This window comes from Shewanella sp. ISTPL2 (assembly GCF_013283205.1).
Classification (GTDB): domain Bacteria; phylum Pseudomonadota; class Gammaproteobacteria; order Enterobacterales; family Shewanellaceae; genus Shewanella; species Shewanella oncorhynchi.
Window position 1 is genome coordinate 115,344 of sequence record NZ_JAAPAV010000002.1, and the last position, 57,671, is coordinate 173,014.

A 57,671-nucleotide genomic window follows, 5' to 3' on the forward strand; every position below is an offset into this window, starting at 1 on the left:
TCTTCTGCGTGAGCTACTTCTAAATCTGCTGGGATTGCAATACTCATATCAGCCCCTTACTACATTGTTTAAGTGGGCATTTTCAATGCGAGCCACTTCATCGGGTTGCACGTAATAGTCGACGTCATTGTTATAGGCACGGAATAAGAACACGATAAACGCGCCCACTAAGCCCACAATGGCTAACCAGAGAATGTGCCAAATAGCGGCAAAACCCGCGGCAGTGATCCCCAGCGCCATTAAGATACCGCTTGAGGTATTTTTCGGCATATGGATTGGCTGATAGTGTTTGAGGCCTTGATAAGCCACGCCTTTTTCTTTCGCATCGGTAAAGGCATCGATATCAGCAACCTGTGGCAGCTTAGCGAAGTTATAGAACTGTGGTGGTGAAGCGGTTGACCACTCTAACGTATGGCCATTCCATGGATCGCCCGTAGTATCGCGGTTTTGGTCGCGGTCACGGATACTCACATACAGTTGAATAAACTGCAGAATGATACCGACCATGATGATGCAAGCGCCCACAGCGGCTAAGTAGATCCACACGTTCCACGCTGGGTTATCCGTATGGCTAATTCTGCGCGTCATACCCATAAAGCCTAATACGTACAGCGGCATAAAGGCCACGTAGAAACCGATTTGCCAGCACCAGAATGACGCTTTACCTAAACGCTCATTCAAGTGGAAACCTGTCGCTTTCGGGAACCAGTAAGCAAAGCCTGCTAAGTAACCAAATACCGCACCACCAATAATAGTGTTATGGAAATGCGCGATTAAAAACAAACTGTTATGTAGAACGTAATCGGCTCCTGGTAAGGCTAATAGCACACCTGTCATACCGCCTATGGTGAAAGTCACCATAAAGCCTAGCGTCCACAACACAGGTACCGTTAACCGTAGGCGGCCACGGTAGATAGTGAACAACCAGTTAAACAGTTTCACCCCGGTTGGAACCGCAATCACCATAGTCATCACCCCGAAGAAGGCGTTGACGTTGGCACTTGAGCCCATAGTGAAGAAGTGGTGTAACCAAACGATGAAACCTAAAATTGAAATCGCACCGCTCGCCCACACCATAGAGGTGTAACCGAACAAACGCTTAGCCGTAAAGGTTGAGATCACCTCGGAGAAAATACCAAAAGCAGGCAAAATCAGGATGTAAACTTCAGGATGTCCCCACGCCCAAAATAGGTTGATATACATCATGGCGTTACCGCCACCGTCATTGGTGAAAAAGTGGAAATCCATGTAACGGTCGAGCGTTAACATAGCTAACACGGCGGTTAAGATTGGGAATGACGCGACGATCAAAATGTTCGCCCAAGTACAAGTCCAAGTGAAGATTGGCATTTGCATCAGCTTCATGCCGGGGGCGCGCATCTTCAGTACGGTGGCGATAAAGTTCACCCCGGTTAAGGTTGTCCCTATGCCTGAAATTTGCAGTGCCCAGATATAGTAATCGACTCCAACCCCCGGACTGTAAGCCAGTTCTGATAGGGGGGGATACGCCACCCAACCTGTTTTAGCAAATTCACCTAAACCCAATGAAATATTGATCAGCACAGCGCCAGAGGCGGTCAGCCAGAAACTGAGGTTATTCAAGAAGGGGAAGGCAACGTCGCGGGCGCCAATCTGCAGCGGCACCACTAAGTTCATTAGACCTATCATAAATGGCATCGCCATAAAGATAATCATGATCACGCCGTGGGCGGTGAAGATCTGGTCGTAATGTTCTGGCGGCAGATAACCTGCTGCGCCGTTGGTGGCGAGTGCTTGCTGGGTACGCATCATAATGGCATCGGAGAAGCCACGAATGAGCATCACTAAAGCCAACACTATGTACATGATACCGAGGCGTTTATGGTCAACTGAGGTTAACCAATTATTCCAGAGTACGCTCCATTTTTTGTGTTTAGTGATCAAGGCTGCGATATACAAACCTACCACTGCGACGACCGCTAGGGTCACCATGATGATGGGCTCGTGATACGGAATCGCATCTAAGCTTAATTTACCGAGAAATGACATGATTACTCCGCCTCCACTTTGTGAGTGGATGAGTGCTCTAATGATGAAGGTTCTGTGGATGAGTCTTGTGTTAATGACGGTACAGAAGGTGCTGAGCTATCCATGTCGGCCATGTTCTGTGTATTTTCCATCGCGTGCTCGCCTGCCATATGTGCCATGTCGTGCATACCTTTCATGTCTGCCATGTCAGATGTGTGCTCAGTGCCCATGTGTTCCATGCCTGCGTGCATGTCCATTCCTTCGTGACCTTTCATGCCCTCATGTGAGTCCATGTGCATGTATTGCATCACGATTTGGTCAAACATCCCTTTGCTCACTGAGCCAAAGTATTCAACTGGATTGTATTCACTCGGTTTAGCCAGTGTGGCATAGGCCGCTGAGTCCAATGTCTTGCCCTGTTGTTTTAACTTGGCAACCCATGCCTCGAAGTCAGCAGGTGTTTGAGTGGCAATCGCTTTAAACTTCATGCCCGCAAATCCGGCACCGCTGTAGTTAGCCGAGATACCGTCGAAGGTGCCGGGCTCGTTAGCGATCAAATGCAGCTTAGTGGTCATGCCCGCCATAGAATAAATCTGGCTGCCTAACTGAGGGATGAAGAAGGAGTTCATTGCAGTGTCAGAGGTGATCTTAAAGTTCACCGGCACATTGGCTGGGAACGCCAACTCATTGACCGATGCCACGCCTTGTTCTGGATAAATGAATAACCATTTCCAGTCCAGCGACACTACTTCAACCGTGACGGGTTTCGCTTCGTGTTCTAAAGGCTTGTATGGATCAAGATCATGGGTCGAACCCCAAGTGATCACACCGAGCACTATCACGATCACAATCGGCACTATCCACACTACGGTTTCAATCGCCGTTGAGTGTGCCCATTTAGGCGCATAGATTTCCTGATCACGGCCATCGCGGTATTTCCACGCGAAGTACAATGTCATGGCAATCACAGGGATAACGACAATGAGCATGAGTAGGGTGGCGACGATAATCAGGTGTTTTTCATCGATACCGATTTGGCCCTTAGGGTCCAACACACCGCCATCACAACCCGCGAGCATGAGTGCTACTGCCGCGATTGCTGCTTTACTTAATTTTCGAATTAACAAAGGAAGATTCCTCTAACCCTAAGGTTTACAACTCTGCCAAGCGTTAACCGGCAGTCGCACTAAGCGGCGTTATCTGAGCGCAAATCCTGAAACCCAAGAGGCATGACACAACAATGTGCCGCCATCCCGAGGCAAATCTAAGATCAGCTTTCAGTGCTTAATGCTTAATTTGAATTTAAAAACAGAGGGTTAAAATGGCGGAGCGCGACAACCGTGGGCGGTATGTTCGAGGGATTTTAGCCTTGGGGGTGCTAAAAAAAGTGAAGCGTTAGTTAAATCGAGATGATTGAAAAATTTGAAGCAGCAGTCGATTAAATGCCATAACTGCAGAATAACGAGGGGATTGAGTAATAACAGGCTGAGCAAACTAGCGCCGATAAACTCGGCTAAAAAGCCATTGCTGAGGCTGATTAATTCACTAATATCGATACAACCGCCGATCAACACGGATAAAACGTCAGCAATAGGCAGCACAAACAATAACCCGAAAAACAGGGCTAGATTTGTCATGCTAAAGGTTGAAAGCCGAATAGTTAGGTTCAATCTTTCAGCAATGAATTGGCTAAGAGCTAATTTCAATTAATGAGTCCGGCTGAACGGGAAAAGGAGTCAGTTGGCAGAACAAAAAATATTCAGCATGTAACTTTTTTATGCGGCAGGAGGATACCAAGAAGCGGCTATTGAATGAAAGCGGATCCCCGTAGTAAAAGGGCTTAAGTATTAAAAAAACCTTAATTAAAACCAAGTTAGAACGTTAATTTTACAAAATTAACAGTATTTAAACTGATTTTGTTCTCATAAAATAAAAAATTGTGAAGCCTATCATTTATTCATTTTGACTAAAGTTGATTTGCTCGTGGCGTCATTGAGTTGATTACAGCCCCTATAAACATGTTAGCTTTACCCGCAAAAAGACTAAGCTTAACTTCTATGGCGGGGCTAATGTTGCCGATAGTTGTCTTGATGGGTTAGCTTGTTTGTCGCAAGATTGGGCTCGCCAAGTTTGGCTGTGTGATTAAGTGCATTTGAGATCGGCATCTCAAATAAAAACATCACGTTAAATGAGTGATTGTGTCAGTCATTTACGCTATTTACATTAGATAAACCGATTATTAAACTGTGAACTTATCTCGCCCCTGATATGTGCTTGAGATTGAGCCTGTGAGTAGGGCATGATGCTTCTCAATTCTTGAAGTGCGTCATCATGAAGGACTACACATAAAGTCATTTATCCCATACCTTAAGGTAAACATTTTCATCGCCTTAGCTTACGTTATTGTAGGTGAAATTGGTTTGATGATTGCTTTGCCGCCTGGATATTCTGCTGCAATTTGGCCTGCCGCAGGTATTGCCATTGCCGCTTGTGTTTTATGGAAGGAATATGCGCCTTGGATTGGCGTGTTCATTGGTTCTTTGTTGATTAATCTCAACATCAGCGGACATATCCATTGGGGGTGGTTGCCCTTTGCGATTTCAATTGGCTCATCTATACAGGCAGTGCTTTCTGCCTATGTTCTTGGGCGAGTCGATCATTTATTCACCCTAGATAATCCTAACGCCGTCATTAAATCCTGCTTGAGTTTAGCTTTAACTTGTACAGTAGCGACTGTTTTTGGCAATTTCTCCTTAGTGATTAACGGTACGATTCCACAGTCCGATTTACTGGGTAGTTTAATAAATTGGTGGACTGGGGATTTGCTCGGTGCCGTGATTTTTATCCCTCTGACTATGTTGCTATTTGATAAGCGAGTTATTTGGCGTTCTCGCCGCATTCAGACGGGTGTGCCTCTGCTGGTGGGCTTTTTATTTTGCGTGGGGATTTATTACTACTCAGATATGAATCAGCGCCAACAGTTACAGGATAAGTTTCTGGTTCAATCTAATGCGATTATTAGCAATATTGAAAGTTTTCAAGATGCGAACCTCCAACAAATTGTTGCCTTAGCAAGCTTGTTCGATAATAGCGAGCAGGTTTCTGAAGATGAGTTTGTACAGTTTGGCAAACGCAATATGTTGATGAAGGATGGCTTTAGAGCTTGGTCTTGGTCACCGCTTGTGGCGGCAGCCGATCAGCAAAGTTTTGAGGCATCCATTCGTTCTGTGGTTGGTGGTTCCTACAAAGTGACTCGTCCCGAAGGCTGGCAGGCGAATACTGATGGTTGGCTAGTCCCTGTGATGTATATTCAGCCGCAGATAGGTAACGAAGCGGCCTTGGGATTAGATCTCAATAGTGAGCCGACGCGAGCCGCAGCCATCGCAAAAGTGCGTGCGACGTTAGCACCCGTGATGACGGCCAAGATTCAATTAGCACAAGATCCCAATGGTCCTGGTGGTACTTTACTCATTGCTCCTGCTTTTGACCGATTGGGTAAGATCTCAGGGTTCTGTTCAGCCGTAATTGATTTGCAAGGCATTATTGATGATGTTGATAGTGTAAAAGGGTTGCAGTGGCAACTGACAGATATGAGTGCGGGCGGTACCTTACTTTATAGCAATACTCGAAAATCGTTCCCCGAATTTAGCAGCAAGCTCTTCAGCGATAAAACTGGGCAGTATTTTCAGGCAAACCTGATGTTAGCGGATCGTCATTGGCATATAGTGATTTATCAATCCTATGCGGTGCTGATGGGCGATACTTTTAGCTTATCGCTACTGATGCTGCTGCTCGCCTTTATCACTTGTGCGGTCGTGGGCGGCATGACACTGGTTTCCTCCGGCGAGCGCCAACGTATTGCCGAAAAAGTGACAGAAAAAACCATGGCATTGTCGAAGGAAATTGCCCGCCGTCAGGCTTTTCAAGCTACCTTGGTTGAAAGTGAGCAAAAATATCGAAACCTATTTGATAAGGCCCCTGTGGGGCATGTGCTTAAACGTTTAGATGATGGTCAATTTGTGGCGATTAACCCCGCCTTTCAAGCGATTACGGGTTATTCACTCGATGAGCTTAATCAACTTGATCCTTGGGATCTTACCCCAAAGCGTTATCAATTAAGTGAAACTGAGCAATTAGAGCGCTTAAAGCAGACGCGCCGTTACGGCCCCTATCAGAAGCATTATTTACATAAAAATGGCCAATTAGTGGCGGTGCGCCTCAACGGGGCTTTAGTTACTGGTGCTAATGGTGAACAGCTAATTTTGTTTATTGTCGAAGATATTACTGAGCAGGAGCGTACCGTTGCGCGGGTAAATCTCTTGGCGCAAGTATTTCAGCAGAGTGGTGAAGGCATCACGATTATGGATGCCAACGATATTATTGTGGATGTGAATAGCGCATTTTCTCAGATCACGGGTTATTCCCGAGAGGACATTATTGGTAAAAACTGCCGTTTTATAGAGGCTGAACGAACGGATAAAAGTATCGATTCTCAAGTCCGTGCTGCCCTCGAACAAACGGGTTTCTGGCAAGGTGAAGTCTGGGATAGGCATAAACAAGGCTACGATTTCCCGAAATGGTTGATGATGTCTGTGGTGCGGGATGATTCTGGTGCCGTGAGTCACTATATTGGCAGCTTTACCGATATCAGTGAGCGTAAAGTCAGTGAGGAACGCATTCATTTCCTTGCCCATCATGACTCTTTGACCTTATTGCCTAATCGACTGAGCTTGCAGTCGCGCCTCGAAGTGGTGTTTAAGGATGCTCTGGTATCCCACAGCCAAATAGCGGTAATGTTCATCGACATGGACCACTTTAAAAATATCAACGATACCTTGGGCCATCATGTGGGCGATCAACTGTTGCTAGAGGTGGCCCGACGTTTGAAATACATCGTTGGTGATAATGATACTGTGGCGCGTTTGGGGGGCGATGAGTTTGTGGTTGCCTTGTCCGATACGAACCATGATGAAGTGGCCAGTTTAGCCGAGGCGCTGCGCAGTGGTTTGAGTCAAACCTATGTGATTAATAATCAAGCATTACATTCATCGCCAAGTATAGGGATCAGTTTATTCCCCAATGATGGTGACAGTGTTGAAGCCTTGATGAAAAATGCCGATATGGCCATGTACCGCGCAAAAGCGGCTGGACGCAATAACTATCAATTCTTTACTGCGGCAATGAACACTTTGATCACTGAGCGCCAGCATATTGAAACTGGCCTGAGGCAAGTGTTAGCAAACGACGAATTACGACTGCATTATCAGCCACAAATTGATATTAGAAGCGGGCAAGTGGTCAGTGTCGAAGCGCTTGTGCGCTGGCAGCATCCCGAATTTGGCATGATAGCGCCTGACCGTTTTATTCCCATTGCCGAAGAGATCGACATGATCATCCCAATTGGCCAATGGGTGTTAGAAACGGCGATGGCGCAGCTTGCTGTTTGGCGCGCTGCGGGTGCCACTGAGTTGCGAATGGCAGTGAATCTGTCGGCACATCAACTCCGTAAGGATACGATAGTCGCCGATATTACCAATGTGCTGGTGAAGCATAAGTTGGGCAAAGGAGCGCTGGAGCTGGAGATCACCGAGAGTGTGGCGATGCAATATCCTGAGCAGAATGCGCGCCTATTAGCGGAATTACGTCAACATGGTATCGAACTCGCCATCGATGATTTTGGTACAGGATATTCCTCTTTATCCTATTTGAAACTCTTGCCCTTAGACAGGTTAAAGCTCGACCGATCCTTTGTGAAGGATATTGAGACCGACTCGAATGATGCAGCCATTAGCGCTGCAACTATTTCTATGTCCCATGAATTGGGGTTAACTGTGGTCGCTGAAGGGGTTGAAAACGAGGCGCAATTGGTATTATTGTCGAGTATGGGGTGCGACTTAGTGCAAGGGTTTTACTTTAGTAAACCCTTAGCGGCAGAAGAGTGTTTCCGCTTTATCCAGCGTAATTTATAACGGCAGAGTGTTGTTGTTTTTCTAATGCTGGCGCAGAGTTGGACTATACTTGAGTTCGCATTATGCATGCGTTAATCAAAATACTAAGGATGGTTTTATGCAAGTCATCTTCACTAAAGGTACTCAGCGTTATGGCCAGTTGCGCTGTGTGCGCATGGACGGTAGTGCGACCCAAACCCAAATGCCAGAACAAGGTATAGCACCTCACGATATGATCCACTATGTGGTTGAAAAACGCCTGCATATTCAAGGCGCTTTCTTCTCGCAGATCAGAGCTGGCGCCGATATCAGCTTTACCTTAGAGCATAATGAAACCTCCCGCGCCATCGCTGATAAAACGGAGGTGTGGCAAACCGAATCCATAGTTGAGACCCTGCAGTCGCTACTGTGGTCGGGTGAAACGCCAACCTATGACGGCTTTATTTATCTGTTAGAGCAAGCCTGTAGCAGTCGAGACTTAGCCGTTCCTACTGTTAACCAAACAGATTTTGATCATATTCTCAATGAGATTATGGATTTGAGTGTTGAGTGGCAGGGAATGGGTGAAGGTCAGTCCTTGACCTTGAAGTTCTGATCTATTGATTAGGGCGGTGAGTGGCTAAATACCTTCCCCTAAAAAGACTTTGGTATAGCGCGGCTGGATCCAAGCGCTATCACCTTTGTTTATGCCAAGTTGTTTAAATTGCACTTTAGATAATTCAACATGGATCAGTTGGTTATCTAGCTCAGTTAGGACTTCTAATCTTACTGCTGGGCCAACTATGGTTACTAAGTCTAAACTGACTTTAAGGGCATTTTCAGTTGGTTGTGTCAGTACTTCGATTTCGTGTGGGCGCACATAGGCTAAGCCTTGTTGCTCTTCGCTAATAGTGTGCTCTGGTGAGGAAATGTGGATATTGCCTATAGTGCTATGCCCTTGTTTTACCCGGGCATGAAATAGGTTCACATTGCCAAGAAACTCGTACACAAAAGGATTGCTTGGATTGTCATAGACTTCTTCTGGCGTACCTTGCTGCTCGATACGACCTTGATTCATCACCACGATTTTGTCTGCGACTTCGAGTGCTTCTTCCTGATCATGGGTCACAAATACGGTAGTGACATTAATCTCATCGTGTAAGCGTCTTAACCAGCGGCGTAATTCTGCGCGGACTTTTGCATCGAGCGCGCCAAAGGGTTCGTCTAACAGTAGCACTTTAGGTTCGACCGCAAGCGCACGGGCGAGTGCGATGCGTTGCCTTTGACCGCCTGAAAGTTGTGATGGATAGCGATTAGCAGTCCAATCTAATTGGACGAGTTTGAGTAATGAATGCACCTTATCGGCAATTTCTGACTTACTCGGCCGTGTGTTTCGTGGTCGGACTGTGAGTCCATAGGCGACATTTTCGAATACAGTCATATGTTTAAACAGGGCGTAATGCTGGAATACAAAACCGACACCGCGTTCACTCACATGCTGTGTGGTGATGTCTTCGCCATTAAATCTGACTATGCCACTGTCGGCCTGTTCGAGTCCGGCAATAATCCTGAGTAACGTTGTTTTGCCTGAGCCGGATGGACCTAAAAGGGCCGTCAGCTCTCCGGTTTTGATCTCTAAATTGACCGAGTCAACGGCAACAAAATCACTAAAACGCTTATTAACTTGTTGAATGTGTATGCTCATAATGCTCTGTTCCCAAGGACGTTGCGTTTAGTTAATTTGATGTTTGCGCTCATCTTTCCACTCCACAAGGCTTTTCAGCACGATAGTGACCAGTGCTAAACCTGTAAGCAGGGATGACACGGCAAACGCGGCCGTAAACATGTATTCGTTATAAAGCACTTCTATGTGTAGCGGCATAGTATTGGTCTCACCGCGAATGCGCCCAGAGACCACAGCTACCGCACCAAACTCACCCATAGCACGGGCATTACATAGGATCACTCCATAGAGTAAGCCCCACTTAATGTTCGGCAATGTGACGTACCAAAAGGTCTTTAAACCACTGGCACCTAAGGTGAGTGAGGCTTCTTCTTCATCTTTGCCCTGTTGCTGCATCAGTGGGATGAGTTCGCGGGCAATAAAGGGCAAAGTGCCGAACATGATGACAATGACTATGCCCGGAACGGCAAAAATCACTTTTAAATCATGGGCAGCAAGCCAAGGCCCAAACCAGCCTTGAGCACCAAAGAGGATCACAAAAATCAGCCCGACCACGACGGGTGAAATAGCGAAGGGCATATCGATTATCGAGATCAGTATGGTTTTGCCTCTAAACTCAAATTTAGCAATGGCCCAAGCGATGGCGACACCAAAAATAGCATTGGTGGGCACAACAATAATTAACACTAACAAGGTGAGGCGAATGGAAGCGAGCGCATCGGGATCGGTCACGGCTTGCCACCAGACCTTGAGACCCGCTTCGAATGCGCCGTAGAGCACAACCGCTAATGGCAAAACCAGAAACAGTGCGAGAAAGCTTAATGCGATCCCGATTAAACTCCACTTTATCCAAGGTGCCTCAGTGGTAGCGTGATGATTTACAGTCAATATTTGGCCCATAGACTTAACCTCTTTTACTCGCCCACCACTGTAGGCTATTAATTAATAACAATAAGAGGAAAGCTGCTGCGAGCATGACCACCCCGATAGCCGCAGCGCCGTTATAGTCATATTGCTCAGCTTTTGCCACTATCAGTAGTGGAGTAATTTCGGTGCGATAGGGCAAATTGCCCGAGATAAAAATGACGGAACCATATTCGCCCACAGCACGCGCAAAGGCTAAGGCGTAACCCGTTAATAATGCAGGTAATATCGCAGGTAGGATCACTCTTCTTATGGTGGTTAATCGATTAGCCCCGAGGGATGCTGAGGCTTCTTCAAGTTCCTTTGAAAAGTCTGCTAAAACCGGTTGTACTGTTCGCACGACAAAGGGTAAACCAATGTAAGTTAAGGCGATCACAACCCCAATTTGACTGTAGGCGACTTTAATACCCCATAAATGTAAATATTGGCCTACCCATCCGGTAGTCGAATAAAGCGTTACGAGCGCGATGCCTGCGACAGCCGTCGGTAAGGCAAAAGGCAGATCGACTAAAGCATCGACGACTTTTTTACCAAAAAATTGATAACGTACTAACACCCAAGCGACGAGAGTCCCAAAAATGGCATTAATGCTGGCGCCAATAAAAGACGCCGTAAATGACAGCTTGTATGAGGCTACAACCTGAGGATGACTAATTGCGACCCAAAAGTCAGCCCAACTCATTTGCAGCGTAAACAGAACTAATCCGGCTACAGGAATAAGAAATAGCAAACTTAAATATAAAACTGAGAAGCCTAAGGTAATACCAAATCCAGGTAGCACAGATTTTATGACAACCTTGCTCATATCATTATTCCGTTGCGAGATAAGTGAAACCAATGGGCGGTTTCGTATTAATGAAACCGCGTAAAAGATTACTTGCTAATCTTGGTTAAAATAGAATCGAATTGACCACCATCATTAAAATGCGTTTTTTGTGCTTTGTTCCAGCCACCAAAAACCTCATCAATGGTAAAGAGCGTCAGTTGTGGAAACTTGTCTTTGTATTGCAACGCAATGTCTGGGTTTGTCGGGCGATAAAAGTGTTTTGCAGCTAAGTGTTGTGCTTCATCAGTATAGAGATGTGCTAAGTAAGCTTCTGCTAACTTACGTGTCCCTTTGCGATCGACATTTTTATCTACCACTGTCACTGGTGGCTCGGCAAGAATGCTGACACTTGGAACAATGATTTCAAATTCACCTTTTCCTAACTGCTCAACTGATAATATGGCTTCATTTTCCCAAGCGATGAACACATCGCCAATGTTACGCTGTACAAAGGTATTGGTTGCGCCACGGGCGCCAGAGTCCAGCACTGGTACGTTTTTATAAATCTGAGTGACAAACTCTAACGCTTTTTCTTCTGAGCCGTATTGCTTCAGTGCATAACCCCAAGCGGCGAGATAGTTCCAGCGCGCCCCACCTGAAGTCTTAGGATTTGGGGTAATGACTTCTACACCTTCACGAACTAAGTCATTCCAGTCATGGATATTTTTGGGATTTCCCTTGCGAACCAATAGCACTATGGTCGAGGTATAGGGCGAGCTATTGTGTGGTAGGCGACTTTGCCAATTTTCAGGAATTAAATCCGCTTTTTGCCTTAATGCATCAACGTCATAGGCCAGTGCCAGAGTGACAACATCCGCTTCTAATCCATCAATAACTGAGCGAGCTTGCGAGCCTGAGCCACCGTGAGATTGACGTATGGTTGGGGCTTTATGGCCTTGTTTTTGCCAATATTGGCTGAAGAGTTGGTTATATTCCCGATAGAATTCACGGGTTGGATCATAGGAAACATTCAATAGCGTATCTTCAGCGAGTGCGAGAAAACTAGCCGAGGCCAAAACTAAGGTGAGTGTTGCTTTTTGTAGGTGAGATAAAATATTCATACCGAAATCCTCATATTATTTAATAAGGCTTCCGGTTGACCGGTCAGCGATGTGGCCTAACTGTGTTGATTGGGTGGTAAATTTCGTTTTTATTTTGACGGCGTAACTTGGTCTAAACGAATTTTTTCTTTCTTTTCTAATTGCACTAATTTCCCATGGTGAAAGGTTAATTCCACTGTCCCAAACTCAATTCTACCCAGTAGTTTTTCTAAACTATTGACGAGCACGGGGATCACGGTTTGTAGATCTTCTTTGGTTGCCATATCAGTCCTCATGTAAGTGGTTTTTGACAACGTAATTGGAATTATAATCAAATATCGATAACTAAAAAGTTACATTTTGCGATTTGATATTCTTTTATGTAATAAGTGTGTCTTTTGTGTGTTTGAGTTTGCGAGATCGTTAGACTGGATCCGAGTTGTACTTTCTATTTGATAGATAAGATTACCAATAAGCACATCAATGAGGGGCCACTGTCCATGTCCGGAATCGACATTAATGTGGCCACTTAACCCTAAGTTGATTGTTGGGAATCCAAATTTCTTTGCCAGTTTTGCAGCTTGATTAAAGGGCATCCAAGGATCGTTTTCACTGGCAATGACAAGCCCAGTGACACCTAAGGGATGTTTTGGCAACAAGTGTTTGATCGTTTGAGTGCCATCGTGTTCAGGCAGAATGTGTCCATTCTCAGAAAATCGTGCTGGTGATGCTGGCGCGACTAAAATAGCTGCTGCTACCCGCTGTGGATGATGAGCGATGGCAAGGCTTGTCGCTAAACAGCCAAAACTGTGGGCAAGGATGATGATTTCACCTTCGATTTGATCGATTGCGCGGCAAATGGCATTGGCCCAGATATGAATCTTAGGCTCCAATAGTGGTAAGTCATTGACCCATATAGCTGATTCATATTTTTGTGCAATCCAACTTTGCCAATGTAAAGGGCCGCTACCACCAAACCCTGGCACAATTAATAAGGTTGCCATATTTCATCCTCCAAGATGTGAGTTTATAAGAGAGCCAAATGACGACCGGATGAAGCCAGTTTGACTCGCACTCTGACTATATCTACAAATTTGGTTATTAAAATTGTTATTTGTAGTTCATTTTGGAATATGAGATATATTTAGGATATTAACTCTGGAGGAAGTTGCCTTTGTGAGGTGATGTTACAGATAAATAATCCATAAAAATGCCCAGTAAGAGGGTGAGTCTTCTGGGCACTCGTTTTCAGTTTATATCTTGTTATTCCCTATGACGGCGTTCTTGGCTTTGAGTTGATCGACCTTGGTTATGTTCTACCGAGCGAGCGGTTTGCGCATTTTGGCGTGGCTCACTTTGTCTCACTCTCACTTCTTCGTGTTGTCTAGGCGCCGCTTGTCTTGGTTGTTCAATCCGTTGTGGCTCTGTACGTCTTGTTTCAGGTCGTGGCGTTTCAACTCTTGGGGTCATAGTTCTTGGTTTTTCTTGCCTTTGTGACTGTGCCCTTTGTTGATCGATATTACGCGGCTGTGACTCCCGAGTTTGGTATTGCCTTTGCTGAGGCTCCTTTGATGACATTGGCTTTGACTGCACGGGTCTTGATTGCATGTCATTACGCTCCTTGTGGGTTGGTGTTTGTACCATAGTCGCTGCGCGACGCTCCTTTAACTCGGCTTGTGTTTTCTGATAACTCGGCGTGCGGTTATCACGTTCACGGCTGACGTTGTGATAGTCTTTATTATCACGACTTTTATTGCCCTGATTACTCATATTACCCAGATTACTATGGGTATCTTGGAGTTCTTTAGACTTCGAATATTGGCTATTGAAGTGCTGTTTACTGCCGCTTGAGTGTGAATCTCTGCCGCGATATTTATCATCATGGTAATAGCGTTGTTTCACCACTGGATTGTGATAACTCACACCGCGTCTATGTTCGGGTTTATGTTTCCAAGGTTGTGCGCCATGGCTAACACTGTATCTTTCCCGTGGGCGATATCGGTGTGAATGGCGATAGTCGATCACCACCACTTTATGGTTGTGCCAGTGGAACGAACTGAAGAAGTAGTTAAAGGAAATATGGATGCCCGGTGACCAGTAGAAATGGTTATGACTCGGACGATAGGGATAGCCAGCATAGCCGCCAAATTCCCAATATACAGGAGGATAAGCCACACCCCAACGCCATGTGCCGTAAACCACGCGTGGATCGTAATAGGGGACGTAGACGATTTCTCGCTTAGCGGGTTCTATGATGATCTGATTGTTGGCGCGTGTAATTGCCATGTTATCCATGTCTGCTAAGCTATTCGCTTTATCAGCCTGTTGTCTTAGGGACTGAATGCTGTTCATCACTTGGCCTTCATCTTCTAAGAAGGCTTCACCGAGTCTTTGAGTCCATTCGAGATCTTCACTCATTTTTTGCAGCAGCGTCGGGAAGGCCAGCAAGGCTTTGACGCTCGGGTCCCAGTCCTGATCTTCGGCTTGCGACATAATTTGGTCGATCGATGATTTGGGGCGCTGGGTTAACCAACGCTGTGCCTGCACTATTTCGAGTGGATAAGTTGAGGCAATAAGTATGTGGGTCAATAAGCTATCGGGATACAGGGCAATAGGCGCCAGCATTTGTTCGAGTTCGGCTTGGCTTGCCGCTGTGCTCGATCCTTGGCTCGCAGATATGCCTGCAGCCTGTGCTGTGGTAGTGAAAGGCAAGGCCACTAATGCCGCCGTTAACACTAGCCAATTCCATCGATGTAGTCTGTTCATGGTTTGCTCCAATAATCCTGTTCGAGGATGTTATGGGCATATTAGGCGTGTGAATATGAACATAAGCTGAAAGTGTTTTGCGGTTAAATATTTATAGCCAAGTTTTAAGAGAAGTAATAAATCTATTACATTGAAAATAAAGACTTAAACTGAGTGTGCAAAGCTGATGCTAAATTTGGCACCACCTAAGGTTTCTGAGCGAGAGATAGAAATTCTGCCGTTATAGCTGTCGACTAAATCGCGCACGATAGCAAGCCCAATACCATTACCTTGAAGGTAGGAGTCTGCGCGAATACCACGTTCAAAGATTTGATTTTGCAGGGCTTCACTGATCCCTGGGCCATCATCTTCGATACAGATTAGCAGTTGATAGGCATCGCCTGTGACCGTTAATGTCACCGTAGACTTCGCGGCTTTACAGGCGTTGTCGAGTAAATTGCCTAGAATTTCAGTCAGATCTGCTTCATCCCCCTTGAATACTGCGTGTTCTACCATCTCGCCGCTGAGATTGATTTGTGGCTCTCGATAAATTTTAGCTAATGTGCGTAATAACTTAGCGGCGACTTCATCGACACGAATACCTAAATGCCACGAGGCCGCCGCTGCGGTTTGGGCGCGTTTTAGCTGGTGGCCAATGATCCTGCTGATCACTGATACTTGCTCACTGGAGGATTCGCTTAAGTCGGCCTGACTCTTGATCACCGCCAGTGGTGTTTTGAGGCTATGGGCTAGGTCGGCCAAGGCATTACGATAGCGTTTTCGTTGGGTTTGTTCGGTATTGAGCAAAATATTAAGCTGCCGAGCAACCGCTTGTAATTCAGTGGGGTACTGGCTACTTAGCTGCATCGACTTACCTTGCTCGACGGAATGTAGCTCTTGGGTAAAGCGTGCTAAAGGCCGCAACGTCCACAGTAACCAACTCAATTGAAACACTAACATGACTAACATTAAGATCAGCAGCCAAGTCCAAAGCTGTTGATTAAACTGATCAATTTGCTGCTGAAATTCTCGCTCATCTTTAATGATGTGGATTGTCACTGGCACGTTTTGATTTTGGCTGGCAAAACTGACACTAAAGCTATAAATCAAATGGAGTTGATCGGCGAGCTCAATTTGCTCAAATGCGCTTTGACCCGTGGCTGGGATGGTAAAATGTGGCGGTGGCGTAATCCCCATAAAAGATTGCGAATGCCACACTATATCTTGTTTGCCGCTGGCGTCTTCAGTGGTTGCAATGGCATACAGCCCTGATTGAATGAGGTTAAAACGATTCTCTAACACTAACTCTGGGATGGAGATTTGTTTGTTTTCGACTTCAGTCACCGCGAGAATCGAATAGACATAGGCACTGAGTTCATTCTTGGTTGCGCTTTTAACTTGTTCAGTAAAGGCATCGTTTAAGGCAACGCCGATCAAAGGTAATAACACTAAGATAAATAATAGCGCGCTGGCAACTAAGCGTGCTTTTAGGGAGTTCAACACTTGCCACGCCATGGCGCGTTTACTCATCGGCTGCTTGCCCGGACGTTAACGCTTTTAGGCGATAACCTTGGCCGCGCAGAGTTTCAATTAAGTTGTATTGATTATCTGGGTCGAGTTTTTTGCGTAACCGGCGGATAAAGACTTCGATGACGTTAGAATCTAAATCAAAATCCTGATCGTAAATATGCTCTGTGAGTACAGTTTTTGATTTGACTTCGCCTTGATGCAACATAAAAAATTCGAATAGCTTGTATTCAGAACCACTGAGATTAACCAGTTCTTCGCCTTTACGTACTTCTAGACTGCTGGTGTTAAGGCTAAAGGGGCCGTTGTAGATCAGGGGGCTGGCCTTACCGGCAGAGCGACGGATCAGGGCTTTTAGTCGTGCGATGAGTTCTTGGGGATGGAAAGGTTTCGTCAGATAGTCGTCGGCACCGGCGTCGAGTCCTTCAACCTTATCTTGCCAACTGTCCCTTGCGGTTAAAATCAGGATAGGAAAGTCGCGTTTTTGTTCACGCACGCTACGGATCAAGGCGATACCATCGAGTTTAGGCAAGCCGACATCGATAATTGCTGCATCATAGTTGTATTCGAGCGCTTGAAATAAGCCTTCTTCACCATCACTCGCCACATCGATACTGTAATGGGCATCGAGCAGATGTTGCTTTAAGTTAGTCTGTAGTTCTATATCATCTTCAACTAGTAACAATCGCATCGTTAGTTCCTCGAGACTCGGCCCGTTGCGGCATCTACTGAAACAGAAAATACTTGGCCATCATTATTGAGGATTTTAATACGATATCCCGATCCGCTGGATTGTACGCTCAATACTTTGCCTTGAAATTGTCGTTGCGCCATTGCCACCGCTTGATCAGGGCTATTGACCGCTAGACGGCGCTGCTCATTCTTCGCACCTTGGTTACGAGGCTGATTGCGATCATCATGTCTATCATTACCTGCTATGCAACCAAAGGAGGCTGATAAGCAAGTGATTAGGGCCAAGGTCAAACCAAGTTTCATATCGGGTACCCGCAATGTTCAGCGATCTTAAGTTAATGAGTGAGATGGATAACTTATCGAGTCGACTAAGAATACCTCATCACCTTAACAAACACATAGAGATCAGCCAATTGGTTGGCACAATTCCTTCAAAATTAACTCTGGCAGTTATTTTGTTATTCGTGACAGAACTGAAGTTCTGTTGGCGAGTCTATCTCTATGCTCGCGCTTGTATCGTTTAAGTTTTGTGAGTGTTACCCATTCCAGATGAACTCGGGCTGAACGTATCTTCTGGCTGAGAACAGTGGGCGTTGATGTTCAGCTTATGTTCACCTTCATTGCACTTTAATAGCTCCAATTTGAACGGGTTATCCATAGGATATTCAAGATGAACATACTCAATAAGCAAGATATGGCAGCCACAGTTAATATTAAGCTGTTTATGGCAACGGCTATTGCTGCGCTGTTTTTAGCGTCATCTGTCGCTAGCGCTCAGCCCCGCGAACTGGAGTCATCGCAAAGCTTAACGCCATTTACTGCAGCCAGCGTTGGTATTGCCAAAAAAGCAGAAAATAGCGAGCAAGCTGCTGAGCAGGAACAACAAGCTTTAGCTTTGTTACAACAAGCCGCGCCCGCAAAAAATGTCACTGAAGTCGCCGCTGCGGCCGTGAAATCCTTGGCGCCAGCAGCCTTATCATCCAAAGCGCCGACGACAAACCGAGTGCAACTTATGGGCGCCTCGCCTATGACGCGTGAGCAAGTAACTGCGAAACATGCGAGCCAAGGGATTCCGAGTTCGAGCGCGACCAGTGAAGATCCCTACCGCGCACCTGTGTATCACAGCTTTTCGATTTTTGATGCCAGCAGTCGTTTGTTTGAAGACTTTGACTACGATGGGTTTTATCAAACGTTTAGCGTGACCTTCGATGTTGATGTCAATGGTGCATATCTTAATGAAAGAGCTGATTTATTTGCCGAGCTTTATCTCAGTCGTGATGGTGGCCCTTGGGTGCATTACTACACCACAGACGTATTTACCATTTACGGCGATTCGACACAGGACGATTACGAAGTGTTGACCACGCTCTACACGGGTTATGCGACGGATCACTATGATGTGTTGATTGATGTGTATGAAGTGGGTTACAGCGATATTGTTGCGACCATTAGCGCCGATGAGACCGATAGTTTGTATGCGCTGCCATTGGAGAGTAGCGATCGAGACAGAGAGCCCGACATTATCGTTGTTGAGGAAAGTGGCGGCGCCTTCTCAGTATTAGGTTTGTTATGTCTTAGTTTGTGTGCGGGGCTGCGGTTGAATCGAACTCGAGCCTAATCGCCCTTATTTCTCTCGGTGTTTATCTGCGGTAAATAGGGCTAGTATGGATGAGTTATTTTAACTAAATGGAGAAAGACATGATTGCTCAAGGTCAAACATTACCTGCTGCCACATTAGGTCAACTGACTAAAGATGGCATGGTGAATCACCAAGTTACCGAATTGTTCGCGGGTAAAAAAGTCGTATTGTTTGCAGTGCCAGGTGCTTTTACTCCAACGTGTTCTGAAGCGCATTTACCTGGCTATGTGGTATTAGCCGATCAATTTAAAGCGAAAGGCGTGGATTTGATTGCCTGTGTTGCTGTGAACGATGCCTTTGTGATGAAAGCGTGGGGCGAAGCACAAAATGCCTCTGAATTAATGATGTTAGCCGATGGCGATGCCAGCTTTACTAAAGCCTTAGGTTTGGAGATGGATACTGCCGGTTTTGGTGGCGTGCGTTCACAACGTTATGCCATGATCATCGATAACGGTGTAGTGACTCTACTGAATGTAGAAGAGCCAAAGGCTTTTGAAGCCAGTAAAGCTGAAGTTGTTTTGGCTGCTATCTAAGCGTATTTAAGATATGAAGTTTGGATGTGACCAAAGCCAGCCATTCATTGGCTGGCTTTAACTAAATCAATTTATTGTATGATTTGAATGTTGTCTGCATCTATGGTCACTTCAGACCAATCTTTATCCACTTCACCACGAATAATGACCTGAGTCTCAGGTGTTACTGTGTTGCCGCGCCATAAATCATCATCAATTTCGACCTTAATATCACCCGTAGCGTCACGGAAAATATAATCATCGTGTCCAATGGAAGAAATGATATGGCCCGTTAACTCAATTTGGGCGTCATCACTGGCATTGAGCGCGCTTACCACATCATGAATCACTTGTCTTGCGCTCGGCCCTTGGAAGCCACCCTGTATTTGAGGTTCACCCGTTGTAGGTTGAAAGCCTGCTTGGCTGGTCATAGTCGTGAATGAAAGTGCCATTGCGAAAACGGTAAGAGTCATTTTATTCATCTGTTTGTCCTTTCTATGGTTTTATGTAACTCAGCCTCAATGGCTATTACAGTGTTGCGAGCATAGTGCCAAGACAAGCGTGAAGCGGTTGTGAAGATTGGGTTTGCAACTCAGAATTTGCTAAAACGAGGTCATTTATCCAAGCTAACTTCAGTTAATGGGCATTATCTATAAACTGAACATAAGCCTGATAGCTAGCACCATCGTTTTGGGTTGAAAATGCCCAGCCCATTCGCTCGCAAATACGTTCAATAATAATTAATCCGCAGCCATAGCCTGATGTATCAGTACTTTGAGTGCTTAGTGGATTCAGTATCCATAATTGGTTGCTTTGCATCGTAATTTCAATGTTTCCGGCACTGTAATTGAAAGCATTTTTAATTAAATTACCTATCACTATGTCAATAAAGCTCAGTGGCGCCTTGATGCTCAAGCAATCTTTAAGCGTTAAGCTGTAGGTGATTTCTTGCTTGGCAAAATGCTGCGCCATTTCAGCTAAAATGTGTTCAAGGCGTGGTGCTAAATCAATTTGGCTGTAGTGCTGGGATTCAATGTCTTCTTTTCCGAGAAGTAAAAAGGCCTCGGTGAGCGTTTTCATTTGATGCCCTGCGTAATCAATACGTGTAATGGCTTTTTTGACCATTAATTGTTGAGCCTCGGTTGTCGCATTGGGGATTTTTTTGAGCAATTCTACCGAACCTTGGATCACCATAATGGGCGTGCGTAGTTCATGGGAGGCAAAACGGCTAAATTCTTGTTCCCGAGTGAAGTAGGCGGCAATTTTAGCTTTGTTGCTTAATAGGGTTTGCTCAATCTGGCGGGTTTCACGGTATGAAGTACTCGGTGTTGATGTCGGTCTTTTTGGTGATAGTTGATTGATTTTATTTTCAATCTCAGCAAGTGGACTGGATAGCAGACGTACAAAATACAATCCATACGCCATGATAAACAGGAGCAAACCGATCCCCATAATAGAGATCAAAATGTGCATTCTATCTTCATAGCTATCAAGGAAATCGTCCGCGTCATCCTTATAAACCACATACAACAGCCCTTGCCCAGAAGGATGAGCGGATATTAAAAAGTGTTTATCTTCGTCACCCAGTTGATGTTCGTAAAATCCGGTATTTTGATAAGGTTGCAGCCAAGCTGGTACAAACTCTTTGCTCCAATATGTTTTCAATTCATTGATATCGGGGAGCTGTGCTTTATCACCAAACCTTTGATAATTCTTTAGATATTCGCGAGTCTCTGTGGCCAGCGTTTGCTCGAGGCTAATCTTCTCAATTTGTTCTTCGGCGATATAAATGAGGCTCCAAAAAATGGCAAACATCAAGCTAGTTAATACTAAAAAAGTGAGGCGGATTTTTTTATATAAACTCGGAAAATACTCAGGGGATAAGTCGGTAACCTTGGCCATGGATAGTCTCTAATTTTGAGTCTGAAAAACCTTTATCGAGTGCACTGCGTAAGCTGTATATGTGGCTGCGAAGTGAGTCACTCGAAGGAGCATCATCTCCCCATACTGTATCTACCAATTGCTCTTTACTCACGATAGCGGGCGCATGTTTTAGTAACAGTGAAAGAATGGTGCGCTGAATTTTACTGAGCTTAATTTCTTTACCAGCACGGGTAACTTGATGGGTTTGTAAATTTAAACTGATATCACTGAAGCGCAAAATACCCACATCTAAACGTGGGCCACGATTATGCAGTGAATGTAGTCGTAAGCATAATTCTTCCATCGCGAAAGGTTTATTTAAAAAATCATCCCCACCTGATGTAAAAGAATCAATTTTATCCTGCAAACTGTCTTTGGCGGTTAAAAATATAATCGGTGTATTACAATAAATTTCTTCACGCAGTTTTTTGACCGTATTAATACCGTCTAATTTGGGCATCATAATATCCATTATGATGACATCGTAATGGTTTTGTTGAATTAAATTGATTGCACTTTCCCCGTGATATGCACAGTCGGCAATAATACCCTCTAGGGTTAAATAATCCATGATTGTTTCAATAACATCATGATTATCATCAACAATTAATACTTTCATCGGTTAATTCATTTCTTCACATTTGCTTGACGATCTTCATACTAAGATGCCCAGCACTGATTTAACAAGACATAATAGGGAAGAAAATGAATAAACTCTTAGTCTGTATTACGGCCATTTTGCTGGCAGGTTGCGGTGGTAATGATTCATCAACAGATACCTCTAAACCCGATCCTATCGTTCCACAACCTACGTTACCCGCAAAAATTAACGGTACAGTAACAAATATTGCTTCTGACAATAATTCGATTACGGTCAACGGATATAACGTCAATATCGCTAATGCTAAGATTCACTATGGACAACAGCCGTTAGAGGTTAATGCCATTCAAATGGGGATGAGGGTCAAAATTGATAATGAAGGCCAACAGGCTAAAAATGTCATATTAGATCCAAGCCTCGTGGGTGAAATCAGTTCCGTTAATCAAAATACTATTGCCGTTAATGGGATTAATTTAGTCGTTAAACCAGCGGACGCGACCCAGTATAAAGTAGGCGATTGGGTGGCGGTAAATGGTTATCCAACGGCAATGGGAGAATGGCAGGTTAATTCTATAAACCTTATCCCCAATTTTGCGTTTGCTGAAATCGAGGGACGTGTCTCTGGATTAAACAAGGCCACGCAACAATTCAATATCGGTTCGGCAGTGGTTAATTATGCCAACGCACGTTTAGAAGGCAGCTTACAGGAAGGCGCATGGGTTGAAGTGGAAGGCCAGCAAAGTGGTGCTTCATTTTTGGCCTCTGAAGTCGAGGTGGAAGATACGGCGTCTTTTAACGATATGGAGCTAGAAGGGACTATTACTTGGGTCAACCAAGATAAGACGCAGTTTGAGCTTAATGCCCGTACTCGACTCTATGTTACTACAAATACTCAATTTGAAGATGGCAAGCAAGCTAACTTGGTTGAAGGCAAGCTAGTCGATGTAGATATTCAATCTATGCCGCAGGGTTTATGGGCCAGAGAAGTTGAATTTGAAACATCACATGATAATGGCGGGATACCTCCAGCCTTAGGTAAAAAGTTCGAGCTAGAAGGTCTGGCGACACTGACTACCAATAATCAGCTACAAATTAATGGATTTACATTTGATATTGATACCAGAACTCAATTTGATGATGGTTTAACCTTAGCGACACTTGACCAAAAATGGATTCAAATAGAAGGTGTTGAACTCGCAGACAACCAGTGGTTAGTGAAAGAAGTTGACCTTGAAGTGCGAAGCAATGAGCTTGATTTGTCGGGTTTAGTGATGCAAAAGACCTTGTGGGGCTATCAAGCGACTGATGCTTCATTAACGCCATTTGAAGGCAAATGGGTTGATGTCGAATGTCAGTTCGATGGCTCTAATATCCACAATTGTCGAATCGATGATTAAACACAAATAGAGAAATTAAGTGAATAAACGTGCGGTTTTAGGCCGCACGGTTTATTTGGCTTTGCCCAATCCCCAAGCTGGTTTCAATATCTTCTACACTCTGCTGTACTTCTTGGGCTATGACCTCACTCTGCAGTGAACTGGTTTGCGCTTGTTCTTTTAAACTATCCATAGTGCGAACAAATTCATCGAGATAATCGACTTGCTCTTTGGCATTGAGCGAGCCTTGTTTGGCGGTATTAGCCATTTCACTTGCTTGGTTTTGCACTGTTTGCGCCACTTGCCACAGACTCTGAGCACGCAGTTTCTGGCTGCTGGTGGCCTGTGCTATGCCATCGACACTCTCACTGAGGGCATGATTTGATTGGGTCAGTTGTTGCAGAATTTTCACGATCTCATTCAAAGACACTTGGGTGCGTTGGCTTAAATTACGCACTTCATCGGCCACCACGGCAAAGCCGCGACCTTGCTCGCCAGCCCGCGCAGCTTCGATGGCAGCATTAAGGGCGAGTAAGTTAGTTTGCTCGGCAATATTGCCAATCACATCAATGATTTTCGATACATCCGTCACTGAGTTATTTAGGCTTTCAAGGGACGAATGGCACAGACCGACCGCGGTTTGTGTTTGCTCGGTCGCGCTCAATACCGCCTCTGCTTGTGCTTGACTCGACTGCATTTGGCGCATGGTTTCGGCTGCGCTGTCTTCCACGAGTGCCGAAGTGTGGCTCACCTCATTGGCGAGGCTGCGGATATGCTCGGTCTGTGTTTGCGTATCGGCCACAATCGTTTGGGTGTGCTCTGTGTGTTGTGATAGCTGAGTAATGCGCGCCACCAGTTGGCTTAATGATTGAGAAACCTTCGTGATTTGCTGGCGCTGTGCCTCGTCTTCCTGTTCAAACCTGTGCAGTAACTGGTTGAAATGACCTGCGATTTGGCCCGTCTCGCAGCGACGATTAATATCTAAACGCTCGCGGCTGTTCGATTCGCTTAATTTCATAAAAGCTTGGTTGAGACGTTTTAGCGGTTTGACGACACGATTTTGCTGCAGGATTAAATAACCAATCGCAAACAAGGCCATGATGGAAACCATGGTGTAGAGGATTAGCTGTAACTCATATTTCAGCTGCTGGTTCTTTGCTGCCTGAGCCTCACCTAAACCAATAAGCTGTTGTTCCACATTGCTAATCGCTTGAATGAGTTGATCTTGCATCTCTTGGTTGGTTTGCAGTAATTGGTGGGTATTGGCGACTTCTTTGTTGTATCGATTGGCGAGACTGAGCAGTTCACTGCGGTCACTCTCGCCTATTTCAATTTGTTCCGGTTCGCTGGCACCGAGTGCAAATTCATCTGCTTCTTGCTGTTCATATACGCCGATTAACGGCAGTGCGCTGAGGGAGTCGTGCCACGTATTTAGCTCTTTGCTGGTGCTATCTAAAATACCCTTGAGCTGCTGATTTTTACCGATCAGATAACCATCGGTCAGTTGGGAAAGTTGGTAGACGATAGAAGGTAAATCGCGGCTCAATTGCAGATATTGTTCGGCGACCGCCGCATTTGTGGCTAAGCCTTTATCGGCATAACTGCCCAGACGACGGTTATAGTCGAGCATTTCAGATTCGGCGTGGGCCAGCAGTTGCCTAGGGTTGCCAGCGAGTTTACCCGCGGCGCGGTACTTGGTATCTAAATCTTGAATGAAGCCGCTGAGACTTGCTTGCAAGTCATTATCGGTAGCGCCCATGGTAGCGAGATTAAGCTCTGTAAGCTGGTTCTTAATGGCGCTGAGTTTGGTTTTCGCTTGTTCCAGTTGGCTAGCGTTGCCGCTCGCGAGGTAGCCGTCGAGATCGCGGCGTACACCGACGAGGAAGTCTTCTTGTATGCTTTGCAGTGTGAGTGTTTGCTGCTCAATTTGTTGCCGCTGATCACTGCTCCACAGCACTACGGCTGCTAGCAATCCCGCGAGCAATAACAACAGGGCAGAAGCAGAAAGCGACAGCGTTGAAATTTTCATTTTGCAATCTTCATAATGGTCAGAGCCAGTAACTGTGCTGAGTTTATGAATTTAAGGTGACATTAATATGACAAGTGCTCACTTGGATGTCAGCGTTGTCATTTGATTTGCAAATATGTGATCTCGCGTTATTCCAGCGGCAGCCACACTTGGGCTTTTAAACCGCCTTCGGCGCGGTTGGAGAGGGTAATTTGCCCTTGGTGTCTATCTATAATCCGTTTGATAATGGCGAGGCCTAGGCCCGAACCAACACTACCACGGGCGATATCACCTTGGGTAAAGGGTTGAAATAATTTGGTAATTTGCGACTCATCGATCCCTGGGCCGTTATCTTCAACGCTAAAACCGACACGCTTGCCATCGAACTGTGAGCTAATGCGGATCCAGCCAGAACCATAGCGAAAGGCATTTTCGACTAAGTTACTCAGTACCCGCTTGATGGCAATCGCTTGGAATTGGGCTTCGGGGCAGTCAGTTAACACCACTTCTATTTCACCGGCGCGATTGGCTTCTGCTTGAGCGACATCTTGAATGAGTTTATTGATTTGACCTAGCTCACGGCTGGTTTCCTGATCTTGGCGAATATACGCAATAAACTGGCTAATGATGGCGTCCATATCTTCGATATCGTTGACTATGCCATCTTTAAGATATTGATCTTCCTCAACCATCATCTCTGAGGCGAGGCGAATACGGGTGAGTGGCGTGCGCAAGTCGTGGGAGATCCCTGCCATCAATAGCGCTCTGTCCTGCTCCAGTTGCTTCATGCTGTGTGCCATCTGGTTGAAAGCATTGGTAACTTCGACAATTTCACTCGAACCTTTTAGCGGCAAGGGGTCGGGAAATTCACCGCGGGAGACTGAAATCGCGGCTTTTTGTAGTCGCCTAAGTGGGCGGTTTTGCTGGCGAGCAAACCACCATCCCCCAGCGACACTGAGTGCGCCAATCACCATTAAATAAAGGGTGAGTGGCGAAAGATCTGAAACATTTTGGCCGATAAGTGGCACTTTTATCCAAATAGAGGGCGCCTGTGGTGGACGGATCCAAATCTGTAATACGCTGCCATGGGTGACGCGGACTTCAGCATCGCCGCCAAGATATTCCGACATCTGCGATGACCAGAAACCATAGTAAGTGGCTTGCTCAATACCCGCTTCATGCGCTTGCTGTTGATTGTAGATTTTCATGCCATCGTCGTGGACTTTGGCATTAAGGGCATCGACTATGGTTAAGTGTTCGCGGCCAATATCTATGCCGTCGACAAACAGTAATTTGACTTGGCGAGCGATTAACTGATTGATTTGTTGGTAACTTGGCTTAAGTACATAGACGGCGACCGTGACGTAAGACACCAGCTGATTGATCAGTAATAGGCAACCAATCAGCATCACGGTTTGACTAAATGCGCTGCGAGGAACAAACCGCCACCAAAACTTAGGTTTCATCGTGGGCTCAATAACCGCAGTAGATTAAGATGGCGGCGCGGCTCATCGACGCGCTGCGCCATCGGGCACAAACACATAACCTAATCCCCACACCGTTTGAATGTAGCGCGGATTCGCAGGGTCTTTTTCGATTAAACGCCGCAGACGTGACACTTGCACGTCGATGGAGCGTTCTAGCGCCGAATAATCGCGGCCACGGGCGAGGTTCATCAATTTATCCCGAGACAAGGGCTCGCGTGGATGGGTAACGAGCACTTTAAGCACGGCAAACTCACCGCTAGTGAGTGCGATGGATTCGTCGCCGTGGTACATCTCACGGGTCGCTAAATCTAGCGAGAACTCACCGAAGCTAATCTGTGCTTCCTGCTGAGCGGGCGCACCGGGCACATCTTGGGTTTGGCGACGCATCACGGCTTTGATCCGTGCAAGTAATTCCCGTGGATTGAAAGGTTTTGGCAGATAATCGTCAGCACCCAACTCTAAACCAATAATACGGTCGACTTCATCGCCCTTGGCTGTCAGCATCACGATCGGAATGGGGTTACCTTGCTGGCGCAGTCTACGACAGATAGACAGGCCGTCTTCACCGGGCAACATCAAGTCGAGCACGAGTAAATGGAAGTTTTCGCGTTCTAATAGGCGGTCCATCTGCTCGGCATTGGCCGCGCTGCGCACCTGATAACCTTGCTCCATCAGGTAACGCTCGAGTAACGCTCGCAGGCGCATATCATCATCGACGACGAGGATTTTCGAGGTTTCTTGTCCCATGGGATGTCCTTTAATTGCTCAGATTGGTGCTTATTCTACTGACGAGAAACAGTTAAGATTAACCAACTGGCTGAAATTGAAAACGAATCTGCCTAATATAGCCGCATTCAACCAAGGCGACTAGCTCACCTTAGTAACTTGAATGCGATAAATGCTGACATTGATTGCCCAATGTTAATACTAAGCAAATGAAATTGCATGGGAATACTCGCGTTTATTCACGCTATAGCTGAAATTGTAACTAAATTGGCATCAGCAAAAGAGGTGATTTAAAAGCCATTATGCACAGAGATGATTTAGTGGATAGAAATAGTACACATACTTTGATGAATGTACTATTTGCACGTTCAGCTCATAAAGTCATCACAGAACTAAGAACCGTTGTTAGCTCCATAACCATAAAAAGTGGTTATGGAGCCATCTATGGAAATAGAGCTCCAATCATTGATTGTTACAAGCGGTTTGAGACAGGTTACTTCCAATTAATCATATCGATTAAGGGCGTTGAATCGCTATTGGTTCCTGGACACTTAAGTAATGCTCCTGCTGTCGCTTGGTACTCAGGCTTGATGTGCTCTTGTATCCAGCCTTGAGCTCTTATTAGATCCTTACCCATGAGCCCGAAAATACGTTGTGGGTTTACAACTGGGGCATTTGGGAAGAAGTCACCGCTAGTGGCTTCAATCATGCTCAATAAAATGGCGTAGTTATCGTGGTTTTGGTCTGCGAGTGGATCCCCGTTTAAAATCGCATTTGTTAAATGCGCTGTGGTGTACTCTGGCGTGCAGACAATACCATTCTCGCCATCGTTATAATCCGCCGCGACCAGATTTTCCACATCAATATGATGCACATGGCTGCCTTTATAGGTTAGATTTTCAGGTTTAATATCGTGCAGGAATATCTCCTCGCTATGTAAGGAACATAAATCTTCTAAGAGTGATTTAAAGTGAATTAAGGGAATCTTGTCCCCTTGTTCAATTAATTGCGCTACTTCAATGCCACCATTATGGGCAATCATGGTCGAATCGTTTACATAAATAGAAGGACAAATTGAAGGATGCGATCTAAGTTGGTTCATTGCTAATTGGTTGTATTTATTTTTATCTATATCAAACGTGTCATTATGAATATGTAATTGCACAAATTGACTATCTTGGCGTACTAACTGTTTGTAGGTTCCTTTCCCAGCAGGTTGAAACTTAGTTGGTGTTTTTGCGACTAATTCGGTTTGTGCATTATAGAAGTAGCTACGTCCTGCCTTAGCATTTGTGAGTGATTTTATACCTACTGTATTGAGCTCTTTTTCAGCTTTTTTTTGTTGATAAGAGCGATAACTTTTTTGTATTAGCTGAGCCGCTTCGATTTTCACTCGATGGAGAGATTTTTTGACATTGTTGATCTCTGCGAATGAACTTATCGTTTTCACAGGCTTTAGCGTATCAGCTCTACGTTGGGAAAGTTTTACGATATTGAGCGTGTTAGGTATAGCTGCGAATTGATTGTAGCTTTTATAGCTGGAAAAATTAGAATAATTGCTTGTATGAATAGGCATTATCAAATCTCTGAATGGAATATTAATACTAAAATAAATGAAAATTTTATTAATGGTTAATGGCAAATGATGAATAAAAAATGATTAATTTACTTGAGCAATCCTAATTTTTAACTAACTAGTGATTACTTTTTACCTGTCTAAATAAACAGAGTGATTAAGTCATTCCAGTTTTACTCAGAATATTTCAGACAAAGTCTGTGTGTCCCCTTTCTACTTATTTATATAGTGATGGAGTAGATAATTAATTGCTCACATATTTCAAACACTAGTGAGCCTATGACCAGAGGAGTACCGGATGCCAATTTCCAATCACATCATCAATCCACCTTCATCAGATATCAAGAGTGAGGGCGTCAGTAACGCCGCAACTGATAAACTCGAGATTAAGCAGGTGAGTAATAGGCCTAGTATAAAAAAGCGTTTTTTATCGCTGTTTCAATCTATCCGTCTTAAATCTCGCTCGAAGAATGGCAAAGAAAAGTCAGTTGCGAATAAACCGCTTCAGTTAGCCAAACCAGCCCAAGTTGCCAAAATGGCAGTTACAGCGCCGCAGCAAAATGCGGATTCTAGACTGTCATTAATGCAAGCGATTCGTGATGGCGTTGAGTTGCGATCGGTAACGGCAGATCAGAAAGCGCGACCTGTGACGCCCAATGCCGATACTTCATTTTTACAAGAAGTATTGAAAAAAATGCAAGACGCTCGGATGGTTTTATCCAGCCAAAGTACTGCACCATCCACAGTGCAAGGAGATATTCAGCCTCCTGTCGTATTAACTATGGCAAGTGGTACATTGCCACCGCCACCGCCACCGCCACCTTTGCCGCCACCGACTCCGATCCTGCCAGTAGGTGCGATGGCAAGTGACGTGGTTGCGCCGTCAGGTGGAGGAAAGGACGCTTTGCTAAATGCAATTACAGGTTTCAATAAAAACAACCTTAAAAAAGCAGTTACTGGAATCAAAAATGATGATGTTCAGGCACCTGTAACAAAAAATGAGCCCATGGATGAACTCTACTCTGATGAATTACTTAAAACAGCGCCCAATATGAATCAAGCTAATAGAGAGTTGCTCTGCCAACAAATTAGTGATTATGTTGTCAATGCTATGGAGGTTAATTGGGAAGGCATTTTACTCGATCAATATGGGCAGTATGCGGATATTGATGCGTTAGAGGCGGCAATGAACGGGCAGTCTAAATCGATTTCAAGTTATTGGGCCGAAGTGAAACGTTTTCCTGATCTATGGAAGCGAGCCGATGTTGTGTCTGATCAGCCTTTCCAGACGCAGCGTAAAGGTGTTGCCACTGAAACGATGAGTCGCCTCGATTCAGGAAAAACACGGCTTTTCCGCTCGGATAGTAGCCGTGGCGCCATTGAGATGAAAAAAGGGGAAGCCATTTTAGATGGGGCTCGTCGCACAGCCAATCAACTGACGACAAATGAAGAAAAATTGAATTTACTAGGTAGCAATTACCGTCAGTCAGCACTCAAAGTTCTTACAGAAATGCCTTTTATGGAAGGATTCGCTACTAAGAATGGTAAAGATGCGCAGGCAAAATTGGAAAAGCAATTCATGGAAAACATCCATGGAGCCGACAGTCTTAAAGCAGATATATCAAGATTTCTATCGATTCATATGAAAACTGGATTTGAAGACTTTACCTTTTTAGGACAGGAGGCTTTGGTCAAAAAACAGAGTGAGTTAATAAAAACATTACAATTAAAACTGGGTTATTCTAACAGTTAAGCTAAAAATAGTAAGTCGGGTCTAAGTAGATATTTTGGGCCTGGCTTATGACTTAATGTATATAGATTTGTAAACATAAACATATGTGTACACATTAATAAATTAAGTTTCAACACTAAACTTTCCTAAAGGTAAATTTTTAATTTAAAATAATTAAGGTGAGTATAATAAAGTGTGTCATATTTTAAAGTATGAATATTTAGGTTTTTGTTAGTTATATTCTCTGGGGTTCCCGTAGTTCCTTATCACCTTCTAAGCATATCAGCACAATGTACTGTAATCTTAATAATTAGTATTTACATTCGGCAGCTTGATACATTTGGTTTCGTTTGTTTTTCCATTGTTTTCAAAGCTGCAAAAGGTCCGCACCTTGTTTTTTGAGTGTGTTTTTTTCGATTTTTTTCTGGTTAATTCATCTTTTTTTGGCGATTTTTTATTACTTTATTCTGAAAAAAAGACCACAATGTAACTCTGAGTTAATTTTGTGATGAACGAGTAATTCTTAGGAGGAATAGCAATGGCAAGAAACTATGCGTTAGGAAATCAGATGGTTTTTGATGTGCTTAAAAGACAGGTTAGCACTGAGGATAATGTAGTTAGCATAGGTGGACGTGAGGCTGTAATATTAAAACTACTATGTGATCATGTAAATGAAGTTGTAGGTAAGGAGTATATACAAGAAAAAGTTTGGGGTAAGGTTTTCGTGAGTGAAACATCATTGACCAAAGCCATTTCTAATTTAAGAAAATCTCTTGCGCAATTTGATAACTTAGCGTGCGAAATAAAAACCATTTCTAAAGAAGGTTATATACTGATTCTGGATGAAAGTGTTTCAGGCGTTTTAATTGAAGAGGAATATCCGATTTTTGAGATAAAGAATATTAAGCAGAGTCGTAAAGAATCCTTAAGTAATATCAATGTTTCTCCATATTCAATCGAACGAAATTTATCAATTCGTACTGACATACCAATGAGAAATATATATTTTTTATTGGTATGTTTTTTCTCTGCTCTTCTTGCATCTATGTTAACAGTAGGAGCAATAGTCGTTTTCAATAAGTTTTTTTAAAATTATATTTCACGTAAATTTAAACTTATGCGTGCCAAGATTCATATTGGTTGACTTTTGTTTTTTAAAATAATAGTTGATTCAATCTAAAAGATTTTTAGTGTAATTTTTCACGTTCAAATTCAACCTTGAAACGAAATGAAATCATACGCAAGATTGTCTTAAATATTCTACTAGTATTCTATAATTTATGGGCTTCTCTACAGAGATTTGAGCCAAGGATAAGGCTTTTTTTGCTCCTTTAAAGTCACTTTTACATCTTGGTATAAGCGCGACTGTTGGTTGTTATACATGTCGTTCGGTGATAGTTATTTTTTACGGATTTTTTCATAAGTAATCTGGTGATATTGATGTGCAGGATGATGGATAATTAAAGCTCAACCTCTAGGAGATATTATGCTTTCATTAAACAAACTAGCTGCATGCGGACAGACTGAAACATCTGAAATCATGGATAAAAAAAATATTGATTTAGATGTCAAAAAAATTTCCCACATTGAGAATAAAGATCCCATTGTTTCTTTAAGTAAATTGTTGAGTCCAAAACCTTACCAAAAAGTAAAAGTAGAACTAAAAAGCGGCAGTGAAATTTTTTCTTCTTTAATTAAAAATAAATTAATAAATGGTAAAAGTACTGCTTCTGAACGGGCTCTCGATGCAATGGCATCTAGTTTAACTAATATTCTTAATACGGCAACAGATGATGTAGATCTAAGTGGGAAGAAGGTATATGTGAAAAACTTTCTTCAATGCGATCAAAGTAAGCCTGTCAAAGTGACATCTGATCAATTTACATTAGTGCATAAAGCAGAGATCTTTTCACGGTTATCAGTATGTTTTGATGGGTTTATGAATTCTAATCAAAGTGAGTTATCTGAACGTTTGAACACAATCAGAGACAAATTATCAAAAAATGAAAAATTGAATGAAAGTGAAGAGAAACACTTATTTGAAAAATTAACTAAAGATGCATTGAAGGACACTCAAGGTAATAACCTTTATACAAACAAACTCTTGAAACCAGAAAATTTAGTGTTAGAGTTTCCTGGTGATGCTGCGGTTGTTAAAAATGAAACTGAAGCAAGAAATAATAAGATATTAGTTGAGAATTTTGGCTTTCCTAGCAGCCTTTTAGATAGACCAAGCGCTAAGCTCCATGAAACCTATGCATTAAACGCATTTATGAGTGAAAAAGGTGAGCCAGTTGATTTAGGTCAGCTTTTTGGTGGTGCCTTGCAAGGTATTATGCGGGACCCTGTCGATTCCAGTAAAAGTAAAAGTGGCTTATTTAATGAGGGGATTTTAGCTTCTGGGGGGTTACATTTTGATTTTAAGCCTAACGAAAAAATGTATCAAAATAATATCGATACGTTAGGCCAAGATATACTTGATTTAGCTGTAAACCTCAATATGGATAATTTCAGCCGTCCTGATATGGAGGGTTTCACTGCAGGTGTATCTGGAAATGCTCTGCATTATACCATTCAGACAGCTAAACTCTGTCGTGCCACCAATGCTACATTTAATTTCGAACAAGTGCTTGATGTATGCTTAGACCACTTAGTTGGTGATAGCGTAAAGCAGCCTGTGCATCATAGTTTACCTGAAGTGATACAGGGGGCATATATAGCCAATATGCTAATAAATAAAGGTGTATTGGATAAAAATGATAAAATTATGAAGCATGATGAAATGTATAGTAGTTTAAAGAGTGCCATTTCTGATGCAGATAAAAAAATCACAGACTTGATGGCAACGACTTATCGTAGGTAATGAGTTTGTCTCTGGCATTAATTGATATCACAATGTCTCAGTGTTAATAAAAAACCACTTTTAAAAGTGGTTTTTTATTGCAGATGTTATTTAAGATGTGGTTAATGTTTTTATATTTATAAACTAAAGCCATTTGTAGTATGAGAATAATATTAATGTATATTTTGCATAGTCATTGATTGCATTCTTCGTGGAAGATGGTGTGCTTTTCATCAACAAATTTAGAGGTGTATATGTCACTTATTATAATTCCTTCCCTTCGAGAAAAGCTTGGGTTAAATATATCATCGAGTGAATTAAAAAAGTTGGATGTAAAAAGTGTTCGTAATGTGGATATTTTACGCTTAAAGCAAACTTTGATAAGGAGCCTGAATATACAAAAAAGGGAAGTAATAGCCACATTTTTAGCTAAGCTAGCTACACCACAAAAACTACTACTACCAAGACCAAGGTTGAAGCCACAACTGCAGCATGAAGTTCTGCCATTGCATCTAGCACTGTCAAGTCATGTTGACTCAATAAACATCCGTCATCCAGAAACAATATCTCAATTAAAAGAGGAGGCTAAGGCGGGAAAATATGAAAAATTTGAGGGGACAAATCGAGAAGTATTTATCGATAAAAAAACAGGGAGAGGGTATAAGATCTTTAAACAAGATAGTACGTGGGGAGCGTTAACTAATGCCGACTTAAGAGTAAATGATGTATATCGTAATCATAATTTCTATGATGGTAAGTATGCAATTTTTGCGAACAATGACCTTATTACTATGAGGGATGATAGAGTATGTGGCTCTCCACGAGTAAGAGTGTTTACTTTTCAAAAAATACCAGGTGCAAAGCATCTAGATAATCATGAAAAAATTCCATATTCAGTGCTGGTTATGATGGAACAAGCAGGTTTTAGACCTTTTGATGTAAAGCCTGATAATTTTATGAAAGTCAAAAATTCACATGGAAGATATGACTATCTGCCTATTGATGCAAAACAGATAGGATTAACGAGGAGCAATAGCGAACGCTCTAGGGAGGTTCGTGAGTTTAAGCAACAACATGGTCCTTATTATTATGGTCAACGTTATGTTGATTATAATAAATAAAACTCATTAATTTGAATAGTCATTGGGTATTGGTTAGTGTTAAACGGCTGGACAAAAATGGTCGGGAAGTGAATGGTTACTCAATATCCTCACTATAAAGCTGCGAGCAACCAATTGAAGTGAAAAAGGCTAGGTTAATATTTCTCCATTAAGAGTTGCAGATAGTGGAGGTCGCAATGACGACCTCCTTCTTTGAAAAGTGGATTTTACTGGGAAATCAGAGAAATGTTCGGAGCTATGCTAATTATTTTCTTCAACTGCAGTTAATATTAAGTCTTGATCCAGCTTTAAGTCTGTATATATTCTGGTCGATGAAGTCAGAATAAATGACTTCATTTTTTCTGACGTTGAAAAAGAAAACTCTCCAAGATTAGGATCGAAATATTTGTACTGTTTCGCTTGGTCGTCGATAAATGCTGCGACTTCATGTCCATAACCTTTATTTTTGGGAGAAAGACCCAATAAATGGAAACCTGCCTTTTTTATATTAAGGTTTGTTTCATTTTCCGAGACAGCTAACCCACTAGATTGCAAATATGATGCTACTTCTTTGTTTATTTTTAGGTTAACAACTTCTTCTAAACCCTCTTTTGTGTCCATATCATTAAAAAAGTGAACACCCTGATGTTTGTCAGCACACCATTTTATGGCGAGCGTTGAACATAGCCCATCTTTACCTACTTGAATATTCTTCAGTATGCTCGATTGATCCCAAGTGACATCAAGACATCCACCGAAATAATTGGCAAGCAGTTGTTGATTTTGTGGTAATGAAAAAAGTATCGAGAGAATTTTTTTAGTCGCGTTAGGTTTTAAAGCTTCATCAAGTTGACCACGATTTTCATATTTTTTGAAAATGCCATCAACCACACTATTATCTGAGAAGCTTGCTCTTATGAATTCAAATAATTCTCGATAATTGCTAGGGAGAGTGGTCAGCTTAACCCCTACGAGCTGGAAATCTCTAATGATAGCAGATTGGCCAATCGTTTTATCATTAGTCTTATGAATGATGCTTGCAAGCCGTTTATCTTTATTGAATGCTTTTAATACACTTTTCGTTAATCCTTTAGTACTAAGTGTTGATACTTCATTTTTTATTTCTTCTCGTTTTACATCAAAAATTCGACCATATTTTGCATCACTAATTTTATCCTTCAATATTATAACTTTTTCCCGTTTAACAGGCTTTTTTGTTACTAATAATGTTTTGTCTAACCGAGAAATGTCGACTTTATTAATGCTTTTCACATCTATATTTTCAAGATTACTCAATTCGATCGATGAAACACTTAATCCAAGATTAGATCGTATTGAAATTGGAACAAGAGACATAGACACCTAAAATTTTAATTGCAATATTTATAGTGAATATTAGTATATTTAGTTAGATATAATTGTAAGATTGTTTATGAAATATTAAGGCAAAGGTTACCATGCAAGTCTTATGAGTTTAAATTGTCGATTCAACATATAAATGACTATAAGTCATGCAGCTTGATTTAACTTAAATGTATGGGAAGAGATAATATCTATGCAGAATGTTCGGCGCGGCCTACAGCTTAAAGGTTCAGAAGATACAGGTCATTGTGATTTACGGTAATTTGATTTTTTAAAAAACCATATTAATCAGTGGTTTTTGGCCGTGTTCAACAGACGCGCAAAGCGCCAAGGATAAATTAATACATTAGCTGATTGTGCTTTTAATGAGCTTTTTCCGTGTTTTATCAGAAGTTTTCACTGGCTTGGCCTGGCGCAGATGGCTTATATTTTGCGCATTCTAGAGCTATCTAGAAGTTTGTGCATGTGTGCATGTATGTAAAATTAAGTAGGCATGTTAAGTATAAGTAGGCATGTTAAGCATTAGAAATAAACGTATGAATAACTAGGGATGTATTAAATGGCTCAACAATTATCAACTGGGTATATAAGTGGTGTTTTTGGCGGTTTAGTTAATAATGCCGACGATAAGGTCAGTACATTCATTACCGATCATACTGGAAGTGTTGATAAAGATGGAAAATTTACACCAGATAAAGATGGTACACTTATTTTGAGTGCATCTGATTCTTTATCGCTACAACAGTTAATGGCAGATCAAAGCATTACCGCTCAAACCTCAACAACTACATTAAAATCAATTAAAGACTCTATTTCTGCAGCGGCAAGAAACATTTAACTTTAATTTTATAATGCATTATGGGCAATAGAGAGTGCTATAGATGTTGCAATTATTGAATCCAGATAATGCATTTTCAGGAGCAAATTTAATTTTGCTCCTGACTCTGATCTTGTTGTCTACCGTCTTTTTTATCTGTTTCTCTGGATATGTTAAATATAATATTGTACTTAACATCATTAAAAATGCGGTGGGTACACAACAAATTCCACCTACAATAGTAGTGAATTTACTTGCGGCATTAATGGCGCTTAATAGTATTTGGCCTGATATAAAACCCGGATTAGAGAGGGTTAAGCCATATTTTATTGAGCAGATTAATGGAGGAATAGACCCTGACGTCTTGCAATCATCCTCCCTATTTGAGGATAAAAAGCCAGAACAAGTGACTATGTATTATCTGGTCAGCAATGTATTTGAGTTTTTCCCTGAACTGTTGGCGAGGGCGCAGCGTAAAACTAATGAACTAACTGGCATTATTGACATTCCACTTAATTTTGACTCAGGGAGTGATACACTAAAATATTTTCTTGGTAATCTGATTTTAGATTTGTATCAAGGTTTCGAGTTTGGCCTAAAGCTATACATGATATTTGTGAGTATTGATTTTTTAATTGCCGTGATTCTCAGTGGTGTAGGTATGACTATGTTATCACCGACGGTAATATCGACACCTGTAAAACTCGCAGTATTTTATTTTTCTGATAGTTGGACTATTTTATTTAGAGCACTCCAGTGATATGGACATGCTTTTATTTCCTAACTGGCTGTTATTTGCAGGATTATTTTTATTTTTAAAAATTTATAATCCAACACGTCTTTATCTTGATAATTCGACGGCACTTGCTATTGCTGTTGGACTTGCAATTGTTATAGATTCTAGTGATTTAGGAAATATTCCAACTCCTTTTTGGGTATTAAGCGTTATTATTTTTGCTATGTTTTCATCTGTACCTTATTGGCTCAGTGGTATGGTTGGCAGTGTTATACAACAGTTATTATTGCTTAACGAACAGTCTGTACAAGATAAACGTTTTACTGATGAGTCTGAAGCGCTATCTAAGATTAGCTCTTTGATGTTTTTGATGTATGCCTTGGACTCTGGTGTGGTTTTTAGACCTTTGCTGGCGGTGATCTCAGAGAATATTGAACAAGGTGCTAATGTTGGTTTTGATACTTTGTATTTTTACATCACTGATAGCTTAACTATGATGGCTATGGTGACTGGTAAATACATGGTTCTGTTGTTGTGTATTACTATTTGTTGTGGCTATGTTGACCTTTTTTTCAAAAAAGCTTCTTTATCTATTAGTACAACAGCAGATATTAAAGCTATCACCATGATTATTATTCTTAACCTATGGCTGTTACAAGATCAGTTTTATGTTTTTAAACAAATAATGAAAAAGGCAGGGTATGAGTAACATTAATTTATTGAATGTCACATTGAATAGTCAGCAAATTAAAACCACTTCAGAAAGGGATGCCCTTCAGTTTGAGTCAGAACTCAAAGCTGCTGGTGAAGTACATTTAAGTGAACAATTTTCCGATAGCCAAGTAAAAGTACACGCTAGTAAGCAAAATGATTATGTTACTGAAGAAGAGTTTACGATGAAAATAGTAGAGCAAGCCATTATTAATCAAAGTATCAGACAAATGAAAGTTAGTCAGGAACGTATGAAGGAGATACTTGATGAAGTCTAGAATCTTACTTATTTTCCTTTTGTTTACGGCATTTACTTGTCAGGCAAAGGTATTTATTAAGCAGTCTGATATCGATTTGAAAGGCGCCTTGGCGGCAATAGCTAAGGATATGCAGCTAAAGTTAGTTGATGATATTGAAGAAAAAAAGGCTAAACAGCCTATTACTCAAACACTCTCTGGTGACGGTCTCGATTTGTTGGACCAGCTTTCTGATGTTTATGATTTTGATTGGTATGTATATGGTGGGACACTAACGGTTCACTCTGGTCAGGCTTATATAAATCATGCATTTAAACCCAGAAATATTACACCAGCTAGCCTGCTTAAAGAATTAAAGAGTACGTTCAGAGCCAATAATACAACGAAAATTGAACTCGTGGGCAGTGGCAACTCTATCTTTATTTCAGGAACACGTAAGTTTGTTAATGACGTTGTTGTCTACTCTAATATGATTGATAAAAATCAGTTTTTAGAGAATGGTAATAATTTGGAATTGGCACGGATCGAGTTTGATTATATATCTGTTATGGATCGCCAAATTGATTCATATGACGGTAATGTTATTTTTCCTGGTGCGCAGTCTTTAATCTCATCGGCAATTGAGAAAATTGGTCAGTTTGAGAATATTAGCGATGGAGAAATGGTTAAGCGCGCTTATAAACTAAAACTTAACCAAAATGATAAACAACAGCTTGAAGAGGATGAGTTTACCTCTAAAGTCCAGGTATTACCTGGAAGTAATGCATTGCTAGTTCGTGGTACCCCTGAGGAGATCCAGTTAGCTAAGCGTATTGCCACTCTTATTGATGTTAAACGGCAGCAGTTGCTATTTTTCCTTCGGGTTTATGATGTTTCGGTAGAACGAACTGAAGCACTAGGTGTTAATAGTTCATGGTTGAATGGCAGTCGAGGTCTGTACGATATTATCGTTCCACCCTTTACGGATACAGTAGATTTTTTCAAAAATTTTCAAGCTTTGTATACTAATAATATGGCTAGAGGAGTATATGAAACTAATCTCTTAGTCTTAGAGAACCAGCAAGGGCATTTTGGTAAAAAAGAAACGGCTACAGTTGTACTTATATCTGATAAGCAAGTATCAACTCAAAAAATTGAGGCCGAAAATAGTTTGTATGTCACTGGCCGTTTATTGCCATCAGGAAAAGTGCAGGCGAAATTTAGCTATATAGAAGAGTCACTGAGTGATGATAAGACAGAAGGCGGAGCGACTCAGGCGCCTAGAGTTAACTCTCAATCTTTGACATCAGAAGTCTATATTGAACCAGGGCAGACCGTTATTCTTGGAGGATTTGACAATACAGTGACTGATAGTGTCGAGAGTGGTGTCCCTATCCTTTCAAGTATTCCTTGGTTAGGTGAATTATTTAAGAGTAAGAAGGAAACTAAACGTAAATATAAACGTTACGTATCAGTGTCATTTAAGGTTATCTAGTCATGATCAAACATTTTTTTAAGGTTAAAGAATCTTATCAAGATACAGTGATTTGTCATGTCAGTATAAATACTTTTGTGGGGCAGGAGTGCTTCATTATCACAGTCGCTAATGAGCGTATTCGTGGTGAGATAATGAAAATTACTGGTAAAAGAGTAGAAATTAAGTTGCTCCAGCCTGGGGCTATTCAACGGGGAAGTAAAGTTGAAATTACCCCACGGCGCTTCTGTTTCCCGCTGAATGAAACCGCTCTTATTGGTAAGGTCATTAATTGCTATGGCGAGTCATTGTATGGTGAACAATATTTGGGCGGTGAGGGTGATTACTATGATCTACCCATTATCGATAAGCCTATACCGCTTAATATTCGCGCACCAATCGACACTGTCTTTCCAACAAAAATTAAAATTATTGATGGCTTATTCACCATTGGAGTAGGGCAGCGTTTGGGCCTATTTGCCCCCGCAGGTGCTGGCAAAACTACTACGGTTTCGATCATGGCAAATAACATGGATGCCGATGTGGTGATTTTCGCCATGATTGGTGAGCGTGCAAGGGAGGTGGTTGAGTTTTTGGAGGGGGAGATTGGTCCTGCTGTGATTCAAAAATCGATCACTATAGTGTCTACATCCGAAGCAAATCCGTTGGAGAAAGTGAGATCGGGTTTAGTCGCTGTATCTATTGCTCGGCATTACATGGCTCAGGGCAAGAAAGTGGTGCTCTATTTCGATTCATTGACACGTTTTGCACGTGCACAAGCCATGTTAGATGGTACTCCCATCGAGGGCGGAATTCCGATCGGAGTCTCTTTGGCACTGTCACGACTGGTAGAGAATTGTGGTAACTCTATTCATGGCTCAGTGACTGGAATTTTTACGGTATTGATTGAAAAAGAAATTGATGAAGATCCTATTGCACATGAAGTTAAGTCACTGATTGATGGACATTTGGTCTACTCAACGACAATTGCTTCTACTGGCCGTTATCCTGCTATTGATGTACTAAAGAGCAAGAGCCGTCTACAAAATAAAGTTCAGGATCCTCAATATGTAAGTCTTTCTGAAAAGTTCAAAGATATGGTGTATCGCTATTTTAATGTTGAATTGTTAATCCGAGTCGGCGAGTACGAGAAAGGTAACGATTTGGCGACCGACGAAGCGATAGAGCGCTTCCCATATATCATGGAGTTTTTGAAGCAAGGTTACGACGGGGTCGAATATGAAGAAACCCTCCAAGCAATGGATCGAATTTGGTCAACTTATTGATGTAGTTGACATCAGAATTGGCAAGCAACAACGTAAATTAGCCAAACTAAATTTGAAGCATCAAGAGCTATTGGATTCGATAGAGGCCTCATGGGCATTAATCGCCAATGAGCAACAAAAGTTAAAAAGTCTAGTCGTTAAAGACGAATTAAATGGGCTTTCTCGTTTGTTTCAGCGAAGAGAAAGCGTTAAGTCTCATATCGAGTCTTTATTCTTCGATGCGTCTGTGACCCAGCAAAATGCTAATGAATTAGCTGCCGAGATTGCCCTTGTTATCGCTGAAAAGCGAAGGCAAGAAAAACGAAAGGACGCTTTAGCTGAGATCCAAGAACAGTTAAGAGATGAGTGACAAAATGACAAAGATGGATAGACTTGCCCCAGTTGCCCAAATAGCCTGTTTGAGCCCAGTAGAGAGCGAATTTGAACAGCTTTTGAATCTATCAAAACGGCAGGCTTCTTCTCATGATGCATCAACATTTGATGGTGAAAAGGAGGCCATTGAAAGCCATGAGGCTGAGCATGAAGAGGGTTTTATTTGGGGGCATGTTGTACCTGTCACGGCTTATGTACCACTTCGGCAGCATATATTTTCGGCGAGTAAAGCTATCAGAATCCATTCGTCTGATGCAGTTAGTGGCAGTCGGCTTAAACTCGAGACCAGTGAACCATTAGCAAATGTGGCTAATTTGCAGCGGCCTAGACGTGCAATACCAGTAGCGAATCATGTTCAATCTCAGTTAAAAGTGAGCAACACTGATGAGGTTGCGATGAATACCCAGGTGTCATCTTCAACGGTGCCAGTCAGCAAGTCTTTGAACACAGCTCAGTCAACAGTAGGTGCGGATAAGATTACGCTCCCTCTGAGGGCAAAGTCTGAACTTTCTCAGCCATTACTCAAGTCGTCACTAATAAAGCAACCTACTACGGCAATGGGGTTTGAGTCAGTAGTGAATGCTCAAGTGTTAGAGGCGCCTGTCGGCAAATCCTTGATAGTAGAGCGCCCAGTTGTGAATTCAGAACAGGCTACGCGCTCACTGACGCGATTACCTCAATCTATTGCGGCAGTGCCTCAACCGACTCAGTCGTCACCAATTAAGTCGCCACTAATAAGTCAGCCGCCCGCTGTTATCGGACGAGAGTCTGGCGCGAATGCTCAAGTGTCAACGACGCTGGTTGGCAAATCCTTGATAGTAGGGCAACCAGTTGTGAATTCAGAACTGGCTACGCGCTCACTGACGACACCACCCCAGTCTATGGCGGCAGTGCTTCAACCGACTCAGTCGTCACGAATTAAGTCGCCACTAATAAGTCAGCCATCCGCTGTTATCGGACGAGAGTCTGGAGCGAATGCTCAAGTGTCAACGACGCTGGTTGGTAAATCCTTGATAGTAGTGCAACCAGTTGTGAATTCAGAACAGGCTACGCGCTCACTGACGACACCACCCCAGTCTATGGCGGCAGTGCCTCAACCGACTCTGTCGTCACCAATTAAATCACCACCAATAAGTCAGCTGGCTGCTATGGAGGGGGAGTCTGGAGTGAATCTTCAAAAGCAATCAGAATTAACAGTTGCTCACTCTAATGTACCTGTTTTGGCTCGAGTACAGCGAGAATCGAATGCTAATAAAGGCTTATCCGCCGGAGAGAAGAAAGAAGACCCGGTTATTAAAGCTTTTGTACCAGTTCATTCAAATTTAGAAGTAAAGGAGGGAGGTCAGCACATAAATAAGGTTTTTATTGAGGAAAAATCTTCAGTTTTAGTAACTCAGATGGAATTACCAAGTCTAGGTTCTAAACTTGTGGCGATTGGAGCTGTGAGTGCAGGCATGACTGTCCAACCTGTATTGTCTTCGTTGATGCTGCATTACCAAATCGCACCCGAGTATTTTACCCAATATGCGCAATTGAACACCTATCGAGTATTTTTTCGCAATAAGTACTACGTATTCCAGTTTGAGGATAACAAAGTGACTAACTTTCTTGAGGATTATTATGACCGTCATTGATGTCACAGCGGCATGCTTAGACATTCTCAAGAGTGCGATTATTATTTTTTCGCTTAGTTTTGTCGTCACGGGAGTTATTGTCGGTCTGTTGCAAACTGTGTTTAGTGTGCAAGATCCAGGCTTACCTATGGCGGCTAAATTAGTTGTATTTATCGTTTTACTTACACAAGTTGGCGGTGGGATTTATGATCAATTCCATCTGCTTTTTGGGCAACTCTAACATTGAATAGTTAAATATTAACTTTTAAACGGAAGGTATTATGAAAAAACTCAGAGAAATTGTTTATAAAACACTCGTAGATGATTTTAATGTGTCACCAAGCTTATTATCTCGCATCGAGGGTGATGATCCTATCGCAATCGAATTGAATGGCGGAGAGGAGATATTTGTTTATATAAATGATAGAACATTGCAAACTTTTATTGAAATCCCCTTGCGTGATCAACGCATGCTTAAAAATAAAGCGCCTAAAATAATAGAGAGTCTCATGTCTGATGAAGACGTTTTCTTCAATATAAAGAAAGAGAAATTAACAGTAGTGACAGAATTTTCCGCAGATATCGCTAATGTAGAACGAGTGTTGGCCGGTAAGCTGAAACTGTTCAATAACATGGTTGCATATATCAAAGTCTAGCCAGTAATTTACATCATTATTCAGGAATGAAATTTCTGCAGTTGATGATTCAAGAGGAATGATTTAGTTAATTTTAATGTTCTTTCATTATTATCTGTTCATCAACTGTCTCCAGTATATCCGACTAAGCTGGCTCCATAATGCACTGAAAAAGTGGCTATTGATTCTAAATCCAACGCAACGCGTGTTCGTCATGTGACTAATGGTGTCATCTATAGCCCTTTTAGCAATCAATTGTCTACCCGATAAAGTATTAAGAATATTTATGTTGTAGGCCATAGCGAAGCTGTTCGACTACAAATGACTTACTTAGAGAAGGAAAGGTGTTGAAGTTTTGGGTAAAGCGTAAAACTGAAGCCGATAAATACTTTCCTAAAGCGCATATATTTGGATATGACGGGTTAGGAGTTTAACTAATAACTCGGGGTCTATTAATTAACTCATTGTATTAAAAAGTTATTTTTAAACTCGTGTTTTTTCACTTTGATTCCAGTTTGTTCATTTGCTTGCTAACGATGGCAGCGGTTAAATATCAAACATTGTGAAGCGTATTGATTTAAAGAGTTGTTTAGAAATGGTAGATCTTAATGTACAAGCGATACAACCTTCTGTATTTGAAGATACCTTTAATAATATTGGTGAAGGTTTTCAAGAGATTATGAATAATTTACAGAAGATAAATGATGGCAAAACGATTACCTTGCAGGATACGTTGGCCTTACAGCAATCGGTATTTCATTACAGCATGTATCAGGAAACAGTAACTAAAATTGCTTCGAAGTCTGCCACTGCAATAAATGATGTCATGAAGGCCCAGTGATGAAAAAACTGTACTGGATAGTTTTTCTTGTACTCTTTGGATGTAATGATCAGGGCCGAGTAGAAGTTGCCAATTTTGATTCCGCTGATGCAGCGAACAAAGTGGTTGTTCTGCTGGCCCGATATCAGGTTTCCGCTTCTTTATCTATTAGTAAGGATCGTCATCTTGTCTATGTTGATAAAGATCACTTAGCTCAGGCGAGAGAAGTGTTAACAAAATTCAATTTCTATTTTGAACGAGAAGATCTCAATGATCTGCTTGAGTCAAAATTTGCTAGCTTGAGTAAGTTAGAGATAGTGAAGGGAAACTTGCTTGAGAGCCGCGAAATATATAACAAAATTAGTGTTATTCCCAATGTGCTACGGAGCAGTGTTATCGTCACTGGGGAAAAAAATAAGCGAGTCTCGGTTATTATTTTTAGCTTTGATGAAATCGAACGTGAAAATAAGTTGAATATTGAGCGTTTTTTGAAAGGCTTAGTTTCAGAGTTGGATACATTAACTGTCAGTTATTTTTTTCAGAATACGGGTAATGAAAAAGTATAAAAAACTTCATCAAACATACTTACATTATTTACTGGTCAATCGGCGACTTTCCCCGGATCAATATAGTGTGCTTACAACACTAACCGAGAGTGAGGTACAGGTATGGTTTACACCTAGACGTTCAAAAATTACTGCTTTAGTGAAAGTATTGGGTAGCGTAGTCATATACCAAGCTCGCAAAGGTGACGCAAGTGATCGATCTTGGCTGCTGAGCAAGCAATATCTCAATCAAAGTCAATATCTCTGGTCAAGTACACTAGGAATTAAACTCGATTCTAATGTGTCAAAAAATATGTGCACCCAAAAACTTGGAGTAGCATTATTGGCTATTCACAATCCACGTCATGCCATCATTTGGGCTTTAAGACTAGGTATATCACTGCCAGAATCCATATTAGCAGTAAAATCTTCAACTAGACTTGATGCCTTTATCTTACAAGTCGCCAAGGATACAGATATCGAACTCAGCGGCGGGTAAAATAACCGTTAAAATTGGATTGAATTTATATGAAAAAAAATACAATACGCCCAGGTGAAACCTGTGATGACTTTTTTGAGCTATTGAGTGGCACAGTCATTGAAAAAGATATTGCAGCTATGCGTAAGTCGCAGAAAATCACAATAACTCAACTAAAATCAATTTATGAATTAGGGGTTAAGTTTTATACTGACTTCCAATTTAAGGAAGCTGAGATTGTTTTTTCTGCCTATGTTGGTTTAAATCCGTATGATCATCGAGGCCCAGGATGTCTAGCTGCCATTTTTTTGGAAAAAGGGCAATTTAAAAAAGCTTTGGAAGTGCTAAACATATTAAAGACTTTCCCGACAAATGATCTAGATGAAACTATTCTCAACATTTCTTTGTGTCATTATAAGTTAAATGAATATACCGAGGCTAGTGTTACCTGGCTTATTGTAAAAGAAGATAATTTAAATGATTTCTATCTGCAACGATATCATTATCTTAAGTCGCAGCTGAGCCCGTATTTACCTTAATTATAGATAGTATTGCAGAGTCAATATGAAACAACCATTTGAATCTAAGTTTTTTCTTGAGATATAAGCCAATTTCATGACTCACACATTTAGCTGTTCTGTGTGAGTGCATTCCCAACCTGTACCATCAAGAGGATACAGGATTCTTAAATTGTAGAGACTCTATAAATGATAGTGAATAATGCACGAGTGTTATCAGATGCGCTAAATTTTGAACAAAAAAGTTCATCTTTGACTGATGCCGATAAAAAAAATCTAAATGATATAGAAAAGTTAGTTAAGTCTGCCTCCCAGCAAGAAGAAAAAACAAATAAAGCTCTGCCATTTACTAAGAGTGAGCCATCTCCATTTCAGACGCTTGCTACTTTTGCTGCCCATCAGAAAGAAGTTGTACGCTCAATGGTTGGCCTGAGCTCTGAAAGCGCGATCGCCTCTGCTTTGGCGGGAAGCATTGAAGCTTATGGTAAACAATTAGCACATATACAAGGTTGGACAACTGGCGGTCTGCCGATGTTCGAAAGTGCAATGAGAGAAATGTTCGAAGGTTTTCTGAAAGATGGTATCACAGGTAATGAAATTGAAGATTTATTTCAGCTAGCCATTATGGATTACATTTCACACTCAGCTGACTTTCCAGATCTCACGCCACAGATGATGGAAGACATGATGCATTTTTTAGAGAGCACGGGTTCTGGTTCACATGGATATCATGAGGGCTGGAATGGACAGAAATTCGCAGATAAAAGTACAGCTATCTTTGACTTTATGTTGAAAAATGCTCCGAAAGACAGCCTGTGTAATGAAGTACTGACATTTTTAAAAGATAAACAAGGCGCACCATCTGCATTAGTCGACCACTTTAAAAATAATTTTGAAAATAAATATTCGTTTATTGGTGATGCTGGATATCCAAGTGATGCAGGTGTCTCGCCTATGTTACGTATGGCACTAATGGCTGCCTATTTAAATAAGTATCCTGACGTAACGCAAGATACGATAAATTTATTTCTCACTGGGTCAGTGGGTGAGTTGAATGACTTTATTAAAAATAATACACCGGGCGGAAGTTATACATCTGCTATGGATTTTCTCTTTAAAAATGATGGTCACGGGGAAGATAGCGGTTGGCGTGAAGTCACTCAAAATGGGCATAAGGTGATTGATTGGGAGGGGGTTGGATTGGATTCCGGTTATTTTAAAGATATGTATACCGACTTTCCACCACGCGAGTTAACCGATGAAGATATTAAAGAAATTAACCGTATCGGCGATCAAGTGAAAATGATCCAGCAGACCCTTAAGTACTGGATTCAGATCTGCCGGGATGAACTCATGGCATTCGCTAGAAATATCTAACAATCAACAGGGAGTTTGCTATGAGTATTAATGGTGTTTCTGGTCTTCAGCCCCAGTGGACATTGCCGTCTACAACCGAAAATGCACCACTTAAAACTATGCAGCCTGTCGCGAATGAATCTAAGTTGGCGATTGCTGACCGTGCGCTCGCCTCACTCGATGTCGAAACGGGGGATGTAACAACGCTATTAATGGTTGCGGCGCAGCAGAAACAAGTGGTGATGGCTATGGCGGGTCAACATTCCGAGGCCGTTATTGCTTCGGCTCTTGCGACGAGTATTGAGGGCTATGGAAGTCAATTAGACATCGTTAATAAGTGGACCAGTGGTGGAAAACCTGCATTCGAGGCCGCCATTATGCAGATGTTTACTGCTATGAAAGAGGGCGGGATTAACGGAATTGAGTACGAGAACATGTTCCAGCTGGTGCTGCTCGATGTGTTGAGTAATAGTAAAGAGTACGGTTTAGAAGACGCTAACTTCTTGAAAGAATTGGGGACTCTACTGGAAAAAACTGGTAGTGGCAGTCATACCAATTGGGATTTTACCCCTGAGCAATTGGGGGCGAAGGTCAATAATGTTTGGAGTACTCTGAATAGTGCGATTCAGGGGGGGAAAATTCCAACGGATAGCATTGCTTACCAAGCTATGTCAGCTATGAGTGGCGGCAATATCTCATCGACGACGCCCACAGAGTTATCGAGTCGCTTTACCTCGTCTGTGTATAACGATCCCAATGCCGGTGGCTGGATCACCAGCGGCCTTAACGATATTAGCCCTATGGCAAGAATTGTGTTGCTGAGCGCGTTAAACGGTGATCAAACAGTATCGGCAGCCGAGGTCGAGACCATTCTCACTGGCAGTAAAGCAGAGGTTGATGGACTACTCACTAAATTAGCCAATATGGATGCGATGGCGTACTTGTTCAGTGCTAAGTGTCCTGGTTGGCAGAATTCGTCGGACACAAATAAGCCTTTACCACCTGGAGTGACTCAGGCCTTCGATTATGACGGAACGATTCAGGCTCAATATTTAACAGATCTTTATAAAAACTTCTCGCCTAGACAGCTTACTGATGAAGATATTAAAGAAATTAACCGTATCGGCGATCAAGTCAAGATGCTGCAGCAGACCCTTAAGTATTGGATTCAGGTCTGCCGTGATGAGCAAATGGCATTCGCAAGGAACATCTAAAGAGTCGTGTTTGTATTAAGTACAAAATAGAAGGGCATGGTAGCACTGGGAACATGCCGCTCGCATCGCGAGAATTTAGATGTGCAAGCTCACTTCAGTAACTCTGATAGTGAGTGCGCATCTATTCCCAGTATCGTCACATGAAAGGAAATAACTATGAGTACATTCATGATTACCGTCGCTGCGCCAAGCATTATTGGTACAGTCGATGAACAGAGCCAGAGTGTTCAGCGCCAAAACACTGCTGCGACAGAATCGGCTAAGCCGAATCAACCCTTACCAGGCAATACGATTGGAGTGTCCGATAGTCAGCTCTGGCGCATGGTGCAAGAGAGTATGAAACTGGCCGCTGAAGCGTTTTCTGGTACCGGTAAAGAAAACTCTGAAGCGAAAAAAACACTGATAGATATTCAAAAAAATACTCAGATCGATGCGCTTAAAGAGCGTATGGCGCAGATTGAAGAACAGAAGCAAGCCCAAAAGAGCCAAGGCATTTGGGGCAAGATTGCTATGGGATTAGGTTTTCTTGCGGCAATTATAATGGCGCCATTCAATCCTGTTATGGCTGCAGTGATGATTGGTTTCATGATTGCTTCGATCGTGTTGCCTAAAATTGTCGATAAGATTATGGAAGCCGCAGGTGTCTCTGAAGAGATCAGGGGCTATGTATCAATGGGATTAGAGATTGCTATTGGCATTATCAGTATGGTGGTCAGTTTCAATCCTGGGAACATGATGGCGACTGCGGGTAAGGCTGTTGCGAGTGGGGCTGCGAAAGTCGCAACTATGGTTGATAAGGCTGTCGACGCAGTTAAAACGTTGAAGTCATTCAGCACTATATCGACAAAAATTCAGGGTATGGTCAACAAAGTTATGAAGTTGATTGAGCCTTTACTCGATAAGATTAAGTCATTTGCAAGTGGTGGTGAAAAGCTGACCTCAAAGATTGCTCAAGCAAGTTCGGTTACTTCAAATGCAACTTCAGTCGTGAGTAGCGGTTACGCGATTAAGTCTGCCGACATTACAAAAGATCTTGAGATTGCTAAAGCAAACCAAGAGGAGTTGGAAACACGTATCCAGCAAATCTTGACCATGCTTAATCAGGCGTTGCGTGCGGTAAGCCATGCTTTTGAATCACTTTTTAAAGTTAATAGTGATCAGCGCGAATACAACGACAAGATTATTTCAATCAATATGTAAGAGGAAGTTAATTTATGAATTTAGTACAAATGAGTGCACTGTCACTACCATCGACAAAATCTGAAGAGACTTCTTCTGTTAATAATCTCAAGCCGATAGATCAAAAAGCATGGGGCAGTTATGAAAACTCATTGAAAGAGGCCAACAAAGGCTCGGTTTCAATGGCTGATTTACTGGCACTTTTAGCACAAATTATTGAGTCGTCTCAACAGGTTCGCGCTCAAGTGATGAAGAATCGCATTGGTGAAGCTGTTGCTACGTCAGAGTTGGCGACTATGCTCGCGCAAGATAAATCTCAAGATGCCAAATTACGCTTCGGTATTACCTTAGCGTCATCTGTGGTTAACATGGGAATGACAACTGCAGCAACTGTTCGAATTGGCCAAACTAAAACGCTGAAGGATAAACACTTATCCAAAATGGGCGACCGAGGGGCTGCGGATACAGGAGGAGTCAAGTTATTAAAAACGACGGATCTTGAGTCTGGTAAAGTCACTAATGTTGATAAGTCTCCTAAAGTCTCAGATCTAACAGCAAAAGAGCTTAATCAATACAGTGCTAATCTTCAGCAGCAGCGTACTGCCAAGTACAACTCTGTCACTCAAATGGGTGGAATGGCTGATGGTATGGTTGGCAATGCAAACGAAATTCAAAATGCTGAACAGGTGAAAGTACAAGAAGAGACTCAAGCGAGCAAAGACTTGAAAGAGAAGTTTGATGCTCAGCTTGATCAATATATTCAAGATCTGACTGCTGAAGCGGTGAAGTTAAATGAGATCCTTGAAGCTGTAGCGAAAGCGAGTTTAGTGACTAACCGATAATACGGAGCAGAGCGAGCCTAAGCTCGCTCTGATTAACTATGCTTCGACCCGTTTCTTTTGCCGTGACACAACGCACCGAAAAAATTTCGGATATTAACCGAACTCAAAAGGCTGGTGACCACCGCCAGCCTCGCCGAGTAAAAGATATAAAGCAAGTCGACAAGCGAACTAAAAAATATCCTCGTCTGTTCCGGGTTAAACGTAAAAATTTAACATTGGATCAGCAAAGGCAATTTGCTCGACAGCTTAATAGCTATCAGCTCAAGGCGTTACGCGATTGGCAAGGTTTCTCTGATAATTTACTTGATGTTAAATCATTAAATGATGCTCAACTTTGGATATTACATGCGGCAGAGCACTGTGAGCACTTATATCCATTAACGTTAAGAAAACAGCTTAAAAAATATATTGCAGATGTTAAGTCTTCCGCAGGGGATATGGATGCTAATAGCAAAACAGTGCAGCAACTTGTCGCTTATGAACATAATTTAGATGGTTTACTGTCATTATTGGCTTTATGTCGCCGTTACTATATTCAAGAGTAAAGTATAAATGCCTACAAATAATCGCCATGTTCGTATCTCGCATTGTCACTTAAAGGGCAAAACACTTGATCCTTATCAGTTATTAAAGGCTAAGTCAGAACGGCTTAGTTGGAATAGATTATCTGATGTGGAGATATATGCCGATAAACAAGCGGTAATCGAATGGTTTGCTATGTTGCGCGATTATTCTGAAACAACAGTTAAAGCGATTGTGGTAGAAGGGATACTAGATAGTCAATTTCATAAAATTACCTTTATTTTAACATTAGTACAAAGTGTTGATTTTGAAGAGGTGACTTCGAAAGATGCTTATCAACAGCTTTATGACTTTGTTTGCAAAACACCTGCTGGAATACGTGATTGGATCGATGATATAGATTTTAAAATGAGTATGGATGTATTAGCACTGTTATCTAGGAATCGGTGAAATATATGAAACAAGAGCGCGTCACTCTCATGCCAAAATATGAGATGAAACCAGCAATGTACCGAGCAGTTAATCAGATTGCTGGGACAACTTTTAATAATCAAGAGATTAGAGTTGATGTGGGGGCTGTATGTCATCGATTTCAGCAGCAGGATTTCATATTACTCAGCTTAAAGCATGTTGGTATCGAGGCTGAACTATATGTTTCTTTATGCGAAGCAGGCAGGTTGCTCGGTTTGGATGTGAACCATCTCGAACAGGATTACTTATCCTATGTAATCACTCAAGTCTTAAGCCAGTATGGATTAGCGTTTAAATCATATCCTGAGATGGATATAGATGAGTTGCCTCTGTTAATGAGTTGCAAACTTATTATAGGAGATTTCAACATATCAGCATTGTTAAAAGTGGATACACTCATTATTGATGCTAACTATTTGAAAACTAGTTTATCTTCATTACCGAAAACGTTAGTTCTGATGGCATCTTGTACTATGTTTAAAACTAGTCTTAGTGTTGAAGAAATATTGTCGTTAACTAATAATGACCTTGTATTGGTTTGTCCAAAGTAAATGAAAACTAGAACGTTTGACTACATTCAACAATTTTTACAGCGCCTCGAAAAAAATGAGAGTGTTATTTTTAGAGATTACCCAGACAATCTATTGCTGCCAGTTTTTCCTTTTTTCCAGTTAATACATCTCGTTAACTTGGAGGCCGTTATTGATCTTATTTTACAATTTGAAATGGCCTCAAAAGGTGTATTTATTCGTGTTGATGGATTTCTTACTCTCACAATAGCTGAGCAAGATTATTCCGAAGATAATGTGAGACGGTTAAGCATTAATTTATTTGAAAAGATGAGATTTTAATATGGCACTTAATCCAGCGTTGACTCGTAGTACTTCTATGCCAGAGTTATCACGTTTAGACTGTGAGGCTCTACCTAGGAATATAGCACGATCTACCTCTTTATTGGACGTTAGAGCTCCAACACTTAGATCTGCGGAACCTCAAATTCCAGAGAGTGTCTCTACTGCCCCTAGTATTTTGGAGACGGAAGAGCCTCATTCTAAAGCTAAGCCTAAAAAGATTAAAGAAAGCACTAAAAAATCAAATAGAGTGAGCACAGAGAAAAAGGCTAAGTTTCATTTGGCTGCTATCGCCGGTGCCGTAACAATCGGTACTGTGTTAGCTCCCTTCACCTTAGGATTTAGTTTATTACCGACGGTATTTGTAGTGATGTATGGTAATGCATCTGCGATAGCTATGTATGGTGGCTCCCAATTTGTCGCTGGCGATAAAGAGAAGAAAAAAGCCCCGCTTGAGCCGCCTAAAGTTGATGCCCCCAAAGATTTACCAACTAAGCGCCCTTTTCATTTACCTCCCCTGGCCGAGCTACCGGAACCTAAGCATACAGAAGATGTGACGGACAAAGACACCGAACGCGGAGATGTTTTTAATAACTGTTTTAACAACGTTAATAACTTTCATAACAGTTGGTATGTCTTTATTAACTCTTCCAAGGATCCAGACATTAATCTGGTTTCAGAAGATCAAGTTAAGACCCCTAACGAGTCGCATGTTAATAATATCGGCACGCAAACAACTGATGCAACATCGATCGGGCGGGTCACGTTACCCTTTGCTGATGCTGCTGAAGTCACTGTTGTCGAGACGCCAGTTAAGGAGCGTCAAGCGCGATTAAAGACGTTAATATCTGAGTGCCAAGAGCAAGCAGATCCGCAGCTGGTAACCTTATTCAATTTACTTCTAAGCGGGGATGATGCATGTGCTCAAATGGTCGAAATAAAAGGGAAAGATGGTGCTACAGCGTATGCTGTTATTCCTAATAGTGAATCATTAGTTATTGATGAACACGATCGTGCGACGGGATCCGATGTACCTAGGCCTTTAGCAGGTACAACAACGAAAACCACAACGCCAGTTGCGACGCAGACGGACGATACACCTGCGACAGTGACGGGCAACGGTTCGCCATCGGTGACAGATGATGGCACTCAAACCGATGTTCCGACAGCCGTCGCAGAAACACCGACGAATGCGGGTACACCAGCTCGTCCGCCTGTCGCGGCGAAGACCACAAACACGCCTTCAATGTCACAGACGGATGGCGTGCCTACGGACGATACCCCTGCAACAGTGGTGCCTGAGGCGAATGCTGCGCAAGGATACACCGGCCGTAAATGGGAGGTGAGTAGTTCAACACCTGTGAATCTGAGTCAGGGTGCGCAAACGGGCAGCAATTACACCCAAGGACCTAGACGTAATCTGGGGACAACCCCAGATGCAGCGCCGAGTACCGCGACTGGTCATCCTCGTGGTTCCGCGGCTGGCAATGGCAGCGGTACAACCCCACCTGTGATGGGCAACGGTTCGCCATCGATAACTGATGATGGCACTCAAACTGATGTTCCGACAGTCGCCGCAGAAACACCGACGAATGCGAGTACACCTGCTCGTCCGCCTGTCGCGGCGAAGACCACAAACACGCCTTCAATGTCACAGACGGATGGCGTGCCTGCGGAAGACATCCCTGCGACAGTGGTGCCTGAGGCGAATGCTGCAAAAGGATACACTGGCCGTAAATGGGAGGTGAGTAGTCCCACCCCGGTGAGTCTGAGTCAGGGTGCGCAAACGGGCAGCAATTACACCCAAGGACCTAGACGTAATCTGGGGACAACCCCAGATGCAGCGCCGAGTACCGCGACTGGTCATCCTCGTGGTTCCGCGGCTGGCAATGGCAGCGGTACAACCCCACCTGTGATGGGCAACGGTTCGCCATCGGTGGCGGAACTAACAGATGATGGCACGCAAGCCGATGTGCCGACAGTCGCCGCAGAAACACCGACGAATGCGGGGACACCAGCTCGTCCGCCTGTCGCGGCGAAGACCACAAACACGCCTTCAATGTCACAGACGGATGGCGTGCCTACGGACGACATCCCTGCGACAGAAATGCCTGAGGCGAATGCTGCACAAGGATACACTGGCCGCAAATGGGAGGTAAGTAGTTCAACACCAGTGAATCTGAGTCAGGGAGCCCAAACGGGCAGCAATTACACCCAAGGACCTAGACGTAATCTGGGGACAACCCCAGATGCAGCGCCGAGTACCGCGACTGGTCATCCTCGTGGTTCCGCGGCTGGCAATGGCAGCGGTACAACCCCACCTGTGATGGGCAACGGTTCGCCATCGATAACTGATGATGGCACTCAAACTGATGTTCCGACAGTCGCCGCAGAAACACCGACGAATGCNTCCGCCTGTCGCGGCGAAGACCACAAACACGCCTTCAATGTCACAGACGGATGGCGTGCCTGCGGAAGACATCCCTGCGACAGTGGTGCCTGAGGCGAATGCTGCAAAAGGATACACTGGCCGTAAATGGGAGGTGAGTAGTCCCACCCCGGTGAGTCTGAGTCAGGGTGCGCAAACGGGCAGCAATTACACCCAAGGATCTAGACGTAATCTGGGGACAACCCCAGATGCAGCGCCGAGTTCAGCGACTGGTCATCGTGGTCCCGCGGCTGGTAATGGCAGCGGTACAACCCCAGCGGTAACGGGCAACGGTTCGCCATCGGTGACGGATGTGACTGATGGTGAAGTTGGTGTTGTTGCAACGTTAGTTAATACATTAACCCCAGTGTCGACTGAGACAGCTGGTCCTGTTATTGCTGCTGAGAGTCAAAAAAGTACTGCTAAACCACAACTTGACCTAGGTAAGATCGAATCGCGCATAGTAGGCCGAGCGGGGGGACATATTCAACATAGGGTACCTAAGTTCTTAGATCGTCCAGAGGCTGGCACGTTAATGGGATCTTGGCGACCTATACCTGAGTCTTTACGAGGTAAAAAAGATTCTGCTGAATTTGAAGAGTGGCGAAAACAAGATTTAGGTCAGTATTTGAAAAGTTTGAATTCGAAGGTCCTGTTGACTCAAGGGGCTACCAGTATGCGGGGACAAAATCATTTTGCCGGTAAATTAAATAATTTAAGGGATCGGGCCGAGATTAAGTCGCAGTTAAATCCCGTTAATCGAATGAATAAATCTGATTACCAGCAAATTTCAGGGTTGGATCTAGTGTCGACCGGACGCTCATATTTACTCGGGACTGCCAGTGGAAAACTGATTGTTACCTCTCCGGTTGTTCGAAGTAATCTGGTTTTAGCGCCTTGAATCAATAGCTAACCTCCAGACTCTCCATCAATTGAAAAGATTAAATCATAAGAGTTCAGGTTTAATCTTTTTTTTTCTTTTGTAGTGAGATTTAAGGATTTAGTAAGCTTAAATTCTAAACCAGAATGAGGTATGTCTTGTATATAGAAATCAATTCATTGCATCGATTAGTTCCACAGATTGCATTTAAGAAAGAGCGTCACTCAAACGTAATAAAGAAGTCTGATCTTCTTATTTATAACGAGGCTAAGTCGTTATTATCTGCTTTAGAAGAGAGAGTCGAGCAATACCAGCAAATGCTTGAAGAGCAAGTGGTGCAACTGATCGAGGAGAAAGAGCAGGCGCTCAATCTTCACGCTAATAATTTATATAATGAGATAGAAGAAGAATTTCAGGTTAATCAAGAGCGTTGGTTTGACGAAGCCAATCAACAGCTTGTCGATATTGTTGAAGAACAGTATCAAAGTCTTAGTTTGTTGAAAGATGAACTGAAAAACCGACTCGCTGAAACCGTAAAATTGCGTTTAACAGAACTGAGTCTTAATGAGTATTTAATCGGACATCTTGTGGACTTACTCCATGCTGAAATAGACGATCAGGCAAGACATTTGTCTGTAGAGCATACCTATGTCAATGGATTCGCCGTGCTGACGATAGAGAATGACGACAAGATTATTAGCATAGAAACTCAGTCGATTGTTGAAGCACTACGGACTAGCTTGGAGACGGTATGATTAAGCGTCTTCGTCGGTTTCCTATCAAGTTTAATCCCAGCAGTGTGATTATCGCATTTGCGTTGCCAACTATTATTTTGTTCACCCTTCCCGGAGTGGTGATCGATCTGTTTATTTTAATTAGTTTTATTAGTTCAGTGTTGCTGCTGGTTATCATGCTTGAGAATGATCAACCTCTAATGGTGACATTTTTACCAACGGTCGTATTGTTACTGACGACCTTTCGCTTGTTATTGTCTATCGCAACGACCCGAAACATTATTGCGAATGAAGATGTAGGTAATGTGATTGAAACCGTGGGGGAGTTTGTGATGGGAGGGAACCTTATTTCAGGGTTACTCATCTTTATCATTATCACCATAGTGCAATTTTTAGTTGTTACCAAAGGTGGCGAAAGGGTCGCGGAAGTGGGGGCCAGATTCTCTCTGGATGCCTTACCTGGTAGACAAATGACGATTGACGGCGATTTAAAAAGCGGTCTTATTACAGGTGAACAAGCACAAAAGTTACGCTCTGATTTAAGCACCGAAAATCGGCTATTTGGTTCGCTTGATGGGGCAATGAAATTCGTCAAAGGTGACGCTATTGCTGGTATTTTGATCAGCTTGGTTAACCTGTTTGGTGGCATTTATGTGGGGGTTAATCAGTTTGATCTCTCGCTATCTGAAAGTGTTA

General features: G+C 42.6%; 56 protein-coding genes (2 of these 56 cut by a window edge). 34 read left to right on the top strand and 22 right to left on the bottom strand.

Annotated features, from left to right (window positions below):
- The 4 genes from cyoC to HUB64_RS22345 form a co-directional block, all read right to left on the bottom strand.
- Window positions 1-47 carry the beginning of a cytochrome o ubiquinol oxidase subunit III gene (gene cyoC, locus HUB64_RS22330; protein WP_011787513.1) on the bottom strand. The gene continues 574 nt to the left of window position 1, outside the view, so the window shows 47 of its 621 coding nt (coding positions 1-47); the start codon lies at window positions 45-47; its stop codon lies beyond the left edge, outside the window.
- A 1-nt stretch (window position 48) separates the two neighbouring features.
- Window positions 49-2,028: a cytochrome o ubiquinol oxidase subunit I gene (gene cyoB, locus HUB64_RS22335; RefSeq protein ID WP_105250684.1), complete on the bottom strand. Its 1,980-nt coding sequence runs from the start codon at window positions 2,026-2,028 to the stop codon at window positions 49-51.
- A gap of 2 nt (window positions 2,029-2,030) precedes the next feature.
- Entirely contained in the window at window positions 2,031-3,134 is a 1,104-nt protein-coding gene (gene cyoA, locus HUB64_RS22340) for a ubiquinol oxidase subunit II (protein ID WP_173497841.1), read from the bottom strand.
- A gap of 189 nt (window positions 3,135-3,323) precedes the next feature.
- The gene (locus HUB64_RS22345; protein WP_173497842.1) at window positions 3,324-3,713 is read right to left on the bottom strand and encodes a hypothetical protein; all 390 of its coding nucleotides are present in this window, start codon (window positions 3,711-3,713) and stop codon (window positions 3,324-3,326) included.
- A 615-nt stretch (window positions 3,714-4,328) separates the two neighbouring features.
- On the opposite strand from HUB64_RS22345, the gene HUB64_RS22350 reads away from it, so the two are divergent.
- Window positions 4,329-7,976, top strand: coding sequence for an EAL domain-containing protein (locus HUB64_RS22350; protein WP_173497843.1), 3,648 nt, complete (start codon window positions 4,329-4,331; stop codon window positions 7,974-7,976).
- 97 nt (window positions 7,977-8,073) lie between these two features.
- Window positions 8,074-8,550: a cytoplasmic protein gene (locus tag HUB64_RS22355; RefSeq protein WP_113940220.1), complete on the top strand. Its 477-nt coding sequence runs from the start codon at window positions 8,074-8,076 to the stop codon at window positions 8,548-8,550.
- Between the two features lie 24 nt (window positions 8,551-8,574).
- Here HUB64_RS22355 and HUB64_RS22360 read toward each other — a convergent pair whose 3' ends face one another.
- From HUB64_RS22360 to HUB64_RS22405, 10 genes are all read right to left on the bottom strand, one after another.
- Window positions 8,575-9,639: a sulfate/molybdate ABC transporter ATP-binding protein gene (locus HUB64_RS22360; RefSeq protein WP_173497844.1), complete on the bottom strand. Its 1,065-nt coding sequence runs from the start codon at window positions 9,637-9,639 to the stop codon at window positions 8,575-8,577.
- Between the two features lie 27 nt (window positions 9,640-9,666).
- The gene (gene cysW / locus HUB64_RS22365; protein WP_173497845.1) at window positions 9,667-10,518 is read right to left on the bottom strand and encodes a sulfate ABC transporter permease subunit CysW; all 852 of its coding nucleotides are present in this window, start codon (window positions 10,516-10,518) and stop codon (window positions 9,667-9,669) included.
- A gap of 4 nt (window positions 10,519-10,522) precedes the next feature.
- Entirely contained in the window at window positions 10,523-11,347 is an 825-nt protein-coding gene (cysT, locus tag HUB64_RS22370) for a sulfate ABC transporter permease subunit CysT (RefSeq protein ID WP_173497846.1), read from the bottom strand.
- A gap of 68 nt (window positions 11,348-11,415) precedes the next feature.
- Complete coding sequence (locus HUB64_RS22375; RefSeq protein WP_173248321.1) at window positions 11,416-12,429, bottom strand: sulfate ABC transporter substrate-binding protein; 1,014 nt, start codon at window positions 12,427-12,429, stop codon at window positions 11,416-11,418.
- Between the two features lie 89 nt (window positions 12,430-12,518).
- A complete protein-coding gene (locus HUB64_RS22380; RefSeq protein WP_105250676.1) occupies window positions 12,519-12,692 on the bottom strand; it encodes a YezD family protein in 174 nt (57 codons plus the stop codon).
- A gap of 69 nt (window positions 12,693-12,761) precedes the next feature.
- Window positions 12,762-13,412 carry an alpha/beta hydrolase gene (locus HUB64_RS22385; protein ID WP_173497847.1) on the bottom strand — a complete coding sequence of 217 codons (651 nt, stop codon included), beginning with the start codon at window positions 13,410-13,412 and terminating at the stop codon, window positions 12,762-12,764.
- A 259-nt stretch (window positions 13,413-13,671) separates the two neighbouring features.
- A complete protein-coding gene (locus HUB64_RS22390) occupies window positions 13,672-15,174 on the bottom strand; it encodes a DUF3300 domain-containing protein (RefSeq protein ID WP_173497848.1) in 1,503 nt (500 codons plus the stop codon).
- Window positions 15,175-15,318: 144 nt separating this feature from the next.
- The gene (locus tag HUB64_RS22395; RefSeq protein WP_173497849.1) at window positions 15,319-16,683 is read right to left on the bottom strand and encodes an ATP-binding protein; all 1,365 of its coding nucleotides are present in this window, start codon (window positions 16,681-16,683) and stop codon (window positions 15,319-15,321) included.
- A complete protein-coding gene (locus tag HUB64_RS22400; RefSeq protein WP_105250672.1) occupies window positions 16,676-17,371 on the bottom strand; it encodes a response regulator transcription factor in 696 nt (231 codons plus the stop codon). The genes HUB64_RS22395 and HUB64_RS22400 overlap by 8 nt, the downstream gene beginning before the upstream one ends.
- A gap of 2 nt (window positions 17,372-17,373) precedes the next feature.
- Window positions 17,374-17,676, bottom strand: a complete 303-nt coding sequence (locus tag HUB64_RS22405; RefSeq protein WP_105250671.1) for a PepSY domain-containing protein — start codon at window positions 17,674-17,676, stop codon at window positions 17,374-17,376.
- A gap of 367 nt (window positions 17,677-18,043) precedes the next feature.
- Between HUB64_RS22405 and HUB64_RS22410 the strand changes: the two genes are divergently transcribed.
- Together HUB64_RS22410 and HUB64_RS22415 are read left to right on the top strand one after the other, a co-directional pair.
- On the top strand, window positions 18,044-18,991 hold the full coding sequence (locus HUB64_RS22410) for a choice-of-anchor H family protein (RefSeq protein WP_173497850.1): 948 nt from the start codon (window positions 18,044-18,046) through the stop codon (window positions 18,989-18,991).
- 80 nt (window positions 18,992-19,071) lie between these two features.
- On the top strand, window positions 19,072-19,545 hold the full coding sequence (locus HUB64_RS22415) for a peroxiredoxin (RefSeq protein WP_113940228.1): 474 nt from the start codon (window positions 19,072-19,074) through the stop codon (window positions 19,543-19,545).
- A 71-nt stretch (window positions 19,546-19,616) separates the two neighbouring features.
- Here the strand turns inward: HUB64_RS22415 and HUB64_RS22420 are convergent, their stop codons facing one another.
- The 3 genes from HUB64_RS22420 to HUB64_RS22430 all read right to left on the bottom strand — a co-directional run bounded on the left by HUB64_RS22420 (window position 19,617) and on the right by HUB64_RS22430 (window position 22,066).
- On the bottom strand, window positions 19,617-20,006 hold the full coding sequence (locus HUB64_RS22420; RefSeq protein ID WP_173497851.1) for a YgiW/YdeI family stress tolerance OB fold protein: 390 nt from the start codon (window positions 20,004-20,006) through the stop codon (window positions 19,617-19,619).
- Window positions 20,007-20,160: 154 nt separating this feature from the next.
- Window positions 20,161-21,426, bottom strand: a complete 1,266-nt coding sequence (locus HUB64_RS22425) for a HAMP domain-containing sensor histidine kinase (protein ID WP_105250667.1) — start codon at window positions 21,424-21,426, stop codon at window positions 20,161-20,163.
- Window positions 21,398-22,066: a response regulator transcription factor gene (locus HUB64_RS22430; protein WP_131525518.1), complete on the bottom strand. Its 669-nt coding sequence runs from the start codon at window positions 22,064-22,066 to the stop codon at window positions 21,398-21,400. The genes HUB64_RS22425 and HUB64_RS22430 overlap by 29 nt, the downstream gene beginning before the upstream one ends.
- A gap of 86 nt (window positions 22,067-22,152) precedes the next feature.
- Between HUB64_RS22430 and HUB64_RS22435 the strand changes: the two genes are divergently transcribed.
- Window positions 22,153-23,445: a DUF5666 domain-containing protein gene (locus HUB64_RS22435; protein ID WP_173497852.1), complete on the top strand. Its 1,293-nt coding sequence runs from the start codon at window positions 22,153-22,155 to the stop codon at window positions 23,443-23,445.
- Window positions 23,446-23,482: 37 nt separating this feature from the next.
- On the opposite strand, the gene HUB64_RS22440 is transcribed toward HUB64_RS22435, so the two are convergent.
- The 4 genes from HUB64_RS22440 to HUB64_RS22455 form a co-directional block, all read right to left on the bottom strand.
- A complete protein-coding gene (locus HUB64_RS22440) occupies window positions 23,483-25,453 on the bottom strand; it encodes a methyl-accepting chemotaxis protein (RefSeq protein ID WP_173497853.1) in 1,971 nt (656 codons plus the stop codon).
- 128 nt (window positions 25,454-25,581) lie between these two features.
- On the bottom strand, window positions 25,582-26,898 hold the full coding sequence (gene envZ, locus HUB64_RS22445) for a two-component system sensor histidine kinase EnvZ (RefSeq protein ID WP_173497854.1): 1,317 nt from the start codon (window positions 26,896-26,898) through the stop codon (window positions 25,582-25,584).
- A 42-nt stretch (window positions 26,899-26,940) separates the two neighbouring features.
- Complete coding sequence (gene ompR, locus HUB64_RS22450; protein ID WP_006079507.1) at window positions 26,941-27,666, bottom strand: two-component system response regulator OmpR; 726 nt, start codon at window positions 27,664-27,666, stop codon at window positions 26,941-26,943.
- A 472-nt stretch (window positions 27,667-28,138) separates the two neighbouring features.
- Window positions 28,139-29,221, bottom strand: a complete 1,083-nt coding sequence (locus HUB64_RS22455) for a hypothetical protein (protein ID WP_173497855.1) — start codon at window positions 29,219-29,221, stop codon at window positions 28,139-28,141.
- Window positions 29,222-29,519: 298 nt separating this feature from the next.
- On the opposite strand from HUB64_RS22455, the gene HUB64_RS22460 reads away from it, so the two are divergent.
- The 4 genes from HUB64_RS22460 (at window position 29,520) to HUB64_RS22475 (ending at window position 34,916) form a co-directional block, all read left to right on the top strand.
- Entirely contained in the window at window positions 29,520-30,974 is a 1,455-nt protein-coding gene (locus HUB64_RS22460; RefSeq protein WP_173497856.1) for a WH2 domain-containing protein, read from the top strand.
- Between the two features lie 517 nt (window positions 30,975-31,491).
- Window positions 31,492-32,043, top strand: coding sequence for a winged helix-turn-helix domain-containing protein (locus HUB64_RS22465; RefSeq protein ID WP_173497857.1), 552 nt, complete (start codon window positions 31,492-31,494; stop codon window positions 32,041-32,043).
- Between the two features lie 396 nt (window positions 32,044-32,439).
- Entirely contained in the window at window positions 32,440-33,816 is a 1,377-nt protein-coding gene (locus HUB64_RS22470) for a hypothetical protein (RefSeq protein WP_173497858.1), read from the top strand.
- 233 nt (window positions 33,817-34,049) lie between these two features.
- Window positions 34,050-34,916: a hypothetical protein gene (locus HUB64_RS22475; RefSeq protein ID WP_168826328.1), complete on the top strand. Its 867-nt coding sequence runs from the start codon at window positions 34,050-34,052 to the stop codon at window positions 34,914-34,916.
- 240 nt (window positions 34,917-35,156) lie between these two features.
- Here the strand turns inward: HUB64_RS22475 and HUB64_RS22480 are convergent, their stop codons facing one another.
- Window positions 35,157-36,251, bottom strand: a complete 1,095-nt coding sequence (locus HUB64_RS22480) for a YopT-type cysteine protease domain-containing protein (RefSeq protein ID WP_173497859.1) — start codon at window positions 36,249-36,251, stop codon at window positions 35,157-35,159.
- A 565-nt stretch (window positions 36,252-36,816) separates the two neighbouring features.
- Here HUB64_RS22480 and HUB64_RS22485 point away from each other — a divergent pair.
- The 25 genes from HUB64_RS22485 to HUB64_RS22605 all read left to right on the top strand — a co-directional run.
- Window positions 36,817-37,095, top strand: coding sequence for a hypothetical protein (locus HUB64_RS22485; RefSeq protein ID WP_014620520.1), 279 nt, complete (start codon window positions 36,817-36,819; stop codon window positions 37,093-37,095).
- Window positions 37,096-37,138: 43 nt separating this feature from the next.
- Window positions 37,139-37,834 (top strand): EscR/YscR/HrcR family type III secretion system export apparatus protein, encoded by a 696-nt coding sequence (locus tag HUB64_RS22490; protein WP_168826332.1) that lies wholly within the window; start codon window positions 37,139-37,141, stop codon window positions 37,832-37,834.
- Window positions 37,835-37,841: 7 nt separating this feature from the next.
- Window positions 37,842-38,519, top strand: a complete 678-nt coding sequence (locus tag HUB64_RS22495) for a type III secretion system apparatus protein VscT2 (RefSeq protein WP_242068364.1) — start codon at window positions 37,842-37,844, stop codon at window positions 38,517-38,519.
- Entirely contained in the window at window positions 38,512-38,799 is a 288-nt protein-coding gene (locus tag HUB64_RS22500; RefSeq protein ID WP_168826336.1) for a hypothetical protein, read from the top strand. Before HUB64_RS22495 ends, HUB64_RS22500 begins: the two co-directional genes overlap by 8 nt.
- Complete coding sequence (locus HUB64_RS22505; protein WP_168826338.1) at window positions 38,789-40,252, top strand: secretin N-terminal domain-containing protein; 1,464 nt, start codon at window positions 38,789-38,791, stop codon at window positions 40,250-40,252. The genes HUB64_RS22500 and HUB64_RS22505 overlap by 11 nt, the downstream gene beginning before the upstream one ends.
- Window positions 40,253-40,254: 2 nt before the next feature.
- Window positions 40,255-41,517, top strand: coding sequence for a type III secretion system ATPase VscN2 (gene vscN2 / locus HUB64_RS22510; protein ID WP_168826340.1), 1,263 nt, complete (start codon window positions 40,255-40,257; stop codon window positions 41,515-41,517).
- Window positions 41,471-41,866: a hypothetical protein gene (locus HUB64_RS22515; protein WP_173497860.1), complete on the top strand. Its 396-nt coding sequence runs from the start codon at window positions 41,471-41,473 to the stop codon at window positions 41,864-41,866. Before vscN2 ends, HUB64_RS22515 begins: the two co-directional genes overlap by 47 nt.
- Window positions 41,867-41,870: 4 nt before the next feature.
- Window positions 41,871-43,523 (top strand): hypothetical protein, encoded by a 1,653-nt coding sequence (locus HUB64_RS22520; RefSeq protein WP_173497861.1) that lies wholly within the window; start codon window positions 41,871-41,873, stop codon window positions 43,521-43,523.
- Window positions 43,510-43,743, top strand: coding sequence for a flagellar biosynthetic protein FliQ (locus tag HUB64_RS22525; RefSeq protein ID WP_173248286.1), 234 nt, complete (start codon window positions 43,510-43,512; stop codon window positions 43,741-43,743). The genes HUB64_RS22520 and HUB64_RS22525 overlap by 14 nt, the downstream gene beginning before the upstream one ends.
- Before the next feature lie 40 nt (window positions 43,744-43,783).
- Window positions 43,784-44,158 carry a hypothetical protein gene (locus HUB64_RS22530; RefSeq protein ID WP_173248284.1) on the top strand — a complete coding sequence of 125 codons (375 nt, stop codon included), beginning with the start codon at window positions 43,784-43,786 and terminating at the stop codon, window positions 44,156-44,158.
- A 541-nt stretch (window positions 44,159-44,699) separates the two neighbouring features.
- Window positions 44,700-44,978, top strand: coding sequence for a type III secretion system inner rod subunit SctI (gene sctI / locus HUB64_RS22535; RefSeq protein WP_263162474.1), 279 nt, complete (start codon window positions 44,700-44,702; stop codon window positions 44,976-44,978).
- Window positions 44,978-45,523, top strand: coding sequence for a type III secretion protein (locus tag HUB64_RS22540; protein WP_173248282.1), 546 nt, complete (start codon window positions 44,978-44,980; stop codon window positions 45,521-45,523). Before sctI ends, HUB64_RS22540 begins: the two co-directional genes overlap by 1 nt.
- Window positions 45,510-46,001 carry a regulator gene (locus HUB64_RS22545; protein ID WP_173248280.1) on the top strand — a complete coding sequence of 164 codons (492 nt, stop codon included), beginning with the start codon at window positions 45,510-45,512 and terminating at the stop codon, window positions 45,999-46,001. Before HUB64_RS22540 ends, HUB64_RS22545 begins: the two co-directional genes overlap by 14 nt.
- A 29-nt stretch (window positions 46,002-46,030) precedes the next feature.
- Window positions 46,031-46,519, top strand: a complete 489-nt coding sequence (locus HUB64_RS22550; RefSeq protein WP_173248278.1) for a M48 family metallopeptidase — start codon at window positions 46,031-46,033, stop codon at window positions 46,517-46,519.
- A gap of 168 nt (window positions 46,520-46,687) precedes the next feature.
- Window positions 46,688-47,875, top strand: a complete 1,188-nt coding sequence (locus HUB64_RS22555) for a hypothetical protein (RefSeq protein WP_173248276.1) — start codon at window positions 46,688-46,690, stop codon at window positions 47,873-47,875.
- A 20-nt stretch (window positions 47,876-47,895) separates the two neighbouring features.
- The gene (locus HUB64_RS22560; RefSeq protein WP_173248274.1) at window positions 47,896-49,068 is read left to right on the top strand and encodes a hypothetical protein; all 1,173 of its coding nucleotides are present in this window, start codon (window positions 47,896-47,898) and stop codon (window positions 49,066-49,068) included.
- 156 nt (window positions 49,069-49,224) lie between these two features.
- Entirely contained in the window at window positions 49,225-50,268 is a 1,044-nt protein-coding gene (locus tag HUB64_RS22565) for a VspD (RefSeq protein WP_173248272.1), read from the top strand.
- A gap of 14 nt (window positions 50,269-50,282) precedes the next feature.
- The gene (locus tag HUB64_RS22570) at window positions 50,283-51,089 is read left to right on the top strand and encodes a type III secretion system protein (protein WP_173248270.1); all 807 of its coding nucleotides are present in this window, start codon (window positions 50,283-50,285) and stop codon (window positions 51,087-51,089) included.
- A 38-nt stretch (window positions 51,090-51,127) separates the two neighbouring features.
- Window positions 51,128-51,634, top strand: a complete 507-nt coding sequence (locus HUB64_RS22575; protein ID WP_028759493.1) for a hypothetical protein — start codon at window positions 51,128-51,130, stop codon at window positions 51,632-51,634.
- Window positions 51,635-51,641: 7 nt separating this feature from the next.
- On the top strand, window positions 51,642-52,061 hold the full coding sequence (locus HUB64_RS22580) for a hypothetical protein (RefSeq protein WP_049821674.1): 420 nt from the start codon (window positions 51,642-51,644) through the stop codon (window positions 52,059-52,061).
- A gap of 5 nt (window positions 52,062-52,066) precedes the next feature.
- Window positions 52,067-52,633 (top strand): hypothetical protein, encoded by a 567-nt coding sequence (locus HUB64_RS22585; protein ID WP_173497862.1) that lies wholly within the window; start codon window positions 52,067-52,069, stop codon window positions 52,631-52,633.
- Window positions 52,634-52,933, top strand: coding sequence for a hypothetical protein (locus HUB64_RS22590; RefSeq protein WP_173497863.1), 300 nt, complete (start codon window positions 52,634-52,636; stop codon window positions 52,931-52,933). It abuts the gene before it with no gap.
- 2,447 nt (window positions 52,934-55,380) lie between these two features.
- On the top strand, window positions 55,381-56,262 hold the full coding sequence (locus HUB64_RS23275; RefSeq protein ID WP_254451472.1) for a hypothetical protein: 882 nt from the start codon (window positions 55,381-55,383) through the stop codon (window positions 56,260-56,262).
- Window positions 56,263-56,399: 137 nt separating this feature from the next.
- Window positions 56,400-56,996 (top strand): hypothetical protein, encoded by a 597-nt coding sequence (locus HUB64_RS22600; protein ID WP_173248264.1) that lies wholly within the window; start codon window positions 56,400-56,402, stop codon window positions 56,994-56,996.
- Window positions 56,993-57,671, top strand: the start of a protein-coding gene (locus HUB64_RS22605) for an FHIPEP family type III secretion protein (protein WP_173248262.1). It continues 1,205 nt past the right edge of the window; 679 of the gene's 1,884 nt are visible here — the first part of the coding sequence; the start codon lies at window positions 56,993-56,995; its stop codon lies beyond the right edge, outside the window. The genes HUB64_RS22600 and HUB64_RS22605 overlap by 4 nt, the downstream gene beginning before the upstream one ends.

Bases quoted from the DNA above. Each gene is read 5' to 3' on its own strand.
- cyoB (WP_105250684.1), bottom strand. From the start codon at position 2,028: ATGTCATTTCTCGGTAAATTAAGCTTAGATGCGATTCCGTATCACGAG.
- HUB64_RS22355 (WP_113940220.1), top strand. From the start codon at position 8,074: ATGCAAGTCATCTTCACTAAAGGTACTCAGCGTTATGGCCAGTTGCGC.
- HUB64_RS22360 (WP_173497844.1), bottom strand. From the start codon at position 9,639: ATGAGCATACACATTCAACAAGTTAATAAGCGTTTTAGTGATTTTGTT.
- cysW (WP_173497845.1), bottom strand. From the start codon at position 10,518: ATGGGCCAAATATTGACTGTAAATCATCACGCTACCACTGAGGCACCT.
- cysT (WP_173497846.1), bottom strand. From the start codon at position 11,347: ATGAGCAAGGTTGTCATAAAATCTGTGCTACCTGGATTTGGTATTACC.
- HUB64_RS22375 (WP_173248321.1), bottom strand. From the start codon at position 12,429: ATGAATATTTTATCTCACCTACAAAAAGCAACACTCACCTTAGTTTTG.
- HUB64_RS22380 (WP_105250676.1), bottom strand. From the start codon at position 12,692: ATGGCAACCAAAGAAGATCTACAAACCGTGATCCCCGTGCTCGTCAAT.
- HUB64_RS22385 (WP_173497847.1), bottom strand. From the start codon at position 13,412: ATGGCAACCTTATTAATTGTGCCAGGGTTTGGTGGTAGCGGCCCTTTA.
- HUB64_RS22390 (WP_173497848.1), bottom strand. From the start codon at position 15,174: ATGAACAGACTACATCGATGGAATTGGCTAGTGTTAACGGCGGCATTA.
- HUB64_RS22395 (WP_173497849.1), bottom strand. From the start codon at position 16,683: ATGAGTAAACGCGCCATGGCGTGGCAAGTGTTGAACTCCCTAAAAGCA.
- HUB64_RS22400 (WP_105250672.1), bottom strand. From the start codon at position 17,371: ATGCGATTGTTACTAGTTGAAGATGATATAGAACTACAGACTAACTTA.
- HUB64_RS22405 (WP_105250671.1), bottom strand. From the start codon at position 17,676: ATGAAACTTGGTTTGACCTTGGCCCTAATCACTTGCTTATCAGCCTCC.
- HUB64_RS22410 (WP_173497850.1), top strand. From the start codon at position 18,044: ATGAACATACTCAATAAGCAAGATATGGCAGCCACAGTTAATATTAAG.
- HUB64_RS22415 (WP_113940228.1), top strand. From the start codon at position 19,072: ATGATTGCTCAAGGTCAAACATTACCTGCTGCCACATTAGGTCAACTG.
- HUB64_RS22420 (WP_173497851.1), bottom strand. From the start codon at position 20,006: ATGAATAAAATGACTCTTACCGTTTTCGCAATGGCACTTTCATTCACG.
- HUB64_RS22425 (WP_105250667.1), bottom strand. From the start codon at position 21,426: ATGGCCAAGGTTACCGACTTATCCCCTGAGTATTTTCCGAGTTTATAT.
- HUB64_RS22430 (WP_131525518.1), bottom strand. From the start codon at position 22,066: ATGAAAGTATTAATTGTTGATGATAATCATGATGTTATTGAAACAATC.
- HUB64_RS22435 (WP_173497852.1), top strand. From the start codon at position 22,153: ATGAATAAACTCTTAGTCTGTATTACGGCCATTTTGCTGGCAGGTTGC.
- HUB64_RS22440 (WP_173497853.1), bottom strand. From the start codon at position 25,453: ATGAAAATTTCAACGCTGTCGCTTTCTGCTTCTGCCCTGTTGTTATTG.
- envZ (WP_173497854.1), bottom strand. From the start codon at position 26,898: ATGAAACCTAAGTTTTGGTGGCGGTTTGTTCCTCGCAGCGCATTTAGT.
- ompR (WP_006079507.1), bottom strand. From the start codon at position 27,666: ATGGGACAAGAAACCTCGAAAATCCTCGTCGTCGATGATGATATGCGC.
- HUB64_RS22455 (WP_173497855.1), bottom strand. From the start codon at position 29,221: ATGCCTATTCATACAAGCAATTATTCTAATTTTTCCAGCTATAAAAGC.
- HUB64_RS22460 (WP_173497856.1), top strand. From the start codon at position 29,520: ATGCCAATTTCCAATCACATCATCAATCCACCTTCATCAGATATCAAG.
- HUB64_RS22465 (WP_173497857.1), top strand. From the start codon at position 31,492: ATGGCAAGAAACTATGCGTTAGGAAATCAGATGGTTTTTGATGTGCTT.
- HUB64_RS22470 (WP_173497858.1), top strand. From the start codon at position 32,440: ATGCTTTCATTAAACAAACTAGCTGCATGCGGACAGACTGAAACATCT.
- HUB64_RS22475 (WP_168826328.1), top strand. From the start codon at position 34,050: ATGTCACTTATTATAATTCCTTCCCTTCGAGAAAAGCTTGGGTTAAAT.
- HUB64_RS22480 (WP_173497859.1), bottom strand. From the start codon at position 36,251: ATGTCTCTTGTTCCAATTTCAATACGATCTAATCTTGGATTAAGTGTT.
- HUB64_RS22485 (WP_014620520.1), top strand. From the start codon at position 36,817: ATGGCTCAACAATTATCAACTGGGTATATAAGTGGTGTTTTTGGCGGT.
- HUB64_RS22490 (WP_168826332.1), top strand. From the start codon at position 37,139: ATGTTGCAATTATTGAATCCAGATAATGCATTTTCAGGAGCAAATTTA.
- HUB64_RS22495 (WP_242068364.1), top strand. From the start codon at position 37,842: ATGCTTTTATTTCCTAACTGGCTGTTATTTGCAGGATTATTTTTATTT.
- HUB64_RS22500 (WP_168826336.1), top strand. From the start codon at position 38,512: ATGAGTAACATTAATTTATTGAATGTCACATTGAATAGTCAGCAAATT.
- HUB64_RS22505 (WP_168826338.1), top strand. From the start codon at position 38,789: ATGAAGTCTAGAATCTTACTTATTTTCCTTTTGTTTACGGCATTTACT.
- vscN2 (WP_168826340.1), top strand. From the start codon at position 40,255: ATGATCAAACATTTTTTTAAGGTTAAAGAATCTTATCAAGATACAGTG.
- HUB64_RS22515 (WP_173497860.1), top strand. From the start codon at position 41,471: ATGAAGAAACCCTCCAAGCAATGGATCGAATTTGGTCAACTTATTGAT.
- HUB64_RS22520 (WP_173497861.1), top strand. From the start codon at position 41,871: ATGACAAAGATGGATAGACTTGCCCCAGTTGCCCAAATAGCCTGTTTG.
- HUB64_RS22525 (WP_173248286.1), top strand. From the start codon at position 43,510: ATGACCGTCATTGATGTCACAGCGGCATGCTTAGACATTCTCAAGAGT.
- HUB64_RS22530 (WP_173248284.1), top strand. From the start codon at position 43,784: ATGAAAAAACTCAGAGAAATTGTTTATAAAACACTCGTAGATGATTTT.
- HUB64_RS22540 (WP_173248282.1), top strand. From the start codon at position 44,978: ATGAAAAAACTGTACTGGATAGTTTTTCTTGTACTCTTTGGATGTAAT.
- HUB64_RS22545 (WP_173248280.1), top strand. From the start codon at position 45,510: ATGAAAAAGTATAAAAAACTTCATCAAACATACTTACATTATTTACTG.
- HUB64_RS22550 (WP_173248278.1), top strand. From the start codon at position 46,031: ATGAAAAAAAATACAATACGCCCAGGTGAAACCTGTGATGACTTTTTT.
- HUB64_RS22555 (WP_173248276.1), top strand. From the start codon at position 46,688: ATGATAGTGAATAATGCACGAGTGTTATCAGATGCGCTAAATTTTGAA.
- HUB64_RS22560 (WP_173248274.1), top strand. From the start codon at position 47,896: ATGAGTATTAATGGTGTTTCTGGTCTTCAGCCCCAGTGGACATTGCCG.
- HUB64_RS22565 (WP_173248272.1), top strand. From the start codon at position 49,225: ATGAGTACATTCATGATTACCGTCGCTGCGCCAAGCATTATTGGTACA.
- HUB64_RS22570 (WP_173248270.1), top strand. From the start codon at position 50,283: ATGAATTTAGTACAAATGAGTGCACTGTCACTACCATCGACAAAATCT.
- HUB64_RS22575 (WP_028759493.1), top strand. From the start codon at position 51,128: ATGCTTCGACCCGTTTCTTTTGCCGTGACACAACGCACCGAAAAAATT.
- HUB64_RS22580 (WP_049821674.1), top strand. From the start codon at position 51,642: ATGCCTACAAATAATCGCCATGTTCGTATCTCGCATTGTCACTTAAAG.
- HUB64_RS22585 (WP_173497862.1), top strand. From the start codon at position 52,067: ATGAAACAAGAGCGCGTCACTCTCATGCCAAAATATGAGATGAAACCA.
- HUB64_RS22590 (WP_173497863.1), top strand. From the start codon at position 52,634: ATGAAAACTAGAACGTTTGACTACATTCAACAATTTTTACAGCGCCTC.
- HUB64_RS23275 (WP_254451472.1), top strand. From the start codon at position 55,381: ATGTCACAGACGGATGGCGTGCCTGCGGAAGACATCCCTGCGACAGTG.